This window comes from Pseudomonas sp. GW823-FHT02C05 (genome assembly GCF_058797595.1).
The window spans coordinates 56017-109858 of the sequence record NZ_JBXAJU010000003.1; the positions used below are offsets into that span (position 1 = coordinate 56017).

Annotated in this window: 59 protein-coding genes and 2 tRNA genes (2 of these 61 running past the window's edge); 19 read left to right on the forward strand and 42 right to left on the reverse strand. The window is 63.0% G+C overall.

The features are described from left to right. From AC1RGE_RS16475 to AC1RGE_RS16490, 4 genes are all read left to right on the forward strand, one after another. On the forward strand, window positions 1-345 hold the 3' portion of the coding sequence (locus AC1RGE_RS16475) for a LysE family translocator (RefSeq protein ID WP_011063438.1). 297 nt of this gene lie to the left of the window's left edge; only the last 345 of its 642 coding nucleotides appear in the window; the start codon falls outside the window, past its left edge; the stop codon is at window positions 343-345. Window positions 346-418: 73 nt separating this feature from the next. Then, complete coding sequence (locus tag AC1RGE_RS16480) at window positions 419-898, forward strand: GNAT family N-acetyltransferase (RefSeq protein WP_103289271.1); 480 nt, start codon at window positions 419-421, stop codon at window positions 896-898. A 43-nt stretch (window positions 899-941) separates the two neighbouring features. After that, the gene (gene ddlA, locus AC1RGE_RS16485) at window positions 942-2036 is read left to right on the forward strand and encodes a D-alanine--D-alanine ligase (RefSeq protein WP_011063436.1); all 1095 of its coding nucleotides are present in this window, start codon (window positions 942-944) and stop codon (window positions 2034-2036) included. A gap of 30 nt (window positions 2037-2066) precedes the next feature. Beyond that, window positions 2067-2420: a gamma-glutamylcyclotransferase family protein gene (locus AC1RGE_RS16490; protein WP_011063435.1), complete on the forward strand. Its 354-nt coding sequence runs from the start codon at window positions 2067-2069 to the stop codon at window positions 2418-2420. Between the two features lie 9 nt (window positions 2421-2429). Here AC1RGE_RS16490 and AC1RGE_RS16495 read toward each other — a convergent pair whose 3' ends face one another. The 11 genes from AC1RGE_RS16495 to ggt all read right to left on the reverse strand — a co-directional run bounded on the left by AC1RGE_RS16495 (window position 2430) and on the right by ggt (window position 10130). Beyond that, window positions 2430-3011: a membrane protein gene (locus tag AC1RGE_RS16495; protein ID WP_011063434.1), complete on the reverse strand. Its 582-nt coding sequence runs from the start codon at window positions 3009-3011 to the stop codon at window positions 2430-2432. A gap of 96 nt (window positions 3012-3107) precedes the next feature. Continuing rightward, window positions 3108-3563: a GNAT family N-acetyltransferase gene (locus AC1RGE_RS16500; protein WP_152686433.1), complete on the reverse strand. Its 456-nt coding sequence runs from the start codon at window positions 3561-3563 to the stop codon at window positions 3108-3110. After that, a complete protein-coding gene (locus AC1RGE_RS16505) occupies window positions 3560-4276 on the reverse strand; it encodes a purine nucleoside phosphorylase YfiH/LACC1 family protein (RefSeq protein ID WP_492584641.1) in 717 nt (238 codons plus the stop codon). The genes AC1RGE_RS16500 and AC1RGE_RS16505 overlap by 4 nt, the downstream gene beginning before the upstream one ends. Before the next feature lie 133 nt (window positions 4277-4409). Then, window positions 4410-5222: a MerR family transcriptional regulator gene (locus AC1RGE_RS16510; RefSeq protein ID WP_492584643.1), complete on the reverse strand. Its 813-nt coding sequence runs from the start codon at window positions 5220-5222 to the stop codon at window positions 4410-4412. A 78-nt stretch (window positions 5223-5300) separates the two neighbouring features. Beyond that, the gene (locus tag AC1RGE_RS16515; RefSeq protein WP_011063430.1) at window positions 5301-5672 is read right to left on the reverse strand and encodes a helix-turn-helix domain-containing protein; all 372 of its coding nucleotides are present in this window, start codon (window positions 5670-5672) and stop codon (window positions 5301-5303) included. Next, window positions 5669-5980, reverse strand: a complete 312-nt coding sequence (locus tag AC1RGE_RS16520) for a type II toxin-antitoxin system HigB family toxin (RefSeq protein WP_072450953.1) — start codon at window positions 5978-5980, stop codon at window positions 5669-5671. The genes AC1RGE_RS16515 and AC1RGE_RS16520 overlap by 4 nt, the downstream gene beginning before the upstream one ends. A 115-nt stretch (window positions 5981-6095) precedes the next feature. Next, window positions 6096-6362, reverse strand: coding sequence for a DUF3077 domain-containing protein (locus AC1RGE_RS16525; RefSeq protein ID WP_492584645.1), 267 nt, complete (start codon window positions 6360-6362; stop codon window positions 6096-6098). 430 nt (window positions 6363-6792) lie between these two features. Continuing rightward, window positions 6793-7110: a helix-turn-helix domain-containing protein gene (locus AC1RGE_RS16530; protein ID WP_125063670.1), complete on the reverse strand. Its 318-nt coding sequence runs from the start codon at window positions 7108-7110 to the stop codon at window positions 6793-6795. Next, window positions 7097-7417: a transcriptional regulator gene (locus AC1RGE_RS16535; RefSeq protein WP_185073483.1), complete on the reverse strand. Its 321-nt coding sequence runs from the start codon at window positions 7415-7417 to the stop codon at window positions 7097-7099. The genes AC1RGE_RS16530 and AC1RGE_RS16535 overlap by 14 nt, the downstream gene beginning before the upstream one ends. A 228-nt stretch (window positions 7418-7645) precedes the next feature. Beyond that, window positions 7646-8140: a GNAT family N-acetyltransferase gene (locus AC1RGE_RS16540; protein WP_492584646.1), complete on the reverse strand. Its 495-nt coding sequence runs from the start codon at window positions 8138-8140 to the stop codon at window positions 7646-7648. Between the two features lie 154 nt (window positions 8141-8294). Further along, window positions 8295-10130, reverse strand: a complete 1836-nt coding sequence (gene ggt, locus AC1RGE_RS16545; protein WP_103289272.1) for a gamma-glutamyltransferase — start codon at window positions 10128-10130, stop codon at window positions 8295-8297. A 331-nt stretch (window positions 10131-10461) separates the two neighbouring features. Here ggt and AC1RGE_RS16550 point away from each other — a divergent pair, with 331 nt between their 5' ends. Next, on the forward strand, window positions 10462-11358 hold the full coding sequence (locus AC1RGE_RS16550) for a cytochrome-c peroxidase (protein WP_275656327.1): 897 nt from the start codon (window positions 10462-10464) through the stop codon (window positions 11356-11358). A 49-nt stretch (window positions 11359-11407) separates the two neighbouring features. On the opposite strand, the gene AC1RGE_RS16555 is transcribed toward AC1RGE_RS16550, so the two are convergent. The 8 genes from AC1RGE_RS16555 to AC1RGE_RS16590 form a co-directional block, all read right to left on the reverse strand. Beyond that, window positions 11408-12094 carry a T6SS immunity protein Tli3 family protein gene (locus AC1RGE_RS16555; RefSeq protein WP_053160028.1) on the reverse strand — a complete coding sequence of 229 codons (687 nt, stop codon included), beginning with the start codon at window positions 12092-12094 and terminating at the stop codon, window positions 11408-11410. 118 nt (window positions 12095-12212) lie between these two features. Continuing rightward, entirely contained in the window at window positions 12213-13052 is an 840-nt protein-coding gene (locus tag AC1RGE_RS16560) for a 5'-nucleotidase, lipoprotein e(P4) family (protein WP_103289274.1), read from the reverse strand. 180 nt (window positions 13053-13232) lie between these two features. Continuing rightward, a tRNA-Met gene (locus AC1RGE_RS16565) sits at window positions 13233-13309 on the reverse strand. Window positions 13310-13386: 77 nt separating this feature from the next. Further along, window positions 13387-14850, reverse strand: coding sequence for an amidase (locus tag AC1RGE_RS16570; RefSeq protein WP_011063423.1), 1464 nt, complete (start codon window positions 14848-14850; stop codon window positions 13387-13389). Between the two features lie 70 nt (window positions 14851-14920). After that, a complete protein-coding gene (locus AC1RGE_RS16575; protein WP_011063422.1) occupies window positions 14921-15955 on the reverse strand; it encodes an ABC transporter substrate-binding protein in 1035 nt (344 codons plus the stop codon). Window positions 15956-15982: 27 nt separating this feature from the next. Next, entirely contained in the window at window positions 15983-16792 is an 810-nt protein-coding gene (locus AC1RGE_RS16580; protein WP_019095032.1) for an ABC transporter permease, read from the reverse strand. Continuing rightward, complete coding sequence (locus AC1RGE_RS16585; RefSeq protein ID WP_011063420.1) at window positions 16789-17709, reverse strand: ABC transporter permease; 921 nt, start codon at window positions 17707-17709, stop codon at window positions 16789-16791. Before AC1RGE_RS16585 ends, AC1RGE_RS16580 begins: the two co-directional genes overlap by 4 nt. 15 nt (window positions 17710-17724) lie before the next feature. Then, window positions 17725-18843: an ABC transporter ATP-binding protein gene (locus AC1RGE_RS16590; RefSeq protein WP_041119858.1), complete on the reverse strand. Its 1119-nt coding sequence runs from the start codon at window positions 18841-18843 to the stop codon at window positions 17725-17727. A 226-nt stretch (window positions 18844-19069) separates the two neighbouring features. Between AC1RGE_RS16590 and AC1RGE_RS16595 the strand changes: the two genes are divergently transcribed. Next, window positions 19070-19978: a LysR substrate-binding domain-containing protein gene (locus AC1RGE_RS16595; protein WP_011063418.1), complete on the forward strand. Its 909-nt coding sequence runs from the start codon at window positions 19070-19072 to the stop codon at window positions 19976-19978. 87 nt (window positions 19979-20065) lie between these two features. Then, window positions 20066-21283, forward strand: a complete 1218-nt coding sequence (locus AC1RGE_RS16600; protein ID WP_011063417.1) for an MFS transporter — start codon at window positions 20066-20068, stop codon at window positions 21281-21283. Window positions 21284-21349: 66 nt separating this feature from the next. On the opposite strand, the gene AC1RGE_RS16605 is transcribed toward AC1RGE_RS16600, so the two are convergent. Beyond that, on the reverse strand, window positions 21350-22240 hold the full coding sequence (locus AC1RGE_RS16605; protein ID WP_011063416.1) for a helix-turn-helix domain-containing protein: 891 nt from the start codon (window positions 22238-22240) through the stop codon (window positions 21350-21352). A gap of 190 nt (window positions 22241-22430) precedes the next feature. Between AC1RGE_RS16605 and pobA the strand changes: the two genes are divergently transcribed. Together pobA and AC1RGE_RS16615 are read left to right on the forward strand one after the other, a co-directional pair. Beyond that, window positions 22431-23618, forward strand: coding sequence for a 4-hydroxybenzoate 3-monooxygenase (gene pobA, locus AC1RGE_RS16610; RefSeq protein WP_011063415.1), 1188 nt, complete (start codon window positions 22431-22433; stop codon window positions 23616-23618). A 189-nt stretch (window positions 23619-23807) separates the two neighbouring features. Next, complete coding sequence (locus tag AC1RGE_RS16615; RefSeq protein ID WP_492584648.1) at window positions 23808-25862, forward strand: TonB-dependent receptor domain-containing protein; 2055 nt, start codon at window positions 23808-23810, stop codon at window positions 25860-25862. Window positions 25863-25922: 60 nt separating this feature from the next. Here AC1RGE_RS16615 and ychF read toward each other — a convergent pair whose 3' ends face one another. The 8 genes from ychF to AC1RGE_RS16655 all read right to left on the reverse strand — a co-directional run bounded on the left by ychF (window position 25923) and on the right by AC1RGE_RS16655 (window position 32837). Next, on the reverse strand, window positions 25923-27023 hold the full coding sequence (gene ychF / locus AC1RGE_RS16620) for a redox-regulated ATPase YchF (RefSeq protein WP_016967414.1): 1101 nt from the start codon (window positions 27021-27023) through the stop codon (window positions 25923-25925). Window positions 27024-27046: 23 nt separating this feature from the next. Then, window positions 27047-27631: an aminoacyl-tRNA hydrolase gene (gene pth / locus AC1RGE_RS16625; protein ID WP_011063412.1), complete on the reverse strand. Its 585-nt coding sequence runs from the start codon at window positions 27629-27631 to the stop codon at window positions 27047-27049. 168 nt (window positions 27632-27799) lie between these two features. Continuing rightward, window positions 27800-28399 carry a 50S ribosomal protein L25/general stress protein Ctc gene (locus tag AC1RGE_RS16630; protein WP_011063411.1) on the reverse strand — a complete coding sequence of 200 codons (600 nt, stop codon included), beginning with the start codon at window positions 28397-28399 and terminating at the stop codon, window positions 27800-27802. 138 nt (window positions 28400-28537) lie between these two features. Continuing rightward, complete coding sequence (locus tag AC1RGE_RS16635; RefSeq protein WP_003171603.1) at window positions 28538-29479, reverse strand: ribose-phosphate pyrophosphokinase; 942 nt, start codon at window positions 29477-29479, stop codon at window positions 28538-28540. 47 nt (window positions 29480-29526) lie between these two features. Continuing rightward, window positions 29527-29601 (reverse strand) — tRNA-Gln (locus AC1RGE_RS16640). 36 nt (window positions 29602-29637) lie between these two features. Beyond that, window positions 29638-30489 carry a 4-(cytidine 5'-diphospho)-2-C-methyl-D-erythritol kinase gene (ispE, locus tag AC1RGE_RS16645; protein WP_103289283.1) on the reverse strand — a complete coding sequence of 284 codons (852 nt, stop codon included), beginning with the start codon at window positions 30487-30489 and terminating at the stop codon, window positions 29638-29640. 1 nt (window position 30490) lies between these two features. Continuing rightward, on the reverse strand, window positions 30491-31108 hold the full coding sequence (gene lolB / locus AC1RGE_RS16650; protein ID WP_019095037.1) for a lipoprotein insertase outer membrane protein LolB: 618 nt from the start codon (window positions 31106-31108) through the stop codon (window positions 30491-30493). A gap of 4 nt (window positions 31109-31112) precedes the next feature. Further along, window positions 31113-32837 (reverse strand): tetratricopeptide repeat protein, encoded by a 1725-nt coding sequence (locus AC1RGE_RS16655; RefSeq protein ID WP_011063408.1) that lies wholly within the window; start codon window positions 32835-32837, stop codon window positions 31113-31115. Between the two features lie 347 nt (window positions 32838-33184). On the opposite strand from AC1RGE_RS16655, the gene hemA reads away from it, so the two are divergent. From hemA to AC1RGE_RS16685, 6 genes are all read left to right on the forward strand, one after another. Further along, window positions 33185-34459: a glutamyl-tRNA reductase gene (gene hemA / locus AC1RGE_RS16660; protein WP_011063407.1), complete on the forward strand. Its 1275-nt coding sequence runs from the start codon at window positions 33185-33187 to the stop codon at window positions 34457-34459. Beyond that, the gene (gene prfA / locus AC1RGE_RS16665; RefSeq protein WP_011063406.1) at window positions 34459-35541 is read left to right on the forward strand and encodes a peptide chain release factor 1; all 1083 of its coding nucleotides are present in this window, start codon (window positions 34459-34461) and stop codon (window positions 35539-35541) included. The genes hemA and prfA overlap by 1 nt, the downstream gene beginning before the upstream one ends. Next, window positions 35542-36372: a peptide chain release factor N(5)-glutamine methyltransferase gene (gene prmC / locus AC1RGE_RS16670; RefSeq protein WP_011063405.1), complete on the forward strand. Its 831-nt coding sequence runs from the start codon at window positions 35542-35544 to the stop codon at window positions 36370-36372. Then, window positions 36366-37121 (forward strand): molybdopterin-synthase adenylyltransferase MoeB, encoded by a 756-nt coding sequence (locus tag AC1RGE_RS16675; protein WP_011063404.1) that lies wholly within the window; start codon window positions 36366-36368, stop codon window positions 37119-37121. The genes prmC and AC1RGE_RS16675 overlap by 7 nt, the downstream gene beginning before the upstream one ends. Beyond that, window positions 37114-37905 (forward strand): glutamate racemase, encoded by a 792-nt coding sequence (gene murI / locus AC1RGE_RS16680; protein WP_019095039.1) that lies wholly within the window; start codon window positions 37114-37116, stop codon window positions 37903-37905. The genes AC1RGE_RS16675 and murI overlap by 8 nt, the downstream gene beginning before the upstream one ends. Window positions 37906-38021: 116 nt before the next feature. After that, a complete protein-coding gene (locus AC1RGE_RS16685) occupies window positions 38022-38540 on the forward strand; it encodes an acyloxyacyl hydrolase (protein ID WP_015636972.1) in 519 nt (172 codons plus the stop codon). An 8-nt stretch (window positions 38541-38548) separates the two neighbouring features. Here the strand turns inward: AC1RGE_RS16685 and AC1RGE_RS16690 are convergent, their stop codons facing one another. The 12 genes from AC1RGE_RS16690 to AC1RGE_RS16745 form a co-directional block, all read right to left on the reverse strand. Next, window positions 38549-38857 (reverse strand): YkgJ family cysteine cluster protein, encoded by a 309-nt coding sequence (locus AC1RGE_RS16690; RefSeq protein ID WP_011063401.1) that lies wholly within the window; start codon window positions 38855-38857, stop codon window positions 38549-38551. Window positions 38858-38911: 54 nt separating this feature from the next. Beyond that, the gene (locus AC1RGE_RS16695) at window positions 38912-39427 is read right to left on the reverse strand and encodes a DUF2878 domain-containing protein (protein WP_077934756.1); all 516 of its coding nucleotides are present in this window, start codon (window positions 39425-39427) and stop codon (window positions 38912-38914) included. Further along, window positions 39420-40691 (reverse strand): class I SAM-dependent methyltransferase, encoded by a 1272-nt coding sequence (locus AC1RGE_RS16700; RefSeq protein ID WP_492584650.1) that lies wholly within the window; start codon window positions 40689-40691, stop codon window positions 39420-39422. Before AC1RGE_RS16700 ends, AC1RGE_RS16695 begins: the two co-directional genes overlap by 8 nt. After that, window positions 40678-41493 carry a DUF1365 domain-containing protein gene (locus tag AC1RGE_RS16705; protein ID WP_011063398.1) on the reverse strand — a complete coding sequence of 272 codons (816 nt, stop codon included), beginning with the start codon at window positions 41491-41493 and terminating at the stop codon, window positions 40678-40680. The genes AC1RGE_RS16700 and AC1RGE_RS16705 overlap by 14 nt, the downstream gene beginning before the upstream one ends. Further along, entirely contained in the window at window positions 41490-42737 is a 1248-nt protein-coding gene (locus AC1RGE_RS16710; RefSeq protein ID WP_492584652.1) for an NAD(P)/FAD-dependent oxidoreductase, read from the reverse strand. The genes AC1RGE_RS16705 and AC1RGE_RS16710 overlap by 4 nt, the downstream gene beginning before the upstream one ends. Beyond that, a complete protein-coding gene (locus AC1RGE_RS16715; protein ID WP_065365196.1) occupies window positions 42734-43504 on the reverse strand; it encodes an SDR family NAD(P)-dependent oxidoreductase in 771 nt (256 codons plus the stop codon). The genes AC1RGE_RS16710 and AC1RGE_RS16715 overlap by 4 nt, the downstream gene beginning before the upstream one ends. Further along, window positions 43501-43926 carry a nuclear transport factor 2 family protein gene (locus tag AC1RGE_RS16720; protein WP_011063395.1) on the reverse strand — a complete coding sequence of 142 codons (426 nt, stop codon included), beginning with the start codon at window positions 43924-43926 and terminating at the stop codon, window positions 43501-43503. Before AC1RGE_RS16720 ends, AC1RGE_RS16715 begins: the two co-directional genes overlap by 4 nt. Then, window positions 43919-45364, reverse strand: coding sequence for a deoxyribodipyrimidine photo-lyase (gene phrB, locus AC1RGE_RS16725; protein WP_492584654.1), 1446 nt, complete (start codon window positions 45362-45364; stop codon window positions 43919-43921). Before phrB ends, AC1RGE_RS16720 begins: the two co-directional genes overlap by 8 nt. 13 nt (window positions 45365-45377) lie before the next feature. After that, window positions 45378-46313: a MerR family transcriptional regulator gene (locus AC1RGE_RS16730; RefSeq protein ID WP_072442506.1), complete on the reverse strand. Its 936-nt coding sequence runs from the start codon at window positions 46311-46313 to the stop codon at window positions 45378-45380. A 3-nt stretch (window positions 46314-46316) separates the two neighbouring features. Further along, window positions 46317-47267 carry a YbgA family protein gene (locus AC1RGE_RS16735; RefSeq protein ID WP_492584655.1) on the reverse strand — a complete coding sequence of 317 codons (951 nt, stop codon included), beginning with the start codon at window positions 47265-47267 and terminating at the stop codon, window positions 46317-46319. A 120-nt stretch (window positions 47268-47387) separates the two neighbouring features. After that, window positions 47388-47603 (reverse strand): TIGR02450 family Trp-rich protein, encoded by a 216-nt coding sequence (locus AC1RGE_RS16740; RefSeq protein ID WP_011063391.1) that lies wholly within the window; start codon window positions 47601-47603, stop codon window positions 47388-47390. Continuing rightward, complete coding sequence (locus tag AC1RGE_RS16745) at window positions 47600-48586, reverse strand: NAD(P)/FAD-dependent oxidoreductase (protein ID WP_011063390.1); 987 nt, start codon at window positions 48584-48586, stop codon at window positions 47600-47602. Before AC1RGE_RS16745 ends, AC1RGE_RS16740 begins: the two co-directional genes overlap by 4 nt. Before the next feature lie 194 nt (window positions 48587-48780). Here AC1RGE_RS16745 and AC1RGE_RS16750 point away from each other — a divergent pair, with 194 nt between their 5' ends. After that, complete coding sequence (locus AC1RGE_RS16750; protein WP_011063389.1) at window positions 48781-49689, forward strand: TIGR01777 family oxidoreductase; 909 nt, start codon at window positions 48781-48783, stop codon at window positions 49687-49689. An 8-nt stretch (window positions 49690-49697) separates the two neighbouring features. After that, window positions 49698-50720, forward strand: coding sequence for a ferrochelatase (gene hemH, locus AC1RGE_RS16755; RefSeq protein ID WP_065365201.1), 1023 nt, complete (start codon window positions 49698-49700; stop codon window positions 50718-50720). Between the two features lie 58 nt (window positions 50721-50778). Here hemH and AC1RGE_RS16760 read toward each other — a convergent pair whose 3' ends face one another. Together AC1RGE_RS16760 and upp are read right to left on the reverse strand one after the other, a co-directional pair. Continuing rightward, window positions 50779-52053 (reverse strand): uracil-xanthine permease family protein, encoded by a 1275-nt coding sequence (locus tag AC1RGE_RS16760; protein WP_011063387.1) that lies wholly within the window; start codon window positions 52051-52053, stop codon window positions 50779-50781. Window positions 52054-52055: 2 nt separating this feature from the next. After that, window positions 52056-52694, reverse strand: coding sequence for a uracil phosphoribosyltransferase (gene upp, locus AC1RGE_RS16765; protein WP_011063386.1), 639 nt, complete (start codon window positions 52692-52694; stop codon window positions 52056-52058). A 164-nt stretch (window positions 52695-52858) separates the two neighbouring features. Between upp and AC1RGE_RS16770 the strand changes: the two genes are divergently transcribed. Then, window positions 52859-53416 (forward strand): hypoxanthine-guanine phosphoribosyltransferase, encoded by a 558-nt coding sequence (locus tag AC1RGE_RS16770; RefSeq protein ID WP_011063385.1) that lies wholly within the window; start codon window positions 52859-52861, stop codon window positions 53414-53416. 3 nt (window positions 53417-53419) lie between these two features. After that, a protein-coding gene (locus tag AC1RGE_RS16775; RefSeq protein ID WP_346624780.1) for a WbuC family cupin fold metalloprotein crosses the window boundary here: on the forward strand, window positions 53420-53842 show its 5' portion. The gene runs 51 nt beyond the window's last position; only the first 423 of its 474 coding nucleotides appear in the window; it begins with the start codon at window positions 53420-53422; its stop codon lies beyond the right edge, outside the window.

Consider the following 53842-nt stretch of genomic DNA (forward strand, 5'->3'; position numbering starts at 1 on the left):
AAGCCGGCCCTGGAGACCCCGACCACCGATGGCGCGAGCCATGCTGCGCGCAGCCTGTTCTCGGCCTACCGGCTGGGCTTTCTCGGCAACATGACCAACCCCAAGTCGGCGCTGTTCGTGGCCACCATTTTTGCCACTTCGATGCCGGCCTCCCCGCCACCTCTGCTACTGGGGCTGGCGGTGCTGACCATGGCCGGCCTGTCGCTGTCCTGGTACTGCTGCGTGGCGCTGTTTTTCGCCAGCAGCCGGGTGGCCGGGTTCTATGCCCGGGCCCGGCGCTGGCTGGACCGCCTGGCCGGTGGTTGCTATGTGCTGTTCGGCGGGCATCTGCTGGCCAATCGCTGAACGGCCGGTGCCTTGCGCCGGCCAGTATCCGCCCCCAACAAGGACGACCCGTCCCCGTATCAGGAGACCGAACATGGCTGTTGTTTTTCGCCCGGTGGCAGAGGCGGACATTCCGCGGATCTGCAGTTTCGTGGGCAATCCCCAGGAGCTGTATTTCTTCTTTCCCGCCGCCACCTGGCCGCTGACCCACGAGCAGTTGCGCGACTCCATCGCCCAGCGCAGCGACTCGACGGTGATCGAGCGTGACGGGCAGGTAGTGGGTTTTGCCAACTTCTACCGCTGGGCCAAGGGCGGCACCTGTACCATCGGCAATGTCATCGTCAACCCAGAGGTGCGCGGCGCGGGCCTGGCGGCGCAATTGATCGGGCAGATGATCCACATCGCCCACAGCAAGCACCAGGCCAGTGAGGTGACGCTGTCGTGCTTCAACAGCAACGTGGCGGGGTTGCTGCTCTATCCGAAGCTGGGCTTTGTGCCGTTCGCCATCGAAGAGCGCAAGAACAAGGAACAGGAGCGAGTGGCGCTGATCCATTTGCGTTACAGCCCCAGCTGAATTGAAGAACCGTCAGCAATCATTTTTTCAACGGGAAGCAGTCATGAGCAAGTTGCGGGTCGGGATTATTTTTGGTGGCCGTTCGGCCGAACACGAAGTGTCGCTGCAGTCGGCGCGCAATATCGTCGATGCCCTGGATCGCACGCGTTTCGAGCCGGTGCTGATCGGCATCGACAAACAGGGGCACTGGCACCTCAACGACACCTCGAACTTCCTGATCAACCAGGAAAACCCGGCGCTGATCGCCCTCAACCAGTCCAATCGCGAACTGGCGGTGGTGCCGGGCAAGGCCAGCCAGCAACTGGTGGAAACCTCCAGCCAGGAACTGCTGGGGCATGTCGATGTGATCTTCCCCATCGTCCACGGCACCCTGGGCGAAGACGGTTGTCTGCAGGGCCTGCTGCGCATGGCCGACCTGCCCTTTGTCGGCTCCGACGTGCTGGGCTCGGCGGTGTGCATGGACAAGGACATCAGCAAGCGCCTGCTGCGCGATGCCGGGCTGGCGGTGACCCCGTTCATCACCCTGACCCGGGCCACCCGTGCTCGCTACGGTTTTGCCCGGGCCCGGGAAACACTCGGCCTGCCGCTGTTCGTCAAGCCGGCCAACCAGGGTTCATCGGTGGGGGTGAGCAAGGTCGACAACGAGGCCGAATACGAGGCCGCGGTGGAACTGGCCCTGGGCTTCGATCACAAGGTGCTGGTGGAGTCGGCCGTGCGTGGGCGGGAAATCGAATGCGCGGTGCTGGGCAACGACCAGCCCATTGCCAGTGGCTGCGGCGAGATCGTGGTCAGCAACGGTTTCTATTCCTACGACAGCAAGTACATCGACGGGGAGGCGGCCCAGGTGCTGGTACCGGCGGACATCAGCATCGAGCACAGCGAGCGCATTCGGGCCCTGGCTGTCGAGGCATTCCAGGTGCTGGGCTGCTCCGGGCTGGCTCGGGTCGATGTGTTTCTCACCGATGAGGGGGAAGTGCTGATCAACGAAATCAACTCGCTGCCGGGGTTCACCCGGATCAGCATGTACCCCAAACTTTGGCAGGCCACCGGCATGAGCTACAGCGAGCTGGTGAGCCGCCTGATCGAGCTGGCGCTGGAGCGTCACGCTGAACGGCAAGGGCTGAAAATCAACCGCTGAAGCGGATCATCGTGGTTAAGGACGTGACGAATGAGTTCGGCAACAGATGCATCGGTTTATCTTTTTTCCTACGGCACCCTGCAAGACAAGGCGGTGCAGATCGCCAACTTTGGCCGTGAGTTGAGTGGCAGCGCGGATGCCATGCTTGGCTACGAACAGAGCTGGGTGGAAATCACCGACCCCGAGGTGCTGGCGGCCAGCGGCAAGACCCACCACCCGATCCTGCGCCCGGGGGCGGCGGACAGCGCGCCGATTCCCGGCACCGTGTTCTGCATCACCCCCGAGGAGCTGGCAGCGGCCGACAGCTATGAAGTCTCGGACTACAAGCGGGTCAGCGTGACCCTGGCCTCGGGCATCCAGGCCTGGGTCTACGTCAGCGCCTGAGTCTTCGGCTCACTCCGGCGGCAGCATCACACCGATGCACGCCAGGGCCAGCAGCACCGCCCCGAGCACGATGAACACATAGTTCAGCGGCGTGAAACGGGCGTTGCTGCGGCCTTCGGGATCTTTCGCGGCGGCATTCAGGCCGCGCTGGCCGAGCCAGGTGATCCACGCCAGTACCGGCAGCAGCGCCAGGCTGGCAATGTCGGTCACCGGGTAGCCGATATTCTTGCGCGACAGCGCGTCCACCACGTTGTTGATGATCACCCCCACCACAAACAGGGTTGCCAGTTCACCGGGCCGCCAGTCATGGCTGCGGCCGTCGCGCTTGAGCTGTGCATCGGCTTCGCGGTACAGCGCGTGGGTGAAAAAGATGGCAAAGAAGGCCCGGGCCACCGGCCACAGCTCCTGGCCGCTGGCGTGCCTGAACTGATGCCAGTTCTTGTAGGCCCAGTACACCTGGTAGATACCGAAGGTGAGGATGTACAGGGTCAGGAACTTGGCCTTGGACACCACATAGAACGGCTGTTGCGCCGCTTCGGGCGAGGGGGCGACCAGATCCGCCTGGGGCGGGGCATAGAGGTTGTCAGACACGGGCACTCCTTGGGTTGGGCCTGAGGGGGGAGGCAACGTTAGCTCAGGTTGCTGGCCAAGAACCAGCAGGGGCTCGGTGGCCAACCGGAACCGGGTTCAGGCCAGGGGTGGATCCGCCGGCCGAACGTAGTGAATATCCCATTCACTTTCACCCACCTGAACAAAACCCAGGCGTCGATAAAAACGATTCGAGTCACTGCCGCGCAACGCATCCAGGTGGATGGGTAGCTGCTCGTTGGCGGAGCGTTCCAAAAGCTGCTCCAGGGCCTTGGCGCCGAGGCCCCGCCCTTGGAATTGCGGTAGGACGTACAGGTGCTGCAGGCGCAGATGATCGCCGTGTGATTGGCTCTGGATAAAGCCTGCGGGCTGTCCGTCACTGAGGATGAAGTGGCAGCGTTCGGCCGCGAAGCTTGCGGCAAAACGCTCCCGGGCCCGCTGCGGATCGAAGCGCCCCAGGCGCTCAAGGCTTTCGCGCATCGCCGCGATGCGCATCTGGACCAGGGTTTCCAGGTCGCTCAGGGAGGTTGGGAGTAGTGCACTCTCGAGGTTCATGTCCGGCCGATCCACGAGTACTGGAAGGCCTTGGCTTCACCCCGGTGCCCGCGTCGACGATAACTGGCCAGGGTCGGGGTCGAGCAGTAGGTGCACAGCTCGCTGATTTCGATCTGTTCATCACTGATTCCAGCGGCGTGCAGCAAGTGCACGGCATAGCGGCTCAGGTCGAACCACAGGGAATCGGCCTGGGTCGGTTGCGGTGGCGGAATCTGCGGCGGCAGCAGCGGGGCCGGTTGCTCACGGCTCCAGGGGGCCTGTGCGGCCGGCCACAGCGGGTCCTGAGTGGCGGACAGGGTGTCGATGAAATCGGCGCTGACTTCATAGCAGCAGGGTTTGATCGATGGGCCGATGGCCACCCGCAATTGCTGTGGGGTGATGCCCTTGCTGGCGAAGTGTTGCAGCACATTGGCGATGATCCCGCCATGCAGGCCTTTCCAGCCGCCGTGCACTGCCGCGACCCAGGAACCGTCCTCGCTGCTGATCAGCAACGGCAGGCAATCGGCGGTGACCACTGCGATGGGCCGGCTGGAATGGGTGAGTACCGCATCGCCGCGGATGATTCCGCTGGGTAGCGTGGTACTGGCTTGCACCACCTCGCCGCTGTGGATCTGCGAGCAGAAGAACAGGTTGGCCGGCAGGGCGGCGCCGAGGGTCGAAAACCCATGACGGATGCCGGATATCTGGTTCAACACACCTGCCTGGAAACTCATCGGGCCTTCGCTCGGTAACCTGGGAATGGCTGCAGAGCATAGCGGTATCCGAGGTACTTTTGCTGACAGACAACGCTGGATAGGCCGGGGCAGACCAGCGGTAGCCTGCTGGTCGGCCCCTTCACCGGGCGTTTCAGGCGCTCAGCGGGATATACAGTTCCACCACGCTGTCCGGGTGCATGGGCCCCAGAAAGCGCTCGCCGGTGTACTCGAACTCCACCGCGTCGATGGGCATCAGCCCGGCGGCGGGCAACCACTCGCTGTAGGCGGCGCGAAAGGTTTCCGGCAGGGTGGCCACGCTGCCGTGATGCTCGACTCGCGCGTAATGGCGGGCAGGGATTTCCAGCTCCACCATGCCGGGTACCAGGGGCGCGTCGGCGGCGACCGGCAGGCCGGCCACATAACGCCACTGGCCGTCTTCCAGGGGCTGGCAGATGCCATAGGTGCCCACCGGCTCGGCCAGGCGCTGGATCTCCTGTTCCCGAGGTTCGAAACGTTGCCAGAGCTCGGCGATGGTGCCCGGGTCATCCTGCTGCCAGGCCATGCCGATGATCCGCTGCGACGCCAGGAATACCTTCTGTGGTGTCTGCGCGGCTGGGAGTTGGCGCTGCGGCTGGGCCAGGTAGCGCTGCAGATGGCCCAGTACTTTCTGGCTGCGGGCGATCTCGCTTTGCAACTGCCGGGCATGCGCCTGCAGTGACTGCTGCATGTGCAGCACGCTGTCCAGGCCGCCCTGGTCCGCCAGAGTGCGGATGTCTTCCAGGGACATGCCCAACTGCCGCAGCCAGGCGATGCGCCCCAGGGTCACGATCTGTTCCGGGCTGTAGTAGCGGTAGCCGTTGTCCCGGCCGGTGAGGGCCGGGGTGAACAGGCCGATGCTGTCGTAGTGGCGCAGGGTTTTGGTGGTGAGGCTGTGGCAGCGGGCCATTTGTCCGATGGTGAGCATGGAGCGTCCTTGGTGTGGTTGGGCTGCCAGGCAGGTTGAGCCTTTACCCAAGGGCAAGCTCAAGCCCGGCAGCACGGCTCAGGACGATTTGATCGGCTTGATCAGGCTCTCGGCGGGAATGCCGAACAGCTGGTGCAGTTTCCAGATCATGGGCAGGGTCAGCGCGCGCTTGCCGTTGAGCACTTCATAGACGCGGTTGGTGCGGCCGATGGCCGGCGCCAGGTCGGCGGCGGACAAGCCGGATTGCTCCATGCGGAACTTGATCGCCTCGATCGGGTTGGGCAGGTCCAGGGGAAACTGCCTGGCCTCGTATGCCTGGATCAGGGTGATCATCACATCGAAGTAATCGCCTTCAGGTGTCCCAGGCTGCGGTTCGTTGTCGAACAGGGGCGAGACGCTTTTCAGTGCGGCGCGGTAGTCCTGGTCGGTGTGGATGGGGCGGATGTTCATGCGGGTTGCTCCATGTCTACGCTGTCGGCGTCAATGGCATCGTACTGCTGGTGGGTACCTACGAACTTGATGTACAGCGCGCCGAAGCGATAGGCCACGGCAACGATCAGTCGATACTCGTTGCCCTTGATGTTGAAGACCACCCTGCGGCTTTTGAGAATGCTCGCGTTGCGATACTGGTCCTTGATCTGCGCAGGGTTGGACCACTCGGCTTTCCTTGCTTCATCGACCCAGGCCAGCAAGGGCTGTTCTGCGTCCGGGTACTTCTCCCAGAAGGCCTTCAACTGACTGACTGCAATAATTCTCATGGCGTGATCCTAGTCCCGTCCTGGGACTTAAACAAGTCGCTGAGTGCGTCAAGCGATGTACGGACAGATCGCTGGATCTGCCCGCGCAGGCGACGTTGGTTCAGGGACGATCAGGTCATGCAGAGAGCGTGGCGTGCACGTCGTCCATCAGTGCCTTGCCCATCTCTGCCAGGTAGTGTGCCGCCCAAGCATAGCGGTCGCACCGCGGCTCCATGGCGGCCTCCAGGGTGAATTGCTTTGCCAGATGCAACAGGGTCGAGGAGTGTTCCAGGGCGTCGTTGATCGGCACGTCGGCATTCACCCGAAACAGCGGATGCAGGTGCTCGCCGCATTGGGAAAAGCGGATTTCACCGAGGGTGGTCAGGGGCGATTGAGTGGTCATCGGGCACCTCCGGTTTTTTGTGACGGGAGGTGTGGGGAGGACGGATTTCGAGTGTGATGCATGGTGACGACTCCTTTCGTATTGGGAACCACCACCGTCTGCCGCCAAGCAGATTTGGGTGGCGGATTGCACAAGGTTGGCGGACCGGCACGAAAGGAACCGGCACCCCCGGAGGGGTCCCTGCGCAATCCGCCATGACACAGAAATGCGGGCACAAAAAAAGCGCCTGCATTCGTGTTTTGGCGCTATTGCGCCTTTCGTGGTTCGGGCCGCCAAGCCCGTTCGCTGATGTTGCAGCGACGGGCGAAGGATAGCGGGGGAGGGGGAGTGCCGCAACGGCATTGCTGCGACAGTCTGTGACTGTGAGATAGACCGACTCTGTAGCCGCTGTCTTGTGGTCGCCGTCCAACCCAACCGCCGCGATCCGTGGCTACTGAGGTTGTGCCAGCACCTCTCGAAATACATCGGGCCTGAGCATTGCGATATGCAGCAATGAACGGGCAGCTCCAGAAGGCGAGCGCCGACCTTGCTCCCACTCTTGAAGGGTCCTTACCGACACGCCAAGCAGTTGCGCAAATTTGGGTTGCGACAACCCGGTTTTACCGCGCGCTTCGGCGGCCTTGGTGATCGGAATGCTATGGGTATGGCCATGCCGGCCGGCTTTGACATCGATGATCGCGTCCAGAAGCTCCTGGCCGATATTGCGCTTGGCATCGCGCTCCAATAGTTCTTTTTCAGTAAGGGGCATGATTCATCTCCTTCGCAATTCTGCGTAGAACAGGTGCTGGAATGTTTTCGGTAGCGCCTTTGCCATAGATCACCAGCGCAACCAGGGCTCCGCATGCGAGCTGGGTGGTATAGATGACCCGCACCGAGCCACTTTTTCCACGTCCATCAACGCTCCATCTGATTTTCCTGCAACCGCCAGAGCCCGGGATGACAACGCCGGACTCTGGGTCGCTGGCAAGAAACGTCATGAACTCTCCACGCTCCTCTTCGGACCAGTAATCGGGCCAGAGTCTGGAAAACAGCGGAGATTCTATGATCGTCAGCATGCGGGAGAATTCTACGTCCTTGACGTACCTTGCGGCAATGGTGGGTGCTAGGAGATGACTCCTGAAAGATTAAGAACGTGGAGTTGCAACTCCAATGAGCGGAGTCCTGATTTCCAGTCAGCCCATTCGTTTTCTTGTGTGTGATCCATGCCCCCGATGTCACCTTTTGCATGACCTGAAACCCGAGTAACTCTGCTCAGGGCGGTTCCATGATCCGGAGCCGCTCACTTAACCCTCCAACGCTTTCGCCATCTCACTGGTCGCCGCCCAACCCTGCCCCTGATACAGCGGCTTGCCAGCCTCGGTCGCATGCAGCACGGCAAAGCCCAGCCCGCGCTGGCTGAACTCGGCCTCTGCCAGTTTCATCAGCGCCGAAGCCAGGCCGCGGCGCCGGTAGGCCGGTTCGACGTAGACGTTGAGCACGTAGCCGCGTTGATCCTGGGTCGGATGGGAAGGGTGGGGCGGCCAGTCGATGCTCATCAGGCCGATGCTGGCCACGCTCTGCTCGGCGTCCATCAGGGCGAAGCCGTAGTAGCGGCCGTCCTCCAGGCGTTCACGCAACCAGGGGCGAAAGTGCTCGGTCATCACCTGCAAGGTGGAGAGATCCTTACCCGCATCGAGAAACATCGCCTGGCGATGGCGGCAGATCAGCTCAAGGTCCTGGGGCGTCAGGCGGCGTGGGCTCAGGCCCGGGATATCAAGGTCGGCTGCAATCTTGTTCATCGTCGGTTCCTCGGTGGACAGGGACGATGCTAGGGCAGATCCCCCGGCCGGGTCAGACACAGACCGCCGCAAAATCTTGCATACAGAGCCCTCGTTCACCGCCCACAAAAAAGGGCCAGCCTCACGGCCAGCCCTCGGGTTCATCCGATTACTCTCAATCCCCCAGCGCTTCCCCTTCGCGCCGCGGGTCGGCGCCGCCGGCCCAGGACGCCTTGCCCTGTGCATCACGCACGCGAACGATGGCCTGGGTGCCGCTGGTCATGTCGATCTCGTTTACCTCATGTCCCTGAGCTTGCAGTGCCTGCTTCAGGGCCGGGCTGAACTGGCCTTTCTCCAGTTCGGTCGGCCCGTTGCGGCTGCCGAAGTTGGGCAGGCCGACGGCGGCTTGCGGGTCGAGGTTCCAGTCGAGCATGCCGACCACCGACTTGGCCACGTACTCGATGATCTGCGAGCCGCCGGGGGAGCCGACGCTGGCCAGCAGTTCGCCGCTGGCACGGTCGAAGACCAGGGTTGGCGCCATGGACGAGCGCGGGCGCTTGCCCGGTTGGACGCGGTTGGCCACCGGCTGGCCGTTTTCCTCGGGAATGAACGAGAAGTCGGTCATCTGGTTGTTGAGCATGAAGCCCTGGACCATCAGGTGCGAGCCGAAGGCCGCTTCCACCGTGGTGGTCATCGATACGGCGCCGCCCAGGTCATCCACTGCCACCACTTGCGAGGTGGAGATGCGCATTGGCGAACGGTCCGGTGCATAGGCCACCTGGATGCCCTGGGGCTTGCCCGGTTCGGCCTTGCCCATGCTGCGCTCGCCAATCAGTGCGGCACGCTTGGCCAGGTAGTCCGGGGCGATCAGGCCGGCCACCGGCACAGGCACAAAGTCGCTGTCGGCCACGTACAGGCCACGGTCGGCATAGGCCAGGCGCTCGGCTTCGGCAATCAGGTGCACCGCTTGTGGCGCGGGCTCAAGGCCGGCGGGCAGGCTGGTTTTCTGCGGCTTGAGGTTGGCCAGGGTGTAGCGCGGGTCGCGCTGTTCCAGGGCCTGCAGGGTGCCGAGTATCTGCGCCACCGCCACGCCGCCGGAGGAGGGCGGCGGCATGCCGCACACCTGCCAGCGCTTGTAGTCGCTGCACAGCGGCGCGCGTTCCTTGGCGCGGTAGCCTTGCAGGTCGTTGAGCGACAGGCTGCCGGGGTTGGCGTGGCCCTGGACCTTGGCGACGATTTCTGCCGCCACCGGGCCCTTGTACAGGGCATCCGGGCCTTCCTCGGCGATGCGTTTGAGCACCGCGGCCAGTGGCGGGTTCTTCAGCAAGGCGCCCACGGCTTTCGGCGTGCCGTCGGCATTCAGGAAGTACGCGGCCATGTCCGGCGAGCGCGCCAGGAAAGGATCGGCGCTGATCATGGTGTGCAGCCGTGGCGAGATGGCGAAGCCTTGCTCGGCCAGGCGGATCGCCGGTTCGAACAATTGCGCCCAGGGCAGGCGCCCGTGTTTCTGGTGGGCCATTTCCAGGGCCCGCAGCACGCCCGGGGTGCCGACCGAGCGTCCACCGATCTGCGCCTGGGGGAAGGCCATGGGCTTGCCGTCCGCTTGCAGGAAGAGCTTCTCGGTGGCGCCGGCCGGCGCGGTTTCCCGCCCGTCATAGGTGCGCACGGCCTTGCCGTCCCAGAGCACGATCATCGCGCCGCCGCCAATCCCCGAGGACTGCGGTTCCACCAGGGTCAGCACGGCCTGCATGGCAATCGCCGCGTCGATGGCCGAGCCGCCTTTGCGCAGCATTTCGCGCCCGGCCTCGGCGGCCAGCGGGTTGGCAGCGGCGGCCATGTGCTTGTCGGCATGGCGAGTCTGCATGTCGGTGCGGTAGCCCGAGGCGATTTCCGGGGCGGCAGGCAGAGCGTTGGAAGAAGGCGGGTTGTGGCAGGCGCCAAGGCTGAGGGCGGCAGCCAGCAGGCTGAGGCCGAGCAGTTGGCGGTGACGGGGAGGGAAGTTCGAGAACACGCGTTGAGCTCCGTTCACAGGGAAATGAGGGGTCGTCCGTGCGGGGGAATGTACAGCAGTGGCGCCGGCAGTTGGACCCGGATGTAGCCCTGGGCAGTTGGCTGGAGTGGGCCATCTCCCCTGTACACAGGGTCGCAGGCAGTCTTTCACCCGGCCGTCGATTGATCTGAGTCAGGGCGGGAGGGGGGCGTTGGGTACAGGGTGAAACAAACTATAAGCCTGATGAGGGGACGTCATGCACCGTTGTAAGTGGTTACTTGTTTTCGGATTGCTGTTGGGGGGGGAGGTCAGGGGGGAAACGCCAAGCGAACCGATCCAGCCGGTACAGCCGGTGAAGATCACCGATGTGGCCAAGGTGGAGCTGGGCAAGCAGTTGTTCTTCGACCCGCGCCTGTCCAAGTCCGGTTTCATATCCTGCAACTCCTGCCACAACCTGAGCATGGGCGGCAGCGACAACCTGCCCACCTCCATTGGCCACAACTGGCACCAGGGGCCGATCAACTCGCCCACGGTGCTCAACTCCGGCATGAGCATCGCGCAGTTCTGGGACGGCCGCGCGGCCACGCTTCAGGAACAGGCCGGTGGCCCCATCGCCAACCCGGGGGAGATGGGCTTCACCCATGACCTGGCGGTGGACGTGCTGCGTTCCATTCCCCAGTACCGGGCCTCCTTCAAGCAGGTCTACGGCGACGACGGCATCAAGTTTAACGACGTGACCAACGCCATCGCTGCGTTCGAAGAAACCCTGGTTACCCCCAATGCGCCGTTCGACCGCTGGCTCAAGGGCGACAAGGCGGCCATCAGCCCCACCGCGCTCAAGGGCTACCAACTGTTCAAGTCCATCGGCTGCGTGGCTTGCCACAACGGCGAGGCCGTGGGCGGTGGCTCATTCCAGAAGATGGGCATGATCGAGCCCTATGTCACCCAGAACCCGGCCCAGGGCGTGGCCGGGCTGACCGGCAAGGATGCCGACCGCATGCTGTTCAAGGTGCCGACCCTGCGCAACGTGGCGCTGACCTATCCCTACTTCCACGACGGCGCCTACTGGAAGCTGGAAGAGGCGGTGGACGTGATGGCCCGTCTGCAACTGGGACGCAAGCTGGGTACCGAGGAGGTCAGCCAGATCGTGGCCTTCCTTGAAACCCTGACCGGTGACCAGCCGGACTTCAAGCTGCCGATCCTGCCGCCGTCCTCGGCGCAGACACCGCGTCCGCAGCCGTTCAACTGAGCGAAAAAAACCGCAGCCTGCTGCGGTTTTTCAAGCCCTACGTGCTGGGTCAGCCCTGCCTGGCCCCCGTGGCGCAATTGAATCGGTCATCGATGGGGGCTTGGCGAGCGGGTTCGAAGTAGCCAGGTGTACGAGTGCTATCGGTGCGTTGCCAGCGTTGTGGGTAAGACAGCATCGAGTAGGGCGAGTGGTCCTTGAGCGTCTCGTAGTTCAAGGACAGGTCGATCTGCGCGGCGCCGTGCAGGAGGGGCCCTTCGATCGAAAGGACGGAGCCGGTCAGCCAGGTTCGCTCAGGGCTTTCCAGGTACCTGGGCGCGGTGATGCGCAGCCAGGTACGCCCGGCATCCTGGGAAAAGTACAGGCGCGGCAAGCCGGCCCCGCCCTTGCTGAAGCCCGGTCCTTGGGCAATCGGAATCACCAGGTAGTTGGAGTTGGCAGCATCGATCATCAAGTGCGAACCACGGCCATGCACGGTGATGCCGTTGAATGAGCCAAAGGGTGCAACCGGGGTGTGGATGCCGAGCCGGGTGTCGGTGTAGTGCACCATGTCGCCACTGCTGGCGATGACCGGCGAGGAACCGTTGCAGAGCTTGAAGGTGGTCCGGTCGATCTCGAAAAAGCGTGATGAGTCGATGCGGTAGATGACCCGGCCGGGCAGGTACTGGATCGGCTCGGGAGTGCTGCAGGCCCCAAGTACCCCGCACGAGATCAGCAACAGCAGCTTCCTTGCCCACATGAGAAAACGACTCCTTGTTCCTGCCTGAGTGCAGGGGCTGGCGTTTATGACATCCCTGGGGGCTTGGCGCAACACTGGCCATGGCGGGCCAGCGTTGCGCTGATGTTGCGACGCCCTGTCAGGGCTTCATCTGCCAGGCCGTCGAGCTGGCCGCGGCCTTGAACTTGGCCCGATTTTCCGGAGTGGCCGGCGGTTCGGAGTCGCCGAAGATCGCCTTCAGCCAATGGCCGTCGGTGGGGTTGGGGAAGAGGATGAACTTGCGGCCGAACTGCTCCTTGTCCTCGGTCATCAGGCTGCTGCGCTGCTTGACGTCGGCCACGTAGTACTTGCGTTTGAAGTCGTTGAGGTTGTCGCCCAGCATCAGCACCACGTTGTGGTCCTTGGCGATCTCCTGCTGCCGCGGCTCCTTGTTGGAGCTGTCGCGGTACACCGTCAGGTGCTGCTCATCGGCATAGGGCAGCTGGTTCTTGCGCAGGTTGGCCAGGGCGTATTCGTAGGTCTTTTCGCCCTGGTCGCGGCTGGTGACGTAAAAGACTTCGACACCCTTGGATTGCGCGTACTTGAGGAACTCCACGGCGCCCGGGGTGGCCACCGGGCCATTGTCCGCGACCCATTTGTCCCAGGCCTCGTCGTCGAAGAACTCCTTGCCCGAATTGATCATGTAGCCCCAGTAGCTGTTGCTGCTGAGCACGGTGTCGTCAACGTCGCTGATGATCGCCAGGGGGCGGTCGCCGGCCTTGTGTTCCTGCAGGGCGCGGTCCAGTTGCAGACGGGCGATGTTGAAGCCCTGGTAGTACAGCGCCTCGAACTCTGCGGCGGTCTGCTTCCAGGCCACGGCGGCGGTCAGCAGGTTGGAGGGCGGGGTAGGAGCCTGCTCGGCGAAGGTCGGGGTACAGGTGATTGCCAGGAGCGAGAACAGCCAGGGAGCGACCGCGGTTCGGGTGATTTTTGTTTTCATTTTCGAGCCCTTGAAGTGAGGATTGCGCAGCTCTCACAAACACTGCCGGAGTGTTCTATCCCAGCCAGTGGCGGTGCTCAATGCGGGTGTCGCGTTTGTGGATCAATGCGGCGTAATCCCCGGTACTTTTTCGCGGGCATAAAAAAACGGCCTACCTTGCGGTAAGCCGTTTTTAGTACTTGGTGGCTACACAGGGACTTGAACCCCGGACCCCAGCATTATGAATGCTATGCTCTAACCAACTGAGCTATGTAGCCAAGTGGCGCGCATTATTCGCTCGGAACGACAATGCGTCAAGCGTTTTTATAAAAAAATTATCTACGCTATCAACCGTTTATCCCTTCCCCCCGAAAATCAGCGGCGACGGGCAGCGCTGGAACCAGCGGCTGGCCTGTTCGTAGGCGTGGGCCAATTGCAGGACGGCGAAGTCGGCCTGGTGCTTGCCGATGATCTGCAAGCCCATGGGCAGGCCGTTGGCATTGAAGCCGGCCTGGACGCTGGCCACCGGGCAGCCGGACAAGGTGCCGGGAATCACCACCTCCATCCAGCGGTGGTAGGTGTCCATGGCCACGCCTTCGATGTTGCGCGGCCAGGGTATGTTCTTGTCGAAGGGGAAGACCTGGGCGCTGGGCAGCAGCAGGTAGTCGAAGCGTTCGAACAGTTTTGAAATGGCGCGGTACCAGTCGCTGCGGATCACCGAGGCCTCGAACACCTGGCTGGCGGGCAGCTTGAGGCCGTTCTCTACTTCCCAGATGGCCTCGTCCTTGAGCTGTGTGCGTTTCTGTGGATCGGCATAGGTGCTGCCCAGGGACCCGGCGACCATCCAGTGGCGCAGGGTGCGCCAACTGCTCCACAGGCGTTCGGGGGCGAAGTCGGGGCTGGCCGGTTCTACGCTGCAGCCCAGGCTGCGGAAATCGCCCAAGGCCTTTTCGCAGAGCTCCAGCAGGCCTTTTTCCATTGGCAGGTAACCGTTGAAGTCCCCCAGCCAACCCAGGCGCGTGCCCTTGAAGTCGCGCTCCAGTGGGGCAGCGAAGCCCTGGCCGGATTCGGCGATGGACAGCGGCGCCCGTGCATCGCCGCCGGCCTGCACCGACAGCAGCAGGGCCGCGTCGCGCACGCTGCGGGCCATGGGGCCTTCGTAGCCGAGCTGGTCGATGAACAGGTCGCTGCTGTCGTCGAACGGCACCCGGCCCTGGGACGGGCGAAAACCGAAGATGTTGTTGAAGGCCGCCGGGTTGCGCAGCGAACCCATCATGTCGCTGCCGTCGGCCACCGGCACCAGGTGCAGGGCCAGGGCCGCGGCGGCGCCACCACTGCTGCCGCCGGCGGTCTTGCTCGGGTCATAGGCACAGCCGGTGGCGCCGAACAGCGGGTTGTAGGTCTGGGAGCCGAGGCCGAACTCCGGGGTGTTGCTCTTGCCGATCAGGATCGCCCCGGCAGCCTTGATCCGTTCCACCATGATGCCGTCGCGCTCGGGGATGAAATCCCGGTACAGCGGCGAACCCAGGGTGGTGCGGATGCCCTGGGTCAGGGACAGGTCCTTGATGGCGTGGGGCAGGCCGTGCATCCAGCCGCGATATTCGCCACGGGCCAGTTCGGCGTCGCGCCGGTCGGCCTCGGCCAGCAGGGCTTCGGCCGGTTGCAGGCTGACCAGGGCATTGACCAGGGGGTTGTAGTGCTCGATGTGGGCAAGGTAGGTCTGCATCACTTCCCGGCAGGAAACCTGACGCAGGCGGATACGTTCGGCGAGTTCATGGGCCTGGAGCAGGACCAGTTCGCTGGGGGGCTTGGCGATCATGGCAGGAGGGCCTTTCAAACGGCTTTGGAAACGCCCCGGCATCCAGACCGGGGCGGCAAGTCAACGCTGCTCAGCGCATCAGGTTGGTCCACAGGCGGTCGGCAAGGCGGATCGCGCCTTCGCCGCAGGTCTGGCTGAAGACCACCTTGGTGCCCTCGGGAATGTGCAGCTCGGGGGCGTCCTTCAGGCCGGCGTCGAGGAAGGGTTCGACGCCCTTGATCGGGCTCTGGTGCTTGAGGAAGTTCTGGGTCATGGCGGCGTTCTCAGGCTGGCTGAGGAAGGCGATGAAGGCCTTGGCGTTCGCCGGATTCTTGCTGCCCTTGGGGATGACCATGTTATCCACCCAGGCCAGCACGCCTTCTTTCGGGTAGAGATATTTCAGGCCGGGCTTCATCTCCCGGGCGCGCATCGACGAGCCGCCCCAGAACATCGACATGTCGATTTCCCCGGCCGCCAGGTTCTCGCGGATCGCCCCGGCCTTGGAGCTGTAGGTCTTGACGAAGGGCTTCTGCGCCTTGAGCAGGCCAAGGATCTGCTGCATCTGCTTGGGGTCTTCGCTGCACAGCGGAATGTTCAGGTACAGGCTGGCCATGTCGATCACTTCGCTCACCGAGTCGAACATGTTGATCCGCCCCTGCAGCTCCGCCGGCGGCTCGTAGAGCACCTTGTAACTGTCGCTCGGGCCTTTGTAGCGTTCGCCGTTGAGCACCACGCTGGTGGTGCCCCAGATGAAGGGCACCGAATAAGCGCCTTCCGGGTCCCAGGTCGGGTTCTTCAGGTTGTCGACCACGCTGGCGTAATAGGGCTGCTTGGCCGGGTCGAAGCGCTCCAGCAACTGCTCCTTGATCAGGATCGGGATGAACTGGTGGGACGGGATCGCCACGTCATAACCGGTGCCGCCCTGTTTCAGCTTGGCCAGCAGGGTTTCGTTGGAATCGTAGGAATCCACCGTGACCTCGATACCGGTCTGCTTCTGGAACTTGGCGAGAATTTCCGGCGAAAAGTAGCCGCTCCAGCTCACGACGTTGAGTTTCTCGGCGGCCTGCACCGCCAGTGGCAGGCTCAGCAACAACGAGGTACCCAGGCTTGCGATCAACTTGCTCATGTCATTTCCCCAAGGTCAGTGGAAGGTTCAAGCGTGTTTTTTGCTCAGCAGATAAGAGAGGCTGACGAACAGCACCGAGACGCCGAGGATCAGCGTCGACACGGCGTTGACGTCGGGTGTCACGCCCATGCGCAACAGGCCGAAGATGAAGATCGGCAGGGTGGTGGTGCCGGCCTGGGACACCATCATCGAGATCACGAAGTTATCCAGGGAGACGATGAAGGCCAGCATCAGCCCGGAGACGATCCCCGGCATCAGCAGCGGCAGGGTCACCTTGCGGAAGGTGCGCCAGGGGCCGGCGTACAGGTCCGCCGCGGCGTGTTCCAGGGACAGGTCCATGTCGTTGAGGCGGGCGCGGATCGGCAAATAGGCGAAGGGTATGCAGAACACCGTGTGGGCGATGATCAGGTTGCCGTAGCCCAGGGACAGCCCCAGGGTGGAGAACAGCGCCAGGGTGGCCACGCCGACGACGATTTCCGGTAGCACCAGGGGCAGCATGATGGCGCCCATGGACAGTTGCAGGCCCTTGAACTTCGCCCCGCGTGAGGTGCCCAGGGCCGCCAGGGTGGCGATGGCGGTGGCCGCCATGCTGGCGCACACGGCGATCAGCAGGCTGTTGCCTGCCGCCTGGCGCAGGGCCTGGTTGGCGAACGCCGCGCGGTACCAGTCGAGGCTGAAGCCGCTCCACACCGTGGCCGACTGGTTGGCGTTGAAGGAGAACACCACCAGCACCAGGATCGGCGCGTAGAGGTACAGGTAGAACAGGAAGCTGAAACCGCCGAAGCCGGGAAAGTCCTGGACACCGAGGCCTTTGCGCTTGAACAGGCGGATCATCATGCACCCTCCTGAAGGGTTTTCTGGCGCTGGGCGCGCAGGGCGTAGACGGTCAGTACCAGCATCACCGCGGCCATCAGCACCAGCGACAGGGCTGCGCCGAAGGGCCAGTTACGGGCATCGCTGAACTGCCGGAAGATCAGGTTGCCAAGCATCATCCGGGTGCCGCCCCCCAGCAGTTCCGGGGCGATCATCGCCCCCAGGCAGGGCACGAAAGTCAGGATCGCCCCGGCGAAAATTCCCGGCTTGGCAATGGGCAGCACCACCTTGCGCAGGGTCCGAATGCGTCCGGCGTAGAGGTCCTGGGCCGCTTCCAGCAGGCGGGTGTCCATCTTTTCCAGGGTGGCGTAGATCGGCAGCACCACGAAGGGCGCGTAGGTGTAGACCAGCCCCAGCAGCACCGCACCGTCGGTGTACAGCAACTGCAACGGCTCGTGGATGACCCCCAGGCCCATCAGGCTGTTGTTGATCACCCCGGTGTTGCGCAGCAGCAGGATCCAGGCGTAGGTGCGGATCAGCAGGTTGGCCCAGAACGGCACGGTGATCAGGAAGATCAGCAGGCCGCGGCGCCGCACTGGCTGCATGGCCAGCCACACCGCTACCGGAAAACCGATCAGCAGGGTGATCACCGTGGTCAGCCCGGCGATGCCGATCGAGCGCAGGGCGATCAGCAGGTAGGAGTCGGCGAAGGCCAGGCTGTCGTCCAGTTGCCGTTCGAACAGCAGGGAGGTGTAGGCGTCGCTGCTGAAGACCTTGTTCACCCCGCCGTAGGGGTTGGCTTCCATCAACGAATAGCCGATGACGATAAGGATTGGCACGATCAGGAACAGGCCGATGGCGACCAGGGCCGGGCTGACCCCGAGAAAGCTGCGCAGGGCCTTGCGCCGTTCCAGGTGTTGGGAAATCGAAGAAGCGTGCATGGCGAATCCTCGTGGTCAATCCAGCAGGACGCTGGCGCTGCCGCGTTCGAACAGCAGCCCGGCGCTGCTGCCTACGCTCAGACGCGGGTGGTGTTCGAGGCTGTTGGGCGTGCGCACGGTGAGGCGCGTGCCGTCGCCGAGGCTGACCTGGTATTGCAGGTCGGTGCCCAGGTAGATCAGCGCTTCGATGCGGCACGCCAGGGCGCCTTGCGAGGCATCACCGCGCAGGTGCAAGCGCTCGGGGCGCACCGACAGGGTGACCTGCTGGCCGACCTTGGCGGTGGTGCAGGGTTGCGCCGGCAGCGCCTGCCCGGCGGGCCCGCTGAACCAGGCCAGGCCCGCTTCGACACGGCTGACCGTGGCCGGGATGAAGTTGGTTTCACCGATGAAGTCGGCGACGAAGCGATTGCGCGGCTGCTCGTAGATTTCTTCCGGGCGACCCACCTGTTGCACTTCGCCTTCGGAGAGCACGGCGATGCGGTCGGACAGGGTCAGGGCTTCTTCCTGGTCGTGGGTGACGAAAATGAAGGTGATACCGGTCTTGGCCTGGATGGCCTTGAGTTCTTCGCGCATGGCCTGGCGCAGCTTGAGGTCCAGGGCCGACAGTGGCTCGTCCAGCAGCAGTACCTTGGGGTGGGGGGCCAGGGCCCGGGCCAGGGCGATGCGTTGCTGCTGGCCGCCGGACAGCTGGTTGGGCTTGCGTGCTGCAAAGCGCTCCATCTGCACCAGGGCCAGCATCTCGCGCACCCGCTCGGCGATCTGCGCCTTGCTCAATACCTGGCCCATAGGGCGCGATTCCAGGCCGAAGGCCAGGTTCTCGGCCAGGGTCATGTGGGGGAACAGTGCGTAATGCTGGAACACCGTGTTCACCGGGCGCTCGAAGGGCGGCCGGTCGGCGATGTTCTCGCCATAGAGAAGGATCTCGCCCTGGGTCGGGAACTCGAACCCGGCGATCATCCGCAAGAGGGTGGTCTTGCCACAGCCCGAGGGGCCGAGAAGGGTGAAGAATTCGTTGTCGCGGATATCCAGGTCGATGTTCTTCAGGGCCACCGGGCCGCTGTGTGGATCGCCGTAGACCTTGCGCACTGAACGGATGGACACCGCCAGCGTTTGCAGCGCATGCAGGGCATTCATGCCTTACCTCCGATTCCCCCATGAGCTGTCGTGCAGGCCATGGATCTTGTTTTTCTTGGGCAGGATCGAAATGTGTCGGGTGCGTGGAAAGCTTGTCTTTGCAGGCTTTGCGCGGGTTTTACCGGGTTCTGCTGGGGCTGATTATCAGTGAGGGGTTGCGGGGGCGAAACATCAATTTTAACATACCGGCTGTTAAAAAATTTAATAGCAAGGGGCGGGCGAAATCATGGTCGAGCAGCGTTTGCCACCGTTGAATGCAGTGCGTGCTTTTGATGCCGCCGCCCGTCTTGGCAGCTATGTCGAAGCCTCAAGGGCCTTGCATGTGACCCAGCCGGCCATCGGCCGCCACGTGAAGCTGCTGGAGGACTGGCTCGGGGTGCAGCTGTTCGAGCGCACGTCCCGCGGCGTGAACCTGACCCCGGCGGGGGAGAAGTACCACCGCAAGATCGCCGCCGCCCTGCAACTGATCATCGAGGCCGGGCGCGAGGTACAGCCCAGGGCCGCCGAGCGCTGGCTGCGGATCATGGTCGTGCCGGGGTTTGCCAAGCGCTGGCTGACCCCGCGCCTGGAGGCGCTGCGCCACGTGCGCCCGGGCCTGAAGTTCGCCATCGAGCCGAACTCGACCTTTAGCGAAGTGGATGCCAAGAGCAGCGACCTGGGGATCGCCTACGGCCTGGACGGGCAATACGCCGAGTCCCGGGTCAGCCTGATCTGCCCCCGGGTGTTTCCCATCTGCACCCCGGCCTACCTGGCCAGTATCGAGGCGATTCGCGAGCCGGCGGACCTGGCCCGCCATGAGTTGATCCACTTCGATGACGGCGAGTGGTGGAACATGTGGTTCGCCGCCAATGGCCTGGATATCCAGCTCACGTCCGACCTGATCTACGTGAACAACGACCATGCGCTGTCGGTGGCTGAAAGCGGCGGTGGTATTGCCCTGGCCAACGAAGTGCTGGTGCGCGAGGAGCTCAAGGCCGGCACCCTGGTGCGGGTGCTGGAAGACCAGGTGCAGCTGGAAAGCTACCGGGTGCTGACCCCGGCCAGCGAGTGGTCGGAGGACGTTGAATGGTTTATCCAGTGGCTCAAGGCCGAGCTGGAAGCGGATTTCCCCGAGGCGCGAATCGGGGTTCGTTAGCAAGCTAATGGGATGGCGCGACTGCACCGAAAAATGGCACATTGACGCACCTGCCCCTGTGCGCCCACCCGTTGTACGGAAAATCCTATGGCTAGCAGCAACTCCCCGAGCGTCGCCGCGACGGCTTCCCCGGCTTCGCAAAGCAGTCCCCTGGTCCTGCGCATCATTGGTGCGGTGGCCCTGGCGCACCTGATCAACGACTTGATCCAGGCAGTGCTGCCGGCGATCTACCCGATGCTCAAGGACAGCTACGGCCTGACCTTCACCCAGGTCGGCCTGATTACCCTGACCTTCCAGCTGACCGCGTCGCTGTTGCAGCCCTGGGTCGGCTACTACACCGACCGCCGGCCTCAACCATTCCTGCTGCCGGCGGGAATGATCTGCACCCTGATCGGCATCCTGATGATGTCCCAGGTCGGCAGCTTTCCCTTGATCCTGCTGGCAGCAGCATTGATCGGCATTGGCTCCTCGACCTTCCATCCGGAGGCTTCGCGGGTCGCGCGGCTGGCCTCGGGCGGGCGCTATGGTCTGGCCCAGTCGAGCTTTCAGGTCGGCGGCAATGCCGGCACCGCCTTCGGCCCCTTGCTGGCTGCGGCCATCATCATTCCCTACGGCCAGGGCAATGTGGCCTGGTTCGGCCTGTTCGCGCTGTTTGCCCTGGTGGTGCTGTACGCCATCAGCCGCTGGTATGCCAACCACCTGCGCCTGTACAAGCTCAAGCAGGGCCAGGCGGCGACTCACGGCCTGTCCAGGAACCGGGTGATCAGCGCCCTGGTGGTCCTCGGGCTGCTGGTGTTTTCCAAGTATTTCTACATGGCCAGCTTCACCAGCTACTTCACCTTCTACCTGATCGAGAAATTCGACCTGTCGGTGGCCAGCTCGCAACTGCATCTGTTCCTGTTCCTGGGAGCCGTGGCGGCGGGAACCTTCTTCGGCGGCCCGATCGGCGACAAGATCGGGCGCAAGGCAGTGATCTGGTTCTCGATCCTCGGGGTGGCGCCGTTCACTCTGTTGCTGCCCCATGTCGACCTGTTCTGGACCAGCGTCCTGAGCGTGGTGATCGGCTTTATCCTGGCCTCGGCATTCTCCGCCATCGTGGTGTACGCCCAGGAACTGGTGCCGGGCAACGTTGGCATGATCGCCGGGGTGTTCTTCGGCCTGATGTTCGGTTTTGGCGGGATCGGTGCGGCGCTGCTGGGGCACCTGGCGGACATTCATGGCATCGAGTATGTGTACTACCTGTGCTCGTTCCTGCCGCTGTTCGGGGTACTGGCGATCTTCCTGCCGCGTACCCGCAAAGCCTGATGGCTTGAGGCGTGCTGGCGATAGAACGCCCGGGGTTCTGGCCCCGGGCTTTTTTTTGCCTGGGCTTCAGCCGCCCTGGCGGGTGTGCCCGGTGCCTTGGCGAAAGGCGTTGGGTGTCTGGCCGCTGAGGCGCTTGAAGAAGCGGGAAAAGTAGGTGGGGTCGCTGAAGCCCAGGTTGTCCGAGAGCTGGCTGATGCTGATGTTGGTGTAGATCAGGTTGCGCTTGGCCTCCAGCATCAGGCGCTGGTGGATGATCTGCAACGCGGTCTGCCCGGCCAGTTCCCGGCACAGGGTATTGAGGTGCACGCTGGACAGGCCGATGCGATGGGCCAGGGCTTCCACCGTCGGGTGCTCCTGGTAATGCTGCTCCACCAGCTTGATGAAGTGCCCCAGCAGTTGCTGGTTGCGCTCGCTGCGGTTGCTGGGCGTCACGTTCTGCTGGCGTCGGCGGCTGATCCACACCAGCAGTACGTTGACCAGCGAATGCAGCAGCAGGTCCCGCGCCGAGGCGCTGCCTTCGTATTCCTCCAGCAAGGTCTTGAACAGGCTGTTGAGGCGCTGCCGGTCACGGCCCACCGGGTAGCGCCCGGCCGCGGCCAGGACCGCCAGCGGCGCCCCCAGCTGGCTTTCCAGCTGGGCCACCAGCGGCGCACCCAGGGTCAGCACGTAGCCCTCGATGTTCTCGGAAAACTGAAAGCCGTGGACCATCAGCGGCGGCACCACCTGGATGGTTGCTTCGCGCACGTCCTCGCGGCGCCCTTCGACTTCCACCAGGGCCTGTCCGCTTTGCACATAGAGCAGTTGATACAGGTCGGCGTGGCGGTGCGGCTTGATCTCCCAGTGGTGCAGGCTGCTGCGCTTGGGGATGGATTCACAGTGCAGTAGGTCCGGAGTCGGCCAGGCCTGGTTTTCGCCGTAGAGCTTGAATACGGGGATGCTGGAGCGACTGGCTTTCATCGGGCGCGGCCCTGGGGGTGAGGGGTTGGAATGCTCGATAATCGAACGCTGTTTTCAAAAGTGCATTTTTACGGTGGTTAATCACCATTTTTTGCGATTTTTGTCGGCAAAAATGCAGGGGTACAACAATAACCATAAATTCCGGATTTCGCCTGCACGGTGACTGGAATGCCCTTATGAGACGACAACAATGAAAACTCAGGTTGCGATTATCGGCGCCGGACCTTCCGGCCTTCTGCTGGGCCAACTGCTGCACAAGGCCGGCATCGACACCGTGATTGTCGAGCGCCAGACCCCGGACTACGTGCTGGGCCGCATCCGTGCCGGTGTGCTGGAGCAGGGCACCGTGGACATGCTGCGCGAGGCCGGTGTGGCCCGCCGCATGGACGCTGAAGGCCTGGTCCATGAAGGGGTGGAGCTGCTGATGGGCGGCAAGCGCGTGCGTATCGACCTCAAGGCCCTGACCGGCGGCAAGACGGTGATGGTGTATGGCCAGACCGAAGTCACCCGCGACCTGATGGAGGCCCGCGCTGCCTGCGCAGCGCCGATCATCTATTCGGCGGACAAGGTGCAGCCCCATGACATGAAGGGCGCGCAGCCCTATATCACCTATGAAAAAGACGGCCAGCTGCAGCGCATCGACTGCGATTACATCGCCGGCTGCGACGGTTTTCATGGTGTGGCGCGCAAGAGCATTCCCGAAGACGTGCTGACCCACTACGAGCGCGAATACCCCTTCGGCTGGCTGGGGCTGCTGTCCGATACCCCACCGGTCAATCACGAACTGATCTATGGGCAGCATGAACGTGGTTTCGTGCTGTGCAGCCAGCGCTCCCTGACCCGCAGCCGCTACTACCTGCAAGTCCCGCTGAGCGACAAGGTCGAGGACTGGTCCGACGAGCGCTTCTGGAACGAGCTCAAGGCCCGTCTGCCAGAAGAGGTGGCGGCTGACCTGGTGACCGGGCCAGCGCTGGAGAAAAGCATCGCGCCGCTGCGCAGCTATGTGGTGGAGCCCATGCAGTACGGCAAGCTGTTCCTGGTGGGGGACGCGGCCCATATCGTTCCGCCTACCGGTGCCAAGGGCCTGAACCTGGCGGCCTCCGATGTGTGCTACCTGTACCGGATCCTGGTCAAGGTCTACCGCGAAGGGCGTACCGAGCTGCTGGAAAAGTATTCCGAACTGGCCTTGCGCCGGGTTTGGAAGGGCGAACGCTTCAGCTGGTTCATGACCAATCTGCTGCACGATTTCGGCGACCGGCAGGATGCCTGGGACCACAAGATGCAGCAGGCCGATCGCGAATATTTCCTCAACTCCCACGCTGGCCTGGTGAACATTGCCGAGAACTATGTGGGCCTGCCTTACGAAGAAATCTGCTGAGCCCACGACCCTGAAGCGACCCGCATGCAGTGGGCCGTTTCAGGGCACTGCCTGCAACGGGCGACAAGCCGTAATGTAACAGTGCGGAAACATTCCTATTTATAAATGATATTCATTAGCATTACACTCCGATCCCTCTCTCCCTTGATGCACCATCCGGGTGCATTGAATCGACAAGGATCGTTTGTAATGAAAGTCAGCTCCTGCCTGTTCAATTCGCTTCTGCTCAGCGCCGGTGTCGGCCTGCTGGCCCCGCTGGCGCAGGCCGGCGATGCGGTTGAAGAGGCCAAGCCTACATCGTTGGAACTGGATACCGCCTTTGTCACGGCTACTGGCGGTGCCACGGATCTCAAGGATGCCCCGGCCAGTGTCAGCGTCATCACCCGCGAGGAAATCGAGCGCCAGCCGGTCTATGACCTCAATACCCTGCTGCGCCGGGTGCCGGGGGTGACCGGTGGTTTCGGCCCGGTGGGCGAGCAGTCGAAGATCAAGCTGCGGGGGCTGGACGACAAGTACACGCTGATCCTGGTGGATGGCAAGCGGGTCGGCAGTTCCGCGGACCTGAGTTATCGCCGCGACCTGGCGCGCCAGGACCTGAACTGGATCTCGCCGAACATGATCGAGCGCATCGAGATCGTCCGCGGGCCTATGTCGTCGCTGTATGGTTCGGACGCCATGGGCGGGGTGATCAATATCATCACCCGCAAGGTCTCGCGGACCTGGACCGGCTCGGCCAGCACCAATATCACCGTGCCCAAGGATTCCGACCGCGGCCAGACCACTCAGTACAGCATGAATGCGGCAGGTCCGCTGACGGAGTCCCTGGGGCTGCGCCTGGGGGCCAACGTCACGCGTCGGGCTGCGGATGAGGTAGAGGCGCGGCGCGATGCCCAGGGCGATTTCATGTACGACGATGGCGCGGGCGGCTCCAAGGATCAGAGCGTGAATGCACTGCTGGACTGGCAGATCAATCAGGAGCAGAGCCTGTCCTTCGAGGCGGTGCATGGCGTTGAGCATTCCTGGGCATCAAAGAAGACCTTTGGTGACTGGAACGAGACCGTTGGTGGCGCCTTCGGCCCCAGCCGCCTGACCCGCGACAGCTACATTCTGTCCCATACCGGCGACTGGAGCTTTGGTACCTCGAAGCTCGATGCCTACCTGAACAAGTACCGCAACGACCTTGACCTGGGCAAAGCCAACTCGGAAGAGAAGATCGTCGAGGGCAGCCTGAATATTCCCTTCCAATTGCTGTTGGACCAGCGCCTGACGGTGGGCGGGCAATGGAAGCGTGAAGAGCTGACCAACACCGATACCCTGGGCACGGTACCCGTGGATTATCAGGGCGCGCCGGTCAGTGGCTCGACCTTGAAGGGCGATTACTCGGCGGCCTTTATCGAGGATGAATTGTTCCTGCTGGACAACCTGTCCCTGACCCTGGGCAACCGCTTCGACCACAGCGACAAGTACGGTAACCACAACAGCCCGCGGGCGTATGTGGTCTATCACCCGCACCCGGACTGGACCGTGCGTGGCGGTGTTTCCAAGGGTTTTCGTGCGCCAAGCCTGAAGGAGGGCAGTGCGGGGGCGGCTACCGAATCCGCAGGCCGGGGCTGTGGTTCGTTACGGCCGTTGGGCTATGTCACTGGTAGTTGCTGGATGGCGGGCAATCCGAACCTGACACCGGAAACCAGCACCAACAAGGAAATCGGCCTTTCGTTCGACCACGATGGCTGGGAAGCGGGCCTGACCTACTTCCACACCGATTTCACCGACAAGATCGAATACGGCCCGTTGGGCCAGTACCAGGGCCGCTGGTGGACCATGCTGGAAAACGTCGACAAGGCCCGTACCCGTGGCTGGGAAGGCACCGCCCGGGTGCCGCTGGGCGACTCCGTGACGTGGCGCACCAACGCCACCTACATGCTGGAAAGCAAGAACCTGTCCACCGGTGAAGACCTGATCAGTTCACCCAAACTGTCGGCATTCAGTGCGCTGGACTGGCAGGTCACCGACCGTTTGAGCACCGAGCTTTCGGCTCAGCACGTCGGCAAGCAGCGGGGCATGGGCAATGATTTCGTGCAGTCCTACACCACCTACGACCTGACGGCGAACCTGGCGCTGACCAAGTGGCTGACCCTGAATGGCGGCGTGCAGAACCTGCTGGATAAAGACCTGCGGGACGGATCGACCAACTTCTATGTGCCCGGGCGGGCGTTCTTCGCGGGGGCGACCACTTACTTCTGAGGCCGCTGGATGTAGCGGGGGGAATCAGCCCCATTGCCAGGCAATGGGGCTGAAGGGGCATTACACGTTGAAGCGGAAGTGCATCACGTCGCCGTCCTTGACGATGTATTCCTTGCCTTCCAGACGCCATTTACCGGCTTCCTTGGCTCCGGCTTCACCCTTGAACTGGATGAAGTCGTTGTAGGCGATGACTTCGGCACGGATGAAGCCTTTCTCGAAGTCGGTGTGGATCACCGCGGCCGCTTGGGGCGCGGTAGCACCGACACGCACGGTCCAGGCGCGGACTTCCTTCACACCTGCGGTGAAGTAGGTCTGCAGGTTGAGCATTTCGTAGCCAGCGCGGATCACCCGGTTCAGGCCGGGCTCTTCCAGGCCCAGGGCCTCGAGGAACATGTCCTTTTCTTCGCCGTCTTCAAGTTCGGCGATTTCCGCTTCGATCTTGTTGCATACCGGCACCACCATGGCGCCTTCTTCTTCGGCGATGGCCTTGACCACGTCCAGCAGCGGGTTGTTCTCGAAGCCGTCTTCGGCAACGTTGGCGATGTACATCACCGGCTTGGTGGTCAGCAGGTGGAAGCCGCGGATGATCAGCTTCTCATCGCTGCTCATGTCCTTCATCAGGCTGCGGGCCGGCTTGCCTTCGGTGAAGTGGGCGATCAACTGCTCCAGCAGGGCTTTCTGGGCCACGGCATCCTTGTCACCGCCCTTGGCGTTGCGGGCGACTTTCTGCAACTGTTTTTCGCAGCTGTCGAGGTCGGCGAAGATCAGTTCCAGGTCGATGATCTCGATATCGCGCTTGGGGTCGACGCTGTTGGACACGTGGATCACGTTGTCGTCTTCGAAGCAGCGGACCACATGGGCGATGGCGTCGGTTTCGCGGATGTTGGCCAGGAACTTGTTGCCCAGGCCTTCACCTTTCGAAGCACCGGCCACCAGGCCGGCGATGTCGACGAACTCCATGGTGGTGGGCAGCACGCGCTCGGGCACGACGATGGCGGCCAGGGCGTCCAGGCGCGGGTCGGGCATCGGCACGATACCGCTGTTGGGCTCGATGGTGCAGAAGGGGAAGTTCTCGGCCGCGATCCCGGATTTGGTCAGGGCGTTGAACAGGGTGGACTTGCCGACGTTAGGCAGGCCGACGATGCCGCAATTGAATCCCATGGTGTATTCCCCGAGGAGTAGAGTCAGGCCTTCTGGCTGTGCAGGTTTTTCATCGCGCGGTTCCATTCACCGGCGAAGATATCCGGCAGCACGCCGAGGGCAAAATCGATGCTGGCATCGAGTTTTTCCTGTTCGGCGCGTGGCGCACGACCCAGGACAAAGTTTGAAACCATACTGGCAACGCCCGGATGGCCGATGCCGAGCCGCAGGCGGTGAAAGGTATTCTGATTACCGAGCTGCGCGATGATGTCCCGCAGTCCGTTGTGCCCGCCATGGCCGCCGCCGGTCTTGAGCTTGGCGACGCCTGGCGGCAAGTCGAGTTCGTCGTGGGCCACCAGGATCTCTTCCGGCTTGATGCGGAAGAAGCCGGCAAGCGCCGCCACGGCCTGGCCGCTGCGGTTCATGTAGGTGGTGGGAATCAACAGACGAATGTCCTGACCCTGGTGACTGAAGCGCCCGGTCAGGCCGAAATATTTGCGATCGGCGACAAGGTTGATCCCTTGTTTTTCGGCGATGCGCTCAACAAAAAGGGCCCCTGCGTTATGCCGGGTCTGTTCGTATTCGGTGCCTGGATTACCCAGGCCAACGATCAGTTTGATGGCAGTCACGATAGGGGCCCTTCTTTGGAGTGGTGGATGACATCGCCGCAACCGGTGCTACGGCGAAAGTGGACGACAAGAGCTGGGTTGCCTTGCGGCAAACTTCGCGTTCTCGCCCGCTTTCTCGCTACGTTCCAGTCCGCGATGTACTCCGCTTAACTCCCGCGTCAGAGTGAATTACTCTGCAGCGCCTTCTGCAGCTTCTGGAGCAACACGTGGAGCGTGGACGTTGGCTACTGCCAGGTCGTTGCCGTGTGCCAGGGCCACGAATTCAACGCCTTTAGGGGCCTTGATGTCGGACAGGTGAACAATGGTGCCGATTTCAGCGTCAGCCAGGTCGACTTCGATGAACTCAGGCAGGTCTTTGGGCAGGCAGGAAACTTCGATTTCCGCGATTACGTGCGAGATCTCGCCGCCTTTCTTGACCGGAGCAGCTTCGTTGATGAAGTGCACTGGAACGATGGCGGTCAGTTTCTGACCAGCAACCACGCGAACGAAGTCAGCGTGCATCACGTGGCCTTTGGCCGGGTGACGTTGCAGGGCCTTGATCACGACGTTCTGCTTGGTGCCACCAACGTTCAGTTCGATGATGTGGCTGTAGGCAGCTTCGTTTTCCAGCAGCTTGGCAACTTCTTTGGCCAGCATGCTGATGGATTCAGGGGCTTTGTCGCCACCGTAAACTACAGCTGGAACCAGGCTTGCGAGACGACGCAGGCGGCGGCTCGCACCTTTCCCCAGGTCGGAACGCACTTCAGCATTCAGAGTAAAATCGTTCATGTTGTATCTCCAAAATAACCACACTCGCCCCAGCGTTTGCGACCAGCGCTAAAGGCGATATGGGCAAAAAAGCCCCGTCCCAACACAGGTTGGGACGGGGCGCTTTTCGTCATCGGGATGTTCTGCCAGGGACGGGCCCTAGCGGAACATCGCGCTGATCGATTCTTCGTTGCTGATACGGCGAACCGCCTCGGCAACTACCGGTGCGATATCCAGTTGACGGATACGCGCACAGGCTTGTGCTGCAGCGGACAGCGGGATGGTGTTGGTCACCACCAGCTCGTCCAGCACGGAATTTTCAATGTTCTCGATGGCCCGACCCGACAGCACAGGGTGTGTGCAGTAGGCAAAGACCTTGGCTGCGCCATGCTCTTTCAGGGCCTTGGCCGCGTGGCACAGGGTGCCGGCGGTATCGACCATGTCATCGACCAGAATGCAGGTGCGTCCTTCGACGTCGCCGATGATATGCATCACTTCGGAGTGATTGGCTTTCTCACGACGCTTGTCGATGATCCCGAGATCAACGCCCAGGGACTTGGCCACGGCACGTGCACGCACGACGCCGCCAATGTCCGGGGACACGATCATCAGGTTTTCAAAACGCTGATCTTCGATGTCATCCACCAGAACCGGGGAGCCGTAGATGTTATCTACCGGAATATCGAAGAAGCCCTGAATCTGGTCAGCATGCAGATCAACCGTGAGAACACGGTCGATGCCGACTACGGTGAGCATGTCAGCGACGACTTTCGCGCTGATAGCCACACGTGCGGAACGCGGACGGCGATCCTGACGGGCATAACCAAAATAAGGAATAACAGCAGTGATACGAGTAGCTGAGGAACGGCGGAAGGCGTCGGCCATCACCACGAGTTCCATCAGGTTATCGTTGGTCGGAGCGCAAGTCGGCTGAATAATGAAGACGTCTTTACCGCGGACATTTTCATTGATCTCGGCAGTAATTTCGCCGTCGGAAAATTTTCCAACAGAGATGTCACCGAGAGGGATATGCAGCTGACGTACGACACGCCGAGCCAGATCGGGGTTAGCGTTCCCCGTAAAGACCATCATCTTGGACACGCGCAGTACCTGAAGGCTGAGGGTATACCTGGATGAGTATAGGAAAATGGCAGGGGCGGCTGGATTCGAACCAACGCATGGCAGGATCAAAACCTGCTGCCTTACCGCTTGGCGACGCCCCTGTATCTGTTGCTTCGAATGCCTGGCACTCGGTTCCTTTAGAGCAGACTTTGCAGCTTGCGATGCAACATCGAAACGTTGCTTCCTTTGGCTACAAACCCTGTAAGGGTCTCTGTAAGAAGGGCCGAGACTTTATCAGCTTCAGCTTTGCTTGGGAAGCCCCCAAACACACAACTTCCAGTTCCAGTCAGTTTTGCTTCGGTAAATTTACCTAGCAAATTCAATGCGTTACGTACTTCTGGATAACGCCTTGCGACTACCGGAAGGCAGTCGTTTCTGCTGTTTCCCTTGGGAACGGGGCGCACTTTAATGGGCGCGGTGTTCCGTGTCAACAAAGGATCTGAAAAAATTTCTGCTGTACTAACAGACACTTGCGGGACCAGTACCAGATACCAGGGTTCTTCGGGATATTCAGGGGTCAGTTTTTCCCCCACACCTTCGGCGAAGGCAGCATGCCCGCGGACGAAAACCGGAACATCGGCGCCCAGGGTCAGCCCCAGTGCAGCCAGTCGGTCTTCGTCCCAGCCCAGTTGCCACAAGTGATTGAGGCCCAGCAGGGTGGTGGCGGCATTCGAACTGCCGCCGCCGATGCCGCCGCCCATGGGCAGGACCTTGTCGATCCAGATGTCGATGCCCTGGGTGCAGCCCGATTGTTCCTGGAGTTTCTTCGCCGCCTTGACGATCAGGTTGCTGTCGTGGGGCACGCCTTCGAATACGGTGTGCAGGCGAATCACGCCGTCATCGCGCAGGGCGAAAGTGATTTCATCGCCGTAGTCGAGAAACTGGAACAGGGTCTGCAGCTCGTGATAGCCATCTTCACGGCGACCGAGGATGTGCAGCATCAGATTGAGTTTGGCCGGGGAGGGCAGGGTCAGTTTTTCCACGGACATTTCATTGCCCCAGCTTGCGCGGCAGCCATTCCTTGATCACCAGGGTGACGTCAAGGTCGCTGCCGTGCAGTTTGATCCGCTCAGGCAGCCAATAGCCGTTCTGCTGCGAGTAGCTGCTGTATTCCACCTGCCAGCCATCTTGCTCCAGGCTCGCCAGATGGCTGTCGCCGTCCAGGGTCAGGCGGCTTTTGCTGTCGGGCGCGGGCAGGCCGCGAACCCACCAGGCCAGGTGCGAGACCGGCAGCTTCCAGCCCAGCTGTTCTTCCAGCAGGGTTTCCGGGCTTGCGGATTCATAGCGACCCTGGTTGGCCACTTCCAGGCTGACCTGGCCGGGACGACCGGTGAGTCGTGCGGCGCCACGGCCCAGCGGGCCTGACAGGCGGATGTCGTAGTAGTCCTGGCGTTGCAGCCAGAACAGCGTGCCGCTGCCGGAATCCTTGGGGGCGCGAATGCCGATCTTGCCGTTGATCTGCCAGCCGTCGAGGCCGGTCAGTTGATCCTTGTGCAAGCGCCATTGCGCAGGGTTGCCCTGGCCCTGGACGGACTCGCGGGCACCGAAGCCGGCGCAGCCGGCCAGCAGGGCGATAAAGCTGAAAACGATAAAGTGGCGCAAAAACATGGTCTTAAAGAGTCTCTGATCCGGTCAGGCGTTTGATGGTGCCGCGTAGCACGGGGCTGTCGGGCTGATCCTTGAGGAACTTGCTCCAGATCTGCTTGGCCTCGCGCTGCTTGCCGTTGTTCCACAGCACTTCACCCAGGTGCGCCGCCACTTCCTGATCGGGGAAGCGTTCCAGGGCCTGGCGCAGCAGGCGTTCGGCTTCGTCAAGGTTGCCCAGGCGGAAATTCACCCAGCCCAGGCTGTCGAGGACGGCCGGGTCTTCCGGAGTCAGCTGGTGGGCTTGCTCGATCAGGGTCTTGGCTTCGGCATAGCGTGTAGTGCGGTCAGACAAGGTGTAGCCCAGGGCGTTCAATGCCATGGCATTGTCCGGTTCGCGCTGGATGATCAGGCGCAGATCCTTTTCCATCTGCGCCAGGTCATTGCGTTTTTCCGCCTGCATGGCGCGGGTGTACAGCAGGTTCATGTCGTCGGGGTATTGCTGCAGGGCCTGCTGGATGACTTTCCAGGCGCGCTCGCCCTGGTTGTTCGCCGACAGGGTCTCGACTTCGATCAGGTACAGCTGGATGGCGTAGTCGGGTTGGGCGTCGCGGGCCGCCACCAGGCGTTTTTGCGCCTCGTCGGTGCGGCCGTTGTTCATCAGGATATCGGCCTGGCGCAACTGTGCGGGCAGGTAGTCATTGCCCGGGCCGACCTGGCCGTATTCGATCAAGGCCCCTTGCGGGTCGTTGAGCTCTTCGGCAATCCGGCCCAGGTTCAGGTGCGCGGAGTCTTCGTGGCTTTCACGGGCAATCAGGTCTTCCAGGTAGCCCTTGGCTTCTTCCCAGGCCTTGGCCTCCAGGCAGACGAGTGCCAGGGAATAGCGCAGTTCGTCATCTTCCGGATATTGCTGGACCAGACTGGAGAACTGGGTCTTGGCATCCTCCATGCGGTCCTGCTCCACCAGCATGCGGGCGTAGGTCAGGCGCAGGCGCTTGTCGTCCGGGTACTTGCGGATGCTTTTTTCCAGCAGCGGCAGGGCTTCTTTACCCCGGTTCAGGCTTTGCAGCAGGCGGGCGCGCAGCAGCAATGGCGCAACTTCACCGTCTTCCGGTGGGTTCTGTTCCAGCAGGGCCAGGGCTTCCTTGGCGTCGCCGTCCTGTTGCATGAGCAAGGCCTTGCCGAAAATCAACTGGCTGTTGTGCGGGTGTTTCTGCAGCAGGCGGTCGAAGCTTTTCATCAGGCCGTTGCGCGTGTCCTGGTCGGTATCGGCTGCGGACAGGGCAAGAAAGTCGAAGTGGGTATCGCCCTTGCCTTGCAGGACCTTCTCCATATAGACCATCGAGTCGTCATAGCGCCCGGCCCGGGCCAGCTGGATCGCGGCGGCTCGCTGCGCTTCCAGGTCGTCGGGGGCGTTTTTCGCCCAGATCAGCGACGTGTCCAGGGCAGCCTGGTCGGCGCCCAGGTATTCGGCGATACGAAAGGCCCGCTCGGAGATGCCTGGATCCTGGGTGTTGATGGCCTGGGTCACGTAGTTGTCCAGGGCAATGTCGAAACGATTGCGCTGGCCCGCGAGTTCAGCGCTCAGCAGGCTGAAGACGGTGTCTTCGCTGAACGAGGAATAGACCTTGGGCTTTTCAGGGGCGGAGGTGCTGTCTTCCACCGGCGACGTAGCGTCCGATGAAACGGGTGCCAGAGATTGGCAACCGCTGAGGAAGACAAAGGCGAGGAGCAACGCGGAAGATCTATTCATATAGGAAGAGGGCGACTAACCTGCGGTCGGATCATCATGACACAAGCCTTCGGCCAAACATAACCGAGACTCAACGGGATGCCAGAACAGAGGCAGTCTATTAGTTTCTGCGCGAAAACTGCCTGCGCTTCGACCATGCTGCGCGCTGGGCGGCCTTGGCGCTACGCAGAAACAGGCTCGGAATGCTCATTTAGGCCCCTAAACTCCGCATCCTCGCCTGTTTTCGCCTTGCCTGATCTTCGCTCGGCGAGTTTTGGCACAAAACTAGGACAATAGTCGGCGGTAGTTGTTCTGAGTCGGGCGAAGTAGGACAATTGCCGGCTTCTCGACATCATCAGCGACCTTGAATGGCCTTCCTTGCACTCGGTATTAACCACAAGACTGCTTCTGTAGACGTCCGCGAGCGCGTGGCCTTTACCCCTGAGCAGTTGGTTGAGGCCTTGCAGCAGCTCTGCCGACTCACCGACAGCCGCGAAGCTGCGATCCTCTCCACCTGCAATCGCAGTGAGCTCTATATAGAACAGGATCATCTTTCTGCGGATGTGGTGCTGCGCTGGCTGGCGGAATATCACCATTTGAGCCTAGACGAGCTGCGCGCCAGTGCCTACGTGCATGAGGACGATGCGGCAGTTCGTCACATGATGCGGGTGGCGTCGGGGCTGGATTCGCTGGTGCTGGGCGAGCCACAGATTCTCGGGCAGATGAAGTCCGCCTACGCCGTGGCCCGCGAGGCCGGCACCGTCGGGCCGCTGCTGGGCCGGCTGTTCCAGGCCACATTCAGCGCCGCCAAGCAGGTGCGCACCGACACCGCCATCGGTGAGAACCCGGTGTCCGTGGCTTTCGCCGCGGTGAGCCTGGCGAAACAGATTTTCAGCGACCTGCAACGCAGCCAGGCACTGCTGATCGGCGCCGGGGAGACCATCACCCTGGTGGCCCGGCACCTGCACGACCTGGGAGTCAAGCGTATCGTGGTGGCCAACCGTACCCTGGAGCGCGCCAGCCTCCTGGCGGAGCAATTCGGTGCCCACGCCGTGCTGCTCTCGGATATTCCCCAGGAACTGGTGCACAGCGACATCGTCATCAGTTCCACCGCCAGCCAGTTGCCGATCCTCGGCAAGGGCGCAGTGGAAAGTGCCTTGAAGCTGCGCAAGCACAAGCCGATTTTCATGGTGGACATCGCCGTTCCCCGGGATATCGAGCCAGAAGTCGGCGAGTTGGACGACGTTTACCTCTATACCGTCGACGACTTGCACGAAGTGGTGGCAGAAAACCTCAAGAGCCGCCAGGGCGCGGCCCAGGCCGCCGAGGAACTGGTGAACATCGGCGCCGAGGATTTCATGGTGCGCCTGCGGGAACTGGCGGCGGTGGATGTGCTCAAGGCCTATCGTCAGCAGAGCGAACGCCTGCGCGATGAAGAACTGCAGAAAGCCCTGCGCATGCTGGCCAACGGCAGCGGCGCCGAGGACGTGCTGGCCCAGTTGGCCCGCGGCCTGACCAATAAACTGTTGCACGCGCCGAGCGTGCAGTTGAAAAAGCTCTCCGCCGAAGGCCGCCTCGATGCGCTGGCCATGGCCCAAGAACTCTTTGCCCTCGGTGAGGGCTCATCGGATAAAACCCCGTAATGAAAGCGTCACTGCTCAGTAAGCTGGACATTCTCCAGGATCGTTTCGAGGAACTGACCGCCTTGCTCGGCGATGCTGAGGTCATTTCCGATCAGGCCAAGTTCCGCGCCTACTCCAAGGAATACGCGGAAGTCGAGCCGATCGTGGCTACTTATAAACAGGTGCTCAAGGTCCAGGCGGACCTTGAAGGCGCCCAGGCGCTGCTCAAGGACAACGACCCGGACCTGCGGGAAATGGCCGCCGAGGAAGTGCGCGAGGCCAAGGAACAACTGGCCGAACTGGAAAGCAGCCTGCAGCGCATGCTGCTGCCCAAGGACCCCAACGACGGGCGCAACGTGTTCCTGGAAATCCGTGCCGGCACCGGCGGCGACGAGGCGGCGATCTTCTCCGGCGACCTGTTCCGCATGTATTCCCGTTACGCCGAGCGGCGCGGCTGGCGGCTGGAGATCCTCTCGGAAAACGAGGGTGAGCACGGCGGCTACAAGGAAGTCATTGCCCGGGTCGAAGGCGAGAGCGTCTACGGCAAGCTGAAGTTCGAATCCGGCGCGCACCGCGTGCAGCGAGTGCCGGCCACCGAATCACAGGGCCGCATCCACACTTCGGCCTGCACCGTGGCAGTACTGCCCGAGCCGGATGAACAGGAAGCCATCGAGATCAACCCGGCGGACCTGCGCATCGACACCTATCGCTCCTCCGGCGCCGGTGGCCAGCACGTGAACAAGACCGACTCGGCGATCCGCATCACCCACATCCCTTCGGGGATCGTGGTTGAGTGCCAGGAAGAGCGTTCCCAGCACAAGAACCGGGCGCGGGCCATGTCCTGGCTCTCGGCCAAGCTCAACGACCAGCAGACCAGTGCCGCGGCCAATGCCATTGCCAGCGAGCGCAAGTTGCTGGTGGGCTCGGGGGACCGTTCCGAGCGCATCCGCACTTACAACTTCCCCCAGGGCCGGGTCACCGATCACCGCATCAACCTGACCCTGTATTCCCTGGACGAAATCCTCGCCGGGGGCGTGGAAGCCGTCATCGAGCCGTTGCTGGCTGAATATCAGGCCGATCAACTTGCGGCATTGGGTGAGTAAATGACCATCATCGCCAGCCTGCTGCGCGCAGCCCAACTGCCCGACTCGCCGACCCCGCGCCTGGATGCCGAGCTGCTCCTGGCCGCGGCCCTGGGCAAGCCCCGCAGCTTTCTCCACACCTGGCCGGAGCGCATCGTGCCCAGCGAGGCGGCCCTGGTGTTCACCGACTACCTGCAGCGACGCCGCTCCGGCGAGCCGGTGGCCTATATCCTTGGCCAGCAGGGCTTCTGGAAGCTCGACCTGGAGGTGGCGCCCCACACCCTGATCCCGCGCCCCGACACCGAACTACTGGTGGAAGCGGCGCTGGAACTGTTGCCCGCGACCCCAGCCACGGTCCTTGACCTGGGCACCGGCAGTGGTGCCATCGCCCTGGCCCTGGCCAGCGAGCGCCCGGCCTGGCAGGTCACGGCGGTGGACCGGGTACTGGAAGCCGTGGCCCTGGCCGAACGCAACCGCCAGCGCCTGCAACTGGACAACGTCAGCGTGCTCAGCAGCCACTGGTTCAGCTCCATTGAGTCCCGGCGCTTTGATCTGATCATCAGCAACCCGCCCTACATTGCCGAAGCCGACCCCCATCTGGTGGCCGGCGACGTGCGTTTCGAGCCGGAAAGCGCCCTGGTGGCGGGCAAGGATGGCCTGGACGACCTGCGCCTGATCGTCACCCAGGCTCCGCAGCACCTGGAGGCCGGTGGCTGGCTGATGCTGGAGCACGGTTACGATCAGGCCGCGGCGGTCCGCGAGTTGCTGGCTGCCCAGGGTTTCATCGAGGTCCACAGCCGGGTCGACCTCGGTGGGCACGAGCGCATAAGCCTCGGGTGCCGGCCGTGCTGACCGACCAGGAGCTGTTGCGCTATAGCCGACAGATTCTGTTGCAGCATGTCGATATCGACGGCCAGCTGCGCCTCAAGGAAAGCCGCGTGCTGATCGTCGGCCTCGGCGGTCTCGGTGCTCCCGCAGCCTTGTACCTGGCGGCGGCGGGGGTTGGTGAGCTGCACCTGGCCGACTTCGACAGCGTGGACCTGACCAACCTGCAACGGCAGATTATCCACGACAGCCACAGCGTCGGGGTCAGCAAGGTGGACTCGGCCATCAATCGTCTGTCTGCCCTCAACCCGGAGGTCCGCCTGGTGCCCCATCGCCAGGCGCTGGATGTCGATACCCTGGCCGCTGCCGTGGCGGCGGTGGACCTGGTGCTCGATTGCTCCGACAACTTCAGTACTCGCGAGGCGGTGAACGCCGCTTGCGTGGCGGCCGGCAAGCCCCTGGTCAGCGGTGCGGCGATCCGCCTGGAAGGGCAATTGTCGGTCTTCGACCCGCGGCGCCCGGAAAGCCCTTGCTACCACTGTCTATACGGGCATGGCAGCGAAGCCGAACTGACCTGCAGTGAAGCCGGGGTGCTCGGCCCGCTGGTGGGCACCGTGGGCAGCCTGCAGGCCCTGGAAGCCCTGAAACTGCTGGCCGGGTTTGGCGAGCCGCTGGTGGGCCGGTTGTTGTTGATCGATGCCCTGGGCACGCGCTTTCGCGAGTTGCGGGTCAAGCGCGATCCGGGGTGCAGCGTCTGTGGTACCCATCGTGAGTGAAGCGCCGATCGGGGTGTTCGACTCCGGCGTCGGCGGCCTCTCGGTGCTGGCGGAAATACAACAGTTGCTGCCCTACGAGTCGCTGCTGTATTTCGGCGACTGCGGGCATATTCCCTATGGCGAAAAGACCCCGGAGTTCATTCGCCAGCGTTGCAGCCTGATGGCCCGGTTCTTTCGTGAACAGGGCGCCAAGGCCCTGGTACTGGCCTGCAACACTGCTACCGTGGCCGGGGTGGCCGACCTGCGCCGCGATTATCCGGACTGGCCCATCGTTGGCATGGAGCCTGCGGTCAAGCCGGCGGCGGCCGCGACCCGCAGCGGCGTGGTCGGGGTGCTGGCCACCACCGGCACCTTGCAGAGTGCCAAGTTCGCCGCCTTGCTCGACCGTTTCGCCACTGATGTGAAGGTCGTCACGCAGCCCTGCCCGGGGCTGGTGGAGATGATCGAGAATGGCGACTTGCACAGTGCCGCTCTGCGCCAACTGTTGCACGGCTACCTCGAGCCTCTGCTGGCTGCCGGCTGCGACACCATTATCCTGGGCTGCACCCATTATCCATTTCTCAAGCCGCTGCTGGCGCAGATGCTGCCCGGGCCCATCAGCCTGATCGATACCGGCGCCGCGGTTGCCCGGCAATTGCAGCGGCTGCTCGACGAAGGCGATCTGCGCGCCCAGGGGCCAGCCCGGGAAACCTGTTTCTGGACCAGTGGCGATGTCCCGCACTTTGCCCGGGTGCTGCCTCTGTTGTGGAAAGAGTCTGCTGAAGTCCTGCCTTTGCAGTTGTGAAAAAATCGTGAAAAATCCCTTCACTGGCGCTGAACTTCTGAATGCGCGCTGGCTTCTATAGCCTATCCACAGGGTTGTACAACACCATATAAAACCGTTCGAAAAGGATGTTCCTGATGAAGCGACTGTTGTGTTTGGCTGCACTTGCGGCCGGGTTGTTGGGGCACAGTTTTTCCGCGCAGGCGGCCGGAGTCGAGTTCTCCGTGGGGCAAACCGGCGATTCGACCCAGGCCTATCGGCTGGGTATGCAATGGGATTGGGACAAGAGCTGGCTGCAAAGTGACGTCGGCCGTCTCACGGGTTACTGGAGCGGCGCCTACACCTATTGGGATGGCGACAAGACCTCCAGCAACCACAGCCTGTCGTTCTCCCCGGTGCTGGTCTACGAATTCGCCGGGGCCAGCGTCAAGCCCTACATCGAGGCCGGCATCGGGGTAGCGGCCTTTGCCCATACCCAGGTCGAGGACAACAAGCTGGGGTCATCCTTCCAGTTCGAAGACCGCATCGGTTTCGGCCTGCGCTTCGCCGGTGGCCATGAAGTCGGTATCCGCGCCACGCACTACTCCAACGCCGGCATCAAGACCCCCAACGACGGTATCGAAAGCTACGCGCTGCATTACACGATGCCGCTCTAAGGCCGCTATCAGCGATACGCCGTGGCAATTCCCCGGCGTTCGCTCAAGCAATCGGCCTCGCCCAGCTCGAACTCGCGACAGATCAGCGGCCGCAGCTCATAGATGCTGCAACGCATGCTGTCGCGGTCCAGCGCCGCGCACCAGCCGTCATCCAGGCGGCGCATGACTTCCCCTCCCCAATCGTCGGTATCGATAAAGCGCTCGGGCACCCCGGTGTCGGTGATCAGCATGACCTCCAGCTGGCAGCAACAGGCGGCGCAGGTGGAGCAACTGACGGCGGGTTCGGCGGCGATGGAGGTAACGGGGATGGTGGTCATAGGCGCGCAGTGTAAGGCAGTGAGCCCGGGCTGTGTTAAAGCCCGGACGGATGCTCAGTCTCCGGTGACCAGTGGCGGCTCTTGCGGTGCCGGCCGCGCGAGCACGTGCAGCAGCGGCAATAGCAGCGCCCAGAGCAGCCCCAGGCCGAGCAGGGTGGGGCCGGTGCCGTAGGGAAAGGTCACTCCCGCCAGGCGCCCCCCGGCGTAGTAGGAAAGCGGCCCGCCCAATGCCCCCAGCACACACCCCAGCCACCAGGGCCGGGCGCTCCAGGCCAGGCCATGGCGCAGTGTGGTGGCCAGCAGGGCCCAGAGCAGCATCAGCCACAAGGGCACCAGCAGGCTGACTTGCTGGAACTGAAACACCCCGAGCCAACTGAGGAAGCTGTCCAGGGCGATGCCGATCAGGGCAATGCCGACGATCATCGGGCCTTCGTCGGCCCAGCGGCCGATCCAGTGCAGATGCGCCGGCAGGATCGCCACCCCCAGCAGCAGCCAGAGGCTGTCGCCGCTGAGCACGCAGATGAACCAGCCCAGCTGGAACAGCAGGGCATTGACCAGTTGCCTAGGCATCGAGGCGCCCGAGCAGCGGTTGTGGCGCGGCCGCAGGTTTGGCCAGCAGCAGTTGGGCGGTGCCGATGCTGCGTTCCAGGAAGCCGCCTTCGCAATAGCACAGGTAGAACTCCCAGAGCCGCAGGAAGTATTCGTCGTAGCCCAGTTCGCCGAGGCGGCCATGGGCGCGCCGGAAGTTCTCGTGCCACAGGCGCAGGGTACGGGCGTAGTGCAGGCCAAAGTCTTCCATGTGCAGCAGATTCATGTCGGTGTCGCGGCTGACCACTTCGAGCATCTTCTGTACGCAGGGCAGGGCGCCACCGGGAAAGATGTAGCGCTGGATGAAATCCACGCCATTTTTCGCCTGCTCATAGCGCTGGTCGCGAATGGTGATGGCCTGTAGCAGCATCAGGCCGTTGCTCTTGAGCAGGTGCGCGCATTGCTTGAAGTAGGTGGGCAGGAAGCGGTGGCCCACGGCTTCGATCATCTCGATCGACACCAGCTTGTCGTACTGGCCGCGCAGGTCGCGGTAATCCTCCAGCAGCAGGGTTACCCGGTCCTGCAGGCCGGCGGCCTCTATCCGCTGCCGGGTATAGGCGAACTGCTCCCTGGACAGGGTCGTGGTGGTCACCCGGCAGCCGTAGTGTTGCGCGGCATACAGGGCCATGCTGCCCCAGCCGGTGCCGATCTCCAGCAGGTGGTCCTCGGGCTTGAGCGCCAGCTTCTGGCAGATGCGTTGCAGCTTGTTCAGCTGGGCCTGCTCCAGGCTGTCTTCGGCGCTGCGAAACTGCGCGGCGGAGTACATCATGGTGGGGTCGAGGAACTGCTCGAACAGCTCGTTGCCCAGGTCGTAGTGGGCCGCGATGTTTTTCTGCGAGCCCTTGCGGGTATTGCGGTTGAGCCAGTGCAGGCCGCGGATCAGCGGCCGGCCCAGTTTCGCCAGGCCGCCTTCCATGGCGTCCAGCACGTCCAGGTTGCTGACGAACACGCGGATCACCGCGGTCAGGTCCGGGGTGCTCCAGTAGCCGTGGATGAATGCCTCGCCGGCGCCGATCGAACCGCTGCTGGCCATCAGGCCCCAGGCGCTGGAGTCGTGGATGTGGATTTCCCCCAGCAGGGCGGCACCACTGCTGCCGAACACCAGGCGTTCGCCCTCTTCGCAGACCACCAGTTGGCCGTGCCTGAGCTGCGCCAGTTGTCGCAGCACGCCACGGCGCAGCAGGCTGGCGGTGAGGCTGTGGGTGCTGAGCAAGGGGGTTCTGGCCGAGATGCTAGAGGATTTCATGGCGGCGATCCTTGGGTTGTACGACGGCTGTGCGATAGGCGCCAACGGCGGCCCGATGGGGAAAAAAGCGCATGCCCTTGGCGGCCAGGCGCAGGGCCTGCCAGTAGATCGCCAGGCAGGTCTTGGCGGTCATCCATGGAAAATGTCGCAGGTACTGGTGCAGGCTGCGTCGATCCAGAGGCTGGCGTTGCAGGTTGAGGGTGGCGTCGAACACCTTGAGCTCGCCCTGCCAGTCGGCCATGTGCACGCCCAGCCGCTCGGCCGGCGGGCTGAAGCTCATGCGGTACTCCAGATCCCGGGGCAGGAATGGCGATACGTGGAAGGCCTTGGCCACGGCGAAGTGCTGGTGCTCGGGCGTTGTGGCAGTGCCCGGGCGGGCCGGTAGCACATAGTGATAGCGCTCGCGCCAGGGGGTGTTGGTGACTTCGCAGAGAATCGCCGCCAATTGCCCGTTGGCCTCGAAGCAATAGAAGAAGCTCACCGGATTGAACGCCAGCCCCCAGCTGCGCACCTGGGTCAGCAGGCGTATTGCGCCGCTGGGAGCGTGGCCGATGGCCGCGGCCACCTGCTGGCGTACCGCGTCGATCAGGCGCATGCCCTGGCCGGTGAAGGTCGGCAGGTAGTCGCTTTCACGGAAGGCGAAGGGTGCGAAACGGCTGCGGCCTGCCAGGGGCGAGAGCCCCAGCACCGCTTCCTGCTCGTCCAGGTCCAGGTACAGCAGGCCGATCCGGTAGCGGAAGGCATGGTCCTTGGGGGCGAAGCGCCGGTGGCTGATCCAGCCGTTGTACAGGGCGCTGTTCACAGTTGCTCTCCAAAGGCCTGGGCCACGCGCAAGGCGCTGACCACGCCGTCTTCATGGAAGCCGTTGGCCCAGTAGGCTCCGCAATAGAAGCTGTGGTGCGCGCCCTGCAGTTCGCCCCAGCGCGCTTGTGCGGCCAGCGCGCCGAGACTGTATTGCGGGTGGGCGTAGGTGTAGCGGGCAAGAATCTTCGAAGGGTCGATGGCGGCGCTCTGGTTGAGGCTGACGCAGAAGGTACTGCTGCTTTGCAGGCCCTGGAGAATGTTCATGTCGTAGGTCACGGCTGCGGCCTTTTCGGCGCTGGCGTCGAGGCGGTAGTTCCAGCTGGCCCAGGCCAGGCGCCGGCGTGGCAGCAGGCGGGTATCGGTGTGCAGCACCACGTCGTTGTCGGCGTAGGGCAGGGCCTGGAGGATTTCCTGTTCAGCGAGGCTCGGGCTGGACAGCAGTTGCAGGGCCTGGTCGCTGTGGCAGGCGAACACCACCTTGTCGAAGCGCTCGCTGCCGGCGTCGCTGTGGATAAGTACGCCCTGCTCATCGCGTTCGACCCGCCGCACCGGGCAGTCGAGATGGATGTGCTGGCGAAAGCTTGCGGTCAGCGGCTCGATGTAACGGCTGGAGCCACCTTCGATCACGCACCATTGCGGGCGGTTGCTCACCGAGAGCAAGCCGTGGTTCTTGAAGAAACGCACGAAGAACTGCAAAGGGAAACCGAGCATCTGCCCCGGCGACATCGACCAGATCGCTGCGCCCATGGGCACGATGTAGTGGCGGATAAAACGCTCGCCGTAGCCCTGGCTTTGCAGGTACTGGCCCAGGGTGGTGTCGGCGGCGATGCGTTGTTGCAGCAGGTCCTGCTGGGAGGCCCGGTTGAAGCGCAGGATGTCCCGCAGCATGCCCCAGAACCCCGGTGACAGCAGGTTGCGCCGCTGGGCGAAGAGGCTGTTGAGGTTGTTGCCGTTGTACTCCAGCCCGGAGGCTGGGGCGCACACCGAAAAGCTCATCTCGGTGGCTTTGTAGCGCACCCCGAGCTGCTTCAGCAGGCGAATGAAGTTGGGGTAGGTCCAGTCGTTGAAGACGATGAAGCCGGTGTCCACGGCCTGGGTCTCGCCATTGAGGCTGACGTTTACGGTGTGGGTATGGCCGCCGATCCAGCTGCCGGCCTCGTAGACCCGGATGTCATGCCGGCGGTTGAGCACATAGGCGCAGGTCAGGCCAGCGATGCCGCTGCCGATGATGGCGATTTTCACGATGTTTCCCCGCTACGGGCCAGGCGTCTGGCAATGCCCAGTTGCAGGCGGCCGGGCAGCCAGGCCAAGAGCTTGAGGCCGAAGATGAACAGACCTGGGAAGGCGATCTCCAGGGGGCGCCTGCCCAGATGCCGGTGGATATGCCGGGCGGCCTGTTCGGCAGTCCAGCGCATGGGCATCGGGAAATCGTTGCGTGCGGTCAGTGGCGTGTCGACAAAACCCGGGCTGACCAGGGTCACGTCGATGCCTTCGGCAGCAAGATCGATACGCAGGGACTGCAGCAGATAGCGCAGCGCCGCCTTGGAGGCGCCATAGGCACCGGCCCGGGGCAGTGGCAAACAGGTCACCGAACTGGCCACGCCCACCAGGTACGGGCGATTGCCTGCGCGCAACAGCGGCAGTGCGGCCTCGATGCAGTAGCTGGCGGCCAGCAGGTTGGTGTTCAGCACCCGTTCGATCAGCGCTGCGTCGAACTGCTGTACCTCGATGTATTCGCAGGTCCCGGCATTCAGGATCACCGTGTCCAGGGCGCCCCAGGCCTGGGCGATGCGCTTGCCGATCTCGCGTACCTGCAAGGCATCGGTGAGGTCGCCGGGCACCACCAGCACTCGGCCCGGATAGCGCTTGGCCAGGGCCTCCAGGGGCTCGCGGGAACGGGCGCTGAGCGCCAGCTGGGCCCCGGCCTTGAGCAGTTCTTCGGCCAGGGCTGCGCCGATGCCGCTGCTGGCACCGGTGAGCCAGACCCTTCGTGGCATGGCAGGCTTCATCCGAGCCTCCGTTTCAGCCAGGCGATCATCGCCCCGAGTAGCGGCAAGTGTTCATAGAGCAGGGCACCGGCGTCGAAATAGTCGCGGTGGCGGTAGACCCTGGCGTCGCGCCATTGCAGGTACGAGCAGCCCGCCACCTGGATCAGGCCGCCGCCGTTGAGGCGCGGGTGGCGGTAGCTCATGGTCCAGCGCAGGTAGCCCTGGCCCTCGGCGCACAGGTCGCTGCCGTGGAATTCAAAGCGCAGCTCACGGACGTTGGCGTAGAGCTCGGCGAAGTAGCCGCGCAACTGGGCCAGCCCCTGGACCTCGTGCAGAGGATCGGTGAACTGGATGTCATCGCTGTAGAGCTGCTCCAGTCGGTCGAGATTGTGCCGGTCGAGGGCGGCGAACTCCCGGGCGAAGTTGTCGAGAAAGTCACTCATGGCTCACCCCTGCATCCATTCGCGCGGGCAGTGCCTTGAACGCCGCCAGGGCCCGCTCCCGGGAGCGTGAAAGATCGACGATCGGCGCCGGGTAGCCAGGCACGCCGAACAGGCCGCCCATGGCCGCCGGGTTGTGGATATCTTTTTTGTTCAGCCCCGCCAGTTGCGGCAGCCAGTGCTTGATGAAGCGCCCCTCACTGTCGAACTTCTGCGACTGGCTGATGGGGTTGAAGATGCGGAAGTAGGGCGCCGAATCGGTGCCGGTGGACGAGCTCCACTGCCAGCCGCCGTTGTTGGCCGCCAGGTCGCCGTCGATCAGGTGGCGCATGAAGAAACGCTCGCCCTCGCGCCAGTCGATCAGCAGGTTCTTGGTCAGGAACATCGCCACCACCATGCGCAGGCGGTTATGCATCCAGCCGGTCTCCAGCAGCTGGCGCATGGCGGCATCGATGATCGGCAGGCCGGTGCGGGCCTCCTGCCAGGCCGCCAGTTCCTCGGGGGCATGGCGCCATTTCACCGCCTCGGTTTCCGGGCGAAAGGCCCGGTGCCGGGACACCCGTGGGTAGCCCACCAGGATGTGTTTGTAGAACTCGCGCCAGAGCAGCTCGTTGATCCAGGTGACGGCCCCGGGGCTGCTGCTTTCAAACTCGCCCTGGTTGCCGCGCAAGGCGGCGTGCAGGCACTGGCGGGGCGAGATCACGCCGGCGGCGAGGTAGGGCGAAAGCTGGCTGGTGCCGGGTTTGGCCGGGAAGTCGCGTTCGCTCTGGTAGTAGTGGATCTGTTCATCGCTGAACTGCTCCAGGCGCCTTTGTGCCTCGTCATCGCCGGCGGGCCACAGCTCGCGCAGGGCTTGGGTGGGGCTGGGAAAGCCTTCGACCCGCTGCGGGAGCGGATCGGCGTTGATCGACAGCGGCAACTGAGCCCCGGGTGCCTTCACCAGGGCCGGCAGTGCGGTATGCAGGCGGCTGTAGCAGACCTTGCGAAACTGGCTGAAGACCTGGAAGTAGCCGCCGCTCTTGGTCAGTACGCTGCCGGGCTGGAACAGCAATTGGTCGAGATGACCCTGGACGCTGATTCCGGCGTGTTGCAGGGCCCGGGTCACGGCCGCATCGCGGCGGCTTTCGTGGATGCCGTATTCCTGGTTGAAGTGCAGCATCTGCACCTGCAATTGCCGGCACAGCTCCAGCAGGACCTGAGGCGCCTGCTCCCAGGTGGCGGCGCTGCGGATCAGCAGCGGGATATTCAGGCGGCCCAGGGCGGTGCTCAGCGACTGCAGGTTACGCAGCCAGAAATCGATCTTGCACGGTGCATCGTCATGGGCCAGCCACTGCTCCGGGCTCAGCAGATACACCGCTACGGCCGCGCCCCGCTGGGCAGCGGCGCTCAGGGCGGTGTTGTCATGTAGGCGCAGATCGCTGCGCAGCCAGATCAATTGCATGTCGGTTCCCGGATCAGAAAAGTCCTCGCTCGAGCAGTAGCTGGCAGGCCGCTATCGGGTCCTGGGCCAGGTACAGATCGGCGATTTCAGTGGTACATACGGACCACTGGGCGGGGTGGATGCACACCGCGGGTCCGACGATGAATTTTTTGCAGGCCACGCCGCTGAGCAGCCTGGGCAACTGGGCGGGGTTGAGTGCCTTGCCGGAATACAGCAGCAGGCCCCGGGCCTGCAGGCGTTCGGTGGCCAGGGCCAGTTCGCCGCCGGGCAGCGGCCAGTCGAAGACCTCCACCGGGCAGTCGGCGTTACTGGCCAGCCAGGCGGTGAGCCACAGGTGCGGCTCCAGTGGCAGGTCCGACTGATTGACCAGCAACAGCGGGGCGCCCTGCACTTGGCGGTTGTTGTGATAGATCCGGGCGCCGAGCTTGCTGCGCAGCCAGGAGTAGAAGAACACCTGTTCCATCTGGCTGCCGAACTGGCCTTGCCAGCGTTGTTGCAGTTCCGCCAGCAGCGGCATCAACAGGTGCTCGCACAGGGTCCGTGGCGGGTACAGCGCCATGGCCTGATTGAAGGTGTCGTCGACCTTGCGCTCGGCCAGCTGGCTGATGGCCCGGGCGAGGGCGGCGCGCAGGTGCAGCCAGTCATTCTCCACCTGGGGGCTGGAGCTGGTGTCGCTGTCCAGCAAGGGCTTGACCTGGCTCACCGCAACCCCTCGATTGAGCCAGGTGAGGATGGTCAGGATCTGCTGCACCTGCTCGCTGGAATACAGCCGGTGGCCCTTGGGCGTGCGCCGGGGCACGATCAGCCCGTAGCGGCGCTCCCAGGCCCGCAAGGTGACTGCGTTGACACCGGTCTGGCGCGCCACCTCGCGGATCGGCAGCCAGCCCTGTTCCTGGCAGTCGGTATCCGGGGCGGTGTCTTCGTCGACCGCTGGGGGGAAGGGTTTCATGGCTCAGATCGCGTTGCGCAGGCTGAGGTCTTCGGGGTGCGGCTGCAGGTACAGTTGCTGGGCAATGTAGGGATCGGGGTTCTGGCGCAAGTGGTGCTTGAGCAGGGTCAGGGGCACCACCAGCGGCACGATGCCCTGGCGGTACTGGTTGATGAGGCGCTGCATTTCCTGCTTGTCCTCGCTGCTGATGGCCCGCTTGAAGTAGCCACTGATGTGCTGCAGCACATTGCTGTGGGTGCCACGGGTGGCGCAGCGGCTCAGCGCTTCCATCAACTGGCTGAAGTAGCGTGGGCCGATCAGCGTCGCATCGCCCTTGCCCATGCTGCCCAGCAGATTGCCCAGGGCCTTGTACTGTTCGGGGTGATGGGCCATCAGCAGGTATTTGCAGCGCGAGTGGAAGTCGGTGAGGGCGCGGCGGGTCAGGCCTTGCTTGAGCAACGCCTGCCAGTCGCGATAGACGTAGACCCGGGTCAGGAAGTTTTCCCGCAGTACCGGGTCGTTCAGGCGTCCGGCTTCTTCCACCGGCAGATTGGGATGCTGTGCGCAGAATGCCTGGGCATAGATTCCCCGGCCGCCGTTTCGGTGGGGAATGCCGTTGGCCTGGTACACCTTGACCCGCTCCAGACCACAGGATGGTGAGTTCTGCATGAAGATATAGCCACAGATATCGTCTACCTGGGCCGCCATGCGCTCGCCATATTCCGCCAGGGGCAGGGTGACATCCAGGCTGGCATCCACGGTGCCTACGGCCCGGGGTTGCTCGGGGTCGCCGACCAGTCGAATAGGTTCGCGGGGGGTGCCCATGCCGATTGCAACTTCCGGACACATAGGCACGAAATCGAAGTAGTCACTGAGTACTCGGCTGCACAGGCGAGACTCCTTGTGCCCACCGTTGTAGCGGACCTCGACGCCCATCAGGCAGGCGCTGATGGCAATTTTCGGCTTGGCGGACATGGTGCAACCTCCGGGGCTTACCTGTACAAAAAAGTAACGCTGTACAACTTTTCTTCATCATAGAATTAAAGTTGTACAAGTCAAATTATTTGTATAGGTATTGCCTGGTAGGTTGTCGGGTTATTTCCAGCCCATTCGCCAGTCGCTGTCGTTGAGCAGGGTTTGCCAGCTCATGCGCTGGCTGCGTCGGGTGAGTACGGCTTGCAGTTCGATGTCCAGCACAGTGCCTTCTTCGTCGCAGAAAAGCTCAGTGACCAGGAAGTGTTTCTCGCGGTGTTGCGGGTGGGCTGCTGTCCATTTCGACAGCAGCAGTTTGCGCGGGTTGAGTCGATTCACTGCAGGCTCTCGTGCAAACGGCGTGCGGCTTCCTGACCACTGAGCCAAGCGCCTTCGACGCGGCCGGACAGGCACCAGTCGCCGCAAACGTACAGGCCCAGATCGGCGTCGGCCAGGGCGCCCCATTCATGGCTGGTGGCCGGGCGGGCGTAGAGCCAGCGGTGGGCCAGGCTGAAGGTGGGGGCGGGCATGACGCTGTGCAGCAGCTCGGCGAAGGCACCGTGCAGTTGTTCGGTCACGGCTTCTTTCGAGAGGTCGATGTGCTGCCGGCTCCAGGCGCTGGTGGCATGCAGGACCCAGGTGTCGAGGTGGCTGTCGCGCCCGGGCTTGCTGCGGTTGCGGGCCAGCCAGTCCAGCGGGCTGTCCTGCACGAAGCAGCCTTCCATGGGGGTTTCCAGAGGGGTATCGAAGGCCAGGGCGACGGCCCAGGTCGGGTCCATTTTCACCCCGGCGGCGACACCTGCAAGCTTCGGCGCGGCGGCCAGCAGGGCAGTGGCCTGTGGTGCCGGCGTGGCGATCACGACGTGGCTGAAAGGGCCGTGGGTGAAACCTTCGGCGTCCTGCAGATGCCAATGCTGTTCGCCGCGGAAGACTTCGGTGATGCGGCAGGCGAAGTGGGCCTCGAGGTCGCCGATCAGCGCGCGGGTGATGGCGCTCATGCGGGGAGTGCCGACCCAGCGGGTCTGTTCATCCGGCGAGGGGCTGAGCTGGCCGCCGTGAGAGTTGTAGAGTTGTGGCGTCCATTCGGCGACCCAGCCCTTGGCTTGCCAGCGCTGGACTTCGGTGACGAAACGACGGTCACGGGCGGTAAAGTACTGGGCTCCCAGGTCCAGGCTGCCGGCATCGCTGCGTTTGCTCGACATGCGCCCGCCGCTGCCGCGGCTTTTATCGAAAAGGTGGACGGTATGCCCGGCATCTCGTAGCGCCTGGGCGGCGGAGAGTCCGGCGATGCCGGTACCAATGATTGCGATGGGTACTGTCATAGGGGCCTCGTTTACCTTTCTGTACAGATTACGCCGCCGCCAAAACCTGTACAATATTGTTTTTTGGTATAGCTTTCGGCGTCATCGGTTGTTCAGGTTGTCTATCGTTAAAACACAGCCTGTCCGATTGAAAAGATCCCTGCTTATAAAAATAGACTAGTGATTCGGGTAAAACGCCACGCGAGGAAGATGTCATGCATATATTGCTGACCGGCGGTACTGGTTTGATCGGGCGTGCCCTGTGTCGTCACTGGCAGGCCCAGGGTCACCAGTTGAGTGTATGGACTCGCCAACCCGATAAGGTTGCCGCCCTGTGCGGTCCCCAGGTGCGGGCTGTCAAGACGCTGCAAGAGCTGGACCAGATCCCGGTGGACGCGGTGATCAACCTGGCCGGGGCGCCGATCGCCGATCGGCCCTGGAGCCACAAGCGCAAGGCGCTGCTTTGGCACAGCCGCATCGCCCTGACCGAAACCCTGCTGGCCTGGCTCGAAAGCCGCGAACACAAACCCGGTGTGCTGGTGTCGGGCTCGGCGGTGGGCTGGTACGGCGACGGTGGCGAACGGGAACTGAGCGAGGATTCGCCCCCGGTCAACGAGGACTTTGCCAGCCAGTTGTGCATTGCCTGGGAAGAAACTGCCCAGCGCGCCGAAGCCATGGGCGTGCGTGTGGTGCTGGTGCGCACCGGTTTGGTGCTGTCGCCCGAGGGCGGCTTTTTGTCGCGCCTGCTGCTGCCCTTCAAGCTGGGGCTGGGCGGGCCGATCGGCAACGGCCGGCAATGGATGCCGTGGATTCATATCGACGATCAAATCGCCCTGATTGATTTTCTTGTGCATCAGCCTGGGGCGCAGGGTCCTTATAATGCCTGCGCGCCAAAACCGGTGCGCAACCGCGAGTTCGCCAAGACCTTGGGGCGGGTTCTGCACCGGCCTGCACTGATACCGCTGCCGGCGTTTTTCCTGCGCCTGGCCTTGGGTGAATTGTCGTTGCTGTTGCTGGGAGGCCAGCGTGCCGTTCCCGCGCGGTTGCTGGAAGCGGGTTTCACTTTCCAGTTCACTGATTTGCCTGCGGCCCTGGACGCCTGTGTCCAGCCGCCTCTGAAATAGGACGTTGCATGACCGATCACGCGTTGCTCCTGGTCAACCTGGGTTCGCCGGCTTCCACTTCGGTGGCGGACGTGCGCAGCTACCTCAACCAATTCCTCATGGACCCTTATGTGATCGACCTGCCCTGGCCGGTCCGACGTTTGCTGGTGTCGCTGATCCTGATCAAGCGGCCAGAGCAATCGGCCCACGCCTACGCGTCGATCTGGTGGGAAGAGGGTTCGCCGCTGGTGGTGCTCAGCCGGCGTCTGCAGAAGGTAATGAGCGAGCAGTGGAAGCAGGGCCCGGTAGAGTTGGCCATGCGCTACGGCGAGCCTTCGATCGAGTCCGTGCTGCTCAAGCTGGTGGCCCAAGGGCAACGCAAGATCACCCTGGCCCCGCTGTATCCACAGTTTGCCGACAGCACGGTCACCACCGTGGTCGAGGAGGCCAGGCGTGTGGTACGCGAGCATAAGCTGGACGTGCAATTCAGCGTGCTGCAACCCTTCTACGATCAACCCGAGTACATCGAGGCGTTGGTGGCCAGCACCCGGCCGCACCTGCAACAGCCTTTCGATCATCTGCTGCTGAGTTTCCACGGCTTGCCCGAGCGGCACTTGAACAAGCTCAACCCGGGACACTCCCTCGATGGTGCCGGGGACTGCTGCGCAGAGTCATCGCCCCAGGTGCTTGCCAACTGTTATCGCGGCCAGTGTTTCCGTACCGCCAGGGCCTTTGCCCAGCAGATGGGCCTGGCCGACGGGCAATGGTCGGTTTCCTTCCAGTCACGGTTGGGGCGAGCGAAATGGATCGAGCCCTACACCGAGGCACGCCTTGATGAACTGGGTAAACAAGGAGTGAAGAAGCTGCTGGTGATGTGCCCGGCATTTGTCGCCGACTGCATCGAAACCCTGGAGGAGATCGGTGATCGCGGTCGCGAGCAGTTTCGCGAGGCGGGAGGGGAGGACCTGGTGTTGATCCCTTGCCTGAATGACGACCCACAATGGGCCAAGGCCTTGAACGCCTTGTGCGAGCGAGCGCCGCTGGCGTTGTAAATAGCTTCGCCGGCAAGCCGGCTCCTGCGGGGGAGACAGCTTGCCGGCGAAGGGTTCTCTAGATCAAAGGCTCATCGGCCTTCTTGTTTTTCCAGCCGTCGTTCCCCGGCAGCACCAGGTTCAGCACGATGGCGACAACGGCGCACAGGGCGATGCCCTTGAGGCCGAAATCATCCGGACCGGTACCGGTTCCCACCAGCACGCCGCCAATGCCGAACACCAGGGTCACCGAGACGATCACCAGGTTGCGGGCTTCGCCCAGGTCGATCTTGTGGCGGATCAGGGTGTTCATCCCCACCGCGGCGATCGAGCCGAACAGCAGGCAGAGAATCCCGCCCATCACTGGCACCGGGATGCTTTGCAGCAGCGCGCCGAACTTGCCGATAAAGGCCAGGGTGATGGCGAAGACCGCCGCCCAGGTCATGATTTTCGGGTTGTAGTTCTTGGTCAGCATCACCGCGCCAGTGACTTCGGCGTAGGTGGTGTTGGGCGGCCCGCCGAACAGGCCGGCAGCGGTGGTGGCGATGCCGTCACCGAACAGGGTGCGGTGCAGGCCGGGCTTCTTCAGGTAGTCGCGGCCGGTGACGCTGCCGACCGCAATCACGCCACCGATGTGCTCGATGGCCGGTGCCAGGGCGACCGGGACGATGAACAGGATCGCCTGCCAGTTGAACTCCGGTGCGGTGAAGTGCGGCAGCGCCAGCCAGGGGGCGGCGGCGATCTTCGCGGTGTCCACCACGCCGAAGTAGAACGACAGGGCAAACCCCACCAGCACGCCGGAAATGATCGGCACCAGGCGAAAGATGCCTTTGCCGAACACCGCGACGATCAGGGTGGTGAGCAGCGCCGGCATCGAGATCATCATCGCCGTCTGGTAATGAATCAGCTCGCTGCCGTCACCGGCCTTGCCCATGGCCATGTTGGCGGCGATGGGGGCCATGGCCAGGCCGATGGAAATGATCACCGGGCCAATGACCACCGGCGGCAGCAGGCGGTCGATGAAACCGGTGCCCTTGATCTTCACGGCCAGGCCGAGAAAGGTGTAGACGAAGCCCGCCGCCATTACCCCGCCCATGGTCGCGGCGAGGCCGAACTGCCCCTTGGCGAGAATGATCGGGGTGATGAAGGCAAAGCTCGACGCCAGGAAGACCGGCACCTGGCGCCCGGTCACCACCTGGAACAACAGAGTCCCGAGACCCGCCGTGAACAGCGCCACGTTCGGGTCGAGACCGGTGATCAGCGGCATCAACACCAGGGCACCGAAGGCCACGAAGAGCATCTGGGCGCCAGACAGTACCTGGCGCCAGAGCGGATCGTTGAACTCGTCCTGCATGATCAGGAGTCCTTCTGCTTGGTGCCGAAGATCTTGTCACCGGCATCACCCAGGCCAGGAATGATGTAGCCATGCTCGTTGAGCTTCTGATCGATGGAAGCGGTGTAGATGGTCACGTCCGGGTGCGCCTGCTCGACGGCGGCGATGCCCTCGGGGGCGGCCACCAGGACCATGGCGCGGATGTCACGGCAGCCGGCCTTTTTCAACAGGTCGATGGTGGCGACCATGGAACTGCCGGTGGCCAGCATCGGGTCGATGATCATCGCCAGGCGCTCGTCGATTTCCGGTACCAGTTTTTCCAGGTAAGTGTGGGCTTGCAGGGTTTCCTCATTGCGCGCCACGCCTACGGCGCTGACCTTGGCGCCCGGGATCAGGCTCAGCACGCCTTCGAGCATGCCGATGCCGGCACGCAGGATCGGTACCACGGTAATCTTCTTGCCGGCGATCTTCTCGACCTGGACAGGGCCGCACCAGCCTGGAATCTCGTAGCTTTCCAGGGGCAGGTCTTTGGTGGCTTCGTACGTCAGCAGGGCACCGACTTCCTGAGCGAGCTCACGAAAGTTCTTCGTGCTAATGTCTGCGCGGCGCATAAGGCCAAGTTTGTGTCGGATCAGCGGATGGCGGATCTCACGGATGGGCATAGGGAAAGGCTCCGGCGGCGGGCAAAAAAAACGGCCTAGATTAATCTATCCGGGGTTGTTGTCCTATAGACATAAAGTACGTTAGTCCAGAAACGCTTGATCTGACCGGGCCGGATGCGTACCTTTGCCCGCTTTTCCGAAACTGCCACCCCTTGGAGAGCGCCATGTCCGCTGATCTCGAGCATATCCGTCAAATCATGCGCGAGGCTGACTGCCTGTACACCGAAGCTGAAGTCGAGGCGGCCATCGCCCGGGTCGGTGCACAAATCACTGAAGAACTGGCTGAGCGCAATCCGGTGGTGTTCTGCGTCATGAACGGTGGCCTGATCTTCGCGGGCAAGCTGCTGACCCACCTGCGCTTTCCCCTGGAAGCCTCCTACCTGCACGCTACCCGCTACCGCAACGAAACCAGCGGCGGTGAGCTGTTCTGGAAGTCCAAGCCGGAAGTCTCCTTTATCGACCGCGACGTGCTGATCATCGACGACATCCTCGATGAAGGTCACACCCTGGGTGCGATCATCGACTTCTGCAAACACGCCGGCGCCCGCGCCGTGCACACGGCCGTGCTGATCGACAAGGACCACGACCGGAAGGCCCGTCCGGACCTCAAGGCCGACTACATGGGCCTGCCTTGCGTGGACCGCTACGTGTTCGGCTACGGCATGGACTACAAGGGCTACTGGCGTAACGCTGCCGGCATCTATGCCGTCAAGGGCATGTAAGCGATGACCGGGCCGAGCTTTCTCGATCAAGCGTTGTTCAGCGACCTGGCTGAGAAAGCCGCGGCCAACCCCCGCGGTCGTCAGCACCACAACTTCCATGCCATGGAAGAGCCTTGCCACCGCATGGCGGTGGGGCTGCAACCCTCCACTTATGTTCCGCCGCATCGCCACCTGAGCGCTGACAAGGCCGAGACCCTGCTGGTGCTCAAGGGGCGCCTGGGCGTGCTGATTTTCGATGAAGCGGGCCAGGTCCAGGGCAAGCGGGTGCTGCAGGCCGGCGGCGACTGCGTCGGTGTGGACTTGCCGGCCGGGGTTTTCCACGGCCTGGTGGTGCTGGAGCCCGACAGCCTGATGTTCGAATGCAAGGCCGGCCCTTATCGCCCAGTGGGCGAGGGTGAGCAGGCCAGTTGGGCGCCCCGTGAAGGC

Excerpts from the sequence above, each read along its gene's own strand:
- AC1RGE_RS16480 (WP_103289271.1), top strand. The coding sequence starts at position 419 with ATGGCTGTTGTTTTTCGCCCGGTGGCAGAGGCGGACATTCCGCGGATC.
- ddlA (WP_011063436.1), top strand. The coding sequence starts at position 942 with ATGAGCAAGTTGCGGGTCGGGATTATTTTTGGTGGCCGTTCGGCCGAA.
- AC1RGE_RS16490 (WP_011063435.1), top strand. The coding sequence starts at position 2,067 with ATGAGTTCGGCAACAGATGCATCGGTTTATCTTTTTTCCTACGGCACC.
- AC1RGE_RS16500 (WP_152686433.1), bottom strand. The coding sequence starts at position 3,563 with ATGAACCTCGAGAGTGCACTACTCCCAACCTCCCTGAGCGACCTGGAA.
- AC1RGE_RS16505 (WP_492584641.1), bottom strand. The coding sequence starts at position 4,276 with ATGAGTTTCCAGGCAGGTGTGTTGAACCAGATATCCGGCATCCGTCAT.
- AC1RGE_RS16510 (WP_492584643.1), bottom strand. The coding sequence starts at position 5,222 with ATGCTCACCATCGGACAAATGGCCCGCTGCCACAGCCTCACCACCAAA.
- AC1RGE_RS16515 (WP_011063430.1), bottom strand. The coding sequence starts at position 5,672 with ATGAACATCCGCCCCATCCACACCGACCAGGACTACCGCGCCGCACTG.
- AC1RGE_RS16520 (WP_072450953.1), bottom strand. The coding sequence starts at position 5,980 with ATGAGAATTATTGCAGTCAGTCAGTTGAAGGCCTTCTGGGAGAAGTAC.
- AC1RGE_RS16525 (WP_492584645.1), bottom strand. The coding sequence starts at position 6,362 with ATGACCACTCAATCGCCCCTGACCACCCTCGGTGAAATCCGCTTTTCC.
- AC1RGE_RS16530 (WP_125063670.1), bottom strand. The coding sequence starts at position 7,110 with ATGCCCCTTACTGAAAAAGAACTATTGGAGCGCGATGCCAAGCGCAAT.
- AC1RGE_RS16535 (WP_185073483.1), bottom strand. The coding sequence starts at position 7,417 with ATGCTGACGATCATAGAATCTCCGCTGTTTTCCAGACTCTGGCCCGAT.
- AC1RGE_RS16540 (WP_492584646.1), bottom strand. The coding sequence starts at position 8,140 with ATGAACAAGATTGCAGCCGACCTTGATATCCCGGGCCTGAGCCCACGC.
- AC1RGE_RS16555 (WP_053160028.1), bottom strand. The coding sequence starts at position 12,094 with ATGTGGGCAAGGAAGCTGCTGTTGCTGATCTCGTGCGGGGTACTTGGG.
- AC1RGE_RS16560 (WP_103289274.1), bottom strand. The coding sequence starts at position 13,052 with ATGAAAACAAAAATCACCCGAACCGCGGTCGCTCCCTGGCTGTTCTCG.
- AC1RGE_RS16570 (WP_011063423.1), bottom strand. The coding sequence starts at position 14,850 with ATGATCGCCAAGCCCCCCAGCGAACTGGTCCTGCTCCAGGCCCATGAA.
- AC1RGE_RS16575 (WP_011063422.1), bottom strand. The coding sequence starts at position 15,955 with ATGAGCAAGTTGATCGCAAGCCTGGGTACCTCGTTGTTGCTGAGCCTG.
- AC1RGE_RS16580 (WP_019095032.1), bottom strand. The coding sequence starts at position 16,792 with ATGATGATCCGCCTGTTCAAGCGCAAAGGCCTCGGTGTCCAGGACTTT.
- AC1RGE_RS16585 (WP_011063420.1), bottom strand. The coding sequence starts at position 17,709 with ATGCACGCTTCTTCGATTTCCCAACACCTGGAACGGCGCAAGGCCCTG.
- AC1RGE_RS16590 (WP_041119858.1), bottom strand. The coding sequence starts at position 18,843 with ATGAATGCCCTGCATGCGCTGCAAACGCTGGCGGTGTCCATCCGTTCA.
- AC1RGE_RS16595 (WP_011063418.1), top strand. The coding sequence starts at position 19,070 with ATGGTCGAGCAGCGTTTGCCACCGTTGAATGCAGTGCGTGCTTTTGAT.
- AC1RGE_RS16600 (WP_011063417.1), top strand. The coding sequence starts at position 20,066 with ATGGCTAGCAGCAACTCCCCGAGCGTCGCCGCGACGGCTTCCCCGGCT.
- AC1RGE_RS16605 (WP_011063416.1), bottom strand. The coding sequence starts at position 22,240 with ATGAAAGCCAGTCGCTCCAGCATCCCCGTATTCAAGCTCTACGGCGAA.
- pobA (WP_011063415.1), top strand. The coding sequence starts at position 22,431 with ATGAAAACTCAGGTTGCGATTATCGGCGCCGGACCTTCCGGCCTTCTG.
- AC1RGE_RS16615 (WP_492584648.1), top strand. The coding sequence starts at position 23,808 with ATGAAAGTCAGCTCCTGCCTGTTCAATTCGCTTCTGCTCAGCGCCGGT.
- ychF (WP_016967414.1), bottom strand. The coding sequence starts at position 27,023 with ATGGGATTCAATTGCGGCATCGTCGGCCTGCCTAACGTCGGCAAGTCC.
- AC1RGE_RS16630 (WP_011063411.1), bottom strand. The coding sequence starts at position 28,399 with ATGAACGATTTTACTCTGAATGCTGAAGTGCGTTCCGACCTGGGGAAA.
- ispE (WP_103289283.1), bottom strand. The coding sequence starts at position 30,489 with ATGTCCGTGGAAAAACTGACCCTGCCCTCCCCGGCCAAACTCAATCTG.
- lolB (WP_019095037.1), bottom strand. The coding sequence starts at position 31,108 with ATGTTTTTGCGCCACTTTATCGTTTTCAGCTTTATCGCCCTGCTGGCC.
- AC1RGE_RS16655 (WP_011063408.1), bottom strand. The coding sequence starts at position 32,837 with ATGAATAGATCTTCCGCGTTGCTCCTCGCCTTTGTCTTCCTCAGCGGT.
- hemA (WP_011063407.1), top strand. The coding sequence starts at position 33,185 with ATGGCCTTCCTTGCACTCGGTATTAACCACAAGACTGCTTCTGTAGAC.
- prfA (WP_011063406.1), top strand. The coding sequence starts at position 34,459 with ATGAAAGCGTCACTGCTCAGTAAGCTGGACATTCTCCAGGATCGTTTC.
- prmC (WP_011063405.1), top strand. The coding sequence starts at position 35,542 with ATGACCATCATCGCCAGCCTGCTGCGCGCAGCCCAACTGCCCGACTCG.
- AC1RGE_RS16685 (WP_015636972.1), top strand. The coding sequence starts at position 38,022 with ATGAAGCGACTGTTGTGTTTGGCTGCACTTGCGGCCGGGTTGTTGGGG.
- AC1RGE_RS16690 (WP_011063401.1), bottom strand. The coding sequence starts at position 38,857 with ATGACCACCATCCCCGTTACCTCCATCGCCGCCGAACCCGCCGTCAGT.
- AC1RGE_RS16695 (WP_077934756.1), bottom strand. The coding sequence starts at position 39,427 with ATGCCTAGGCAACTGGTCAATGCCCTGCTGTTCCAGCTGGGCTGGTTC.
- AC1RGE_RS16700 (WP_492584650.1), bottom strand. The coding sequence starts at position 40,691 with ATGAAATCCTCTAGCATCTCGGCCAGAACCCCCTTGCTCAGCACCCAC.
- AC1RGE_RS16715 (WP_065365196.1), bottom strand. The coding sequence starts at position 43,504 with ATGAAGCCTGCCATGCCACGAAGGGTCTGGCTCACCGGTGCCAGCAGC.
- AC1RGE_RS16720 (WP_011063395.1), bottom strand. The coding sequence starts at position 43,926 with ATGAGTGACTTTCTCGACAACTTCGCCCGGGAGTTCGCCGCCCTCGAC.
- phrB (WP_492584654.1), bottom strand. The coding sequence starts at position 45,364 with ATGCAATTGATCTGGCTGCGCAGCGATCTGCGCCTACATGACAACACC.
- AC1RGE_RS16730 (WP_072442506.1), bottom strand. The coding sequence starts at position 46,313 with ATGAAACCCTTCCCCCCAGCGGTCGACGAAGACACCGCCCCGGATACC.
- AC1RGE_RS16735 (WP_492584655.1), bottom strand. The coding sequence starts at position 47,267 with ATGTCCGCCAAGCCGAAAATTGCCATCAGCGCCTGCCTGATGGGCGTC.
- AC1RGE_RS16745 (WP_011063390.1), bottom strand. The coding sequence starts at position 48,586 with ATGACAGTACCCATCGCAATCATTGGTACCGGCATCGCCGGACTCTCC.
- AC1RGE_RS16750 (WP_011063389.1), top strand. The coding sequence starts at position 48,781 with ATGCATATATTGCTGACCGGCGGTACTGGTTTGATCGGGCGTGCCCTG.
- hemH (WP_065365201.1), top strand. The coding sequence starts at position 49,698 with ATGACCGATCACGCGTTGCTCCTGGTCAACCTGGGTTCGCCGGCTTCC.
- AC1RGE_RS16760 (WP_011063387.1), bottom strand. The coding sequence starts at position 52,053 with ATGCAGGACGAGTTCAACGATCCGCTCTGGCGCCAGGTACTGTCTGGC.
- upp (WP_011063386.1), bottom strand. The coding sequence starts at position 52,694 with ATGCCCATCCGTGAGATCCGCCATCCGCTGATCCGACACAAACTTGGC.
- AC1RGE_RS16770 (WP_011063385.1), top strand. The coding sequence starts at position 52,859 with ATGTCCGCTGATCTCGAGCATATCCGTCAAATCATGCGCGAGGCTGAC.